This window comes from Stenotrophomonas sp. SAU14A_NAIMI4_8, from assembly GCF_003086695.1.
GTDB lineage: Bacteria > Pseudomonadota > Gammaproteobacteria > Xanthomonadales > Xanthomonadaceae > Stenotrophomonas.
Genome location: NZ_CP025999.1, coordinates 1387661 through 1444309, shown reverse-complemented (window position 1 = coordinate 1444309; position 56649 = coordinate 1387661). Strand labels below are relative to the sequence as shown.

General features: G+C 67.9%; 53 protein-coding genes (2 of these 53 only partly in view). 26 read left to right on the top strand and 27 right to left on the bottom strand.

Features of this window, described 5'->3' with window-relative positions; translation table 11 throughout:
- Positions 1–89, top strand: partial view of a VOC family protein gene (locus C1930_RS06680; protein WP_108755759.1) — the final stretch only. Its footprint begins 355 nt before the window's first position; only the last 89 of its 444 coding nucleotides appear in the window; its start codon lies beyond the left edge, outside the window; it ends in the stop codon at positions 87–89.
- A 12-nt stretch (positions 90–101) separates the two neighbouring features.
- Here C1930_RS06680 and C1930_RS06675 read toward each other — a convergent pair whose 3' ends face one another.
- Positions 102–716: a Pr6Pr family membrane protein gene (locus tag C1930_RS06675; RefSeq protein ID WP_108771367.1), complete on the bottom strand. Its 615-nt coding sequence runs from the start codon at positions 714–716 to the stop codon at positions 102–104.
- 78 nt (positions 717–794) lie between these two features.
- On the opposite strand from C1930_RS06675, the gene C1930_RS06670 reads away from it, so the two are divergent.
- A complete protein-coding gene (locus C1930_RS06670) occupies positions 795–1742 on the top strand; it encodes a DMT family transporter (protein WP_108763367.1) in 948 nt (315 codons plus the stop codon).
- Positions 1743–1981: 239 nt separating this feature from the next.
- Here the strand turns inward: C1930_RS06670 and C1930_RS06665 are convergent, their stop codons facing one another.
- The 5 genes from C1930_RS06665 to C1930_RS06645 all read right to left on the bottom strand — a co-directional run bounded on the left by C1930_RS06665 (position 1982) and on the right by C1930_RS06645 (position 10185).
- Positions 1982–3052, bottom strand: a complete 1071-nt coding sequence (locus tag C1930_RS06665) for a sensor domain-containing diguanylate cyclase (RefSeq protein WP_108755757.1) — start codon at positions 3050–3052, stop codon at positions 1982–1984.
- A gap of 86 nt (positions 3053–3138) precedes the next feature.
- The gene (locus C1930_RS06660) at positions 3139–3861 is read right to left on the bottom strand and encodes a pseudouridine synthase (protein ID WP_108749033.1); all 723 of its coding nucleotides are present in this window, start codon (positions 3859–3861) and stop codon (positions 3139–3141) included.
- A gap of 34 nt (positions 3862–3895) precedes the next feature.
- Entirely contained in the window at positions 3896–5560 is a 1665-nt protein-coding gene (locus C1930_RS06655) for a diguanylate cyclase (protein WP_108771366.1), read from the bottom strand.
- A gap of 117 nt (positions 5561–5677) precedes the next feature.
- A complete protein-coding gene (locus C1930_RS06650; RefSeq protein WP_108755755.1) occupies positions 5678–8095 on the bottom strand; it encodes an EAL domain-containing protein in 2418 nt (805 codons plus the stop codon).
- Positions 8096–8259: 164 nt separating this feature from the next.
- Complete coding sequence (locus C1930_RS06645) at positions 8260–10185, bottom strand: DEAD/DEAH box helicase (RefSeq protein ID WP_108757675.1); 1926 nt, start codon at positions 10183–10185, stop codon at positions 8260–8262.
- Positions 10186–10443: 258 nt separating this feature from the next.
- On the opposite strand from C1930_RS06645, the gene C1930_RS06640 reads away from it, so the two are divergent.
- The gene (locus tag C1930_RS06640) at positions 10444–10665 is read left to right on the top strand and encodes an RNA-binding S4 domain-containing protein (RefSeq protein ID WP_108752563.1); all 222 of its coding nucleotides are present in this window, start codon (positions 10444–10446) and stop codon (positions 10663–10665) included.
- Between the two features lie 20 nt (positions 10666–10685).
- Here C1930_RS06640 and ubiM read toward each other — a convergent pair whose 3' ends face one another.
- From ubiM to C1930_RS06620, 4 genes are all read right to left on the bottom strand, one after another.
- Complete coding sequence (ubiM, locus tag C1930_RS06635) at positions 10686–11864, bottom strand: 5-demethoxyubiquinol-8 5-hydroxylase UbiM (RefSeq protein WP_108771365.1); 1179 nt, start codon at positions 11862–11864, stop codon at positions 10686–10688.
- Positions 11865–11968: 104 nt separating this feature from the next.
- Positions 11969–12358, bottom strand: a complete 390-nt coding sequence (locus C1930_RS06630) for an MAPEG family protein (RefSeq protein ID WP_108749028.1) — start codon at positions 12356–12358, stop codon at positions 11969–11971.
- 12 nt (positions 12359–12370) lie between these two features.
- Positions 12371–12916 carry a DUF4019 domain-containing protein gene (locus C1930_RS06625; RefSeq protein ID WP_108752561.1) on the bottom strand — a complete coding sequence of 182 codons (546 nt, stop codon included), beginning with the start codon at positions 12914–12916 and terminating at the stop codon, positions 12371–12373.
- Between the two features lie 58 nt (positions 12917–12974).
- The gene (locus C1930_RS06620; protein ID WP_108771364.1) at positions 12975–14153 is read right to left on the bottom strand and encodes a hypothetical protein; all 1179 of its coding nucleotides are present in this window, start codon (positions 14151–14153) and stop codon (positions 12975–12977) included.
- A 547-nt stretch (positions 14154–14700) separates the two neighbouring features.
- On the opposite strand from C1930_RS06620, the gene C1930_RS06615 reads away from it, so the two are divergent.
- The 3 genes from C1930_RS06615 (at position 14701) to C1930_RS06605 (ending at position 18131) form a co-directional block, all read left to right on the top strand.
- Complete coding sequence (locus C1930_RS06615) at positions 14701–16179, top strand: AlkA N-terminal domain-containing protein (protein ID WP_108771363.1); 1479 nt, start codon at positions 14701–14703, stop codon at positions 16177–16179.
- Positions 16176–16667, top strand: a complete 492-nt coding sequence (locus C1930_RS06610; protein WP_108771362.1) for a methylated-DNA--[protein]-cysteine S-methyltransferase — start codon at positions 16176–16178, stop codon at positions 16665–16667. The genes C1930_RS06615 and C1930_RS06610 overlap by 4 nt, the downstream gene beginning before the upstream one ends.
- A gap of 219 nt (positions 16668–16886) precedes the next feature.
- Positions 16887–18131 (top strand): ectonucleotide pyrophosphatase/phosphodiesterase, encoded by a 1245-nt coding sequence (locus tag C1930_RS06605; protein WP_108771361.1) that lies wholly within the window; start codon positions 16887–16889, stop codon positions 18129–18131.
- Positions 18132–18282: 151 nt separating this feature from the next.
- Here C1930_RS06605 and C1930_RS06600 read toward each other — a convergent pair whose 3' ends face one another.
- Together C1930_RS06600 and C1930_RS06595 are read right to left on the bottom strand one after the other, a co-directional pair.
- Entirely contained in the window at positions 18283–18462 is a 180-nt protein-coding gene (locus C1930_RS06600) for a 30S ribosomal protein THX (protein ID WP_108749022.1), read from the bottom strand.
- A gap of 110 nt (positions 18463–18572) precedes the next feature.
- Complete coding sequence (locus C1930_RS06595) at positions 18573–18986, bottom strand: MerC domain-containing protein (RefSeq protein WP_108749021.1); 414 nt, start codon at positions 18984–18986, stop codon at positions 18573–18575.
- 133 nt (positions 18987–19119) lie between these two features.
- Here C1930_RS06595 and C1930_RS06590 point away from each other — a divergent pair, with 133 nt between their 5' ends.
- The 5 genes from C1930_RS06590 to C1930_RS06570 all read left to right on the top strand — a co-directional run bounded on the left by C1930_RS06590 (position 19120) and on the right by C1930_RS06570 (position 25754).
- Positions 19120–21318 carry a TonB-dependent receptor gene (locus tag C1930_RS06590; RefSeq protein ID WP_108771360.1) on the top strand — a complete coding sequence of 733 codons (2199 nt, stop codon included), beginning with the start codon at positions 19120–19122 and terminating at the stop codon, positions 21316–21318.
- Positions 21319–21544: 226 nt separating this feature from the next.
- Entirely contained in the window at positions 21545–22111 is a 567-nt protein-coding gene (locus tag C1930_RS06585; RefSeq protein WP_108752554.1) for a TetR/AcrR family transcriptional regulator, read from the top strand.
- A complete protein-coding gene (locus C1930_RS06580) occupies positions 22111–23781 on the top strand; it encodes an MFS transporter (RefSeq protein WP_108755747.1) in 1671 nt (556 codons plus the stop codon). Before C1930_RS06585 ends, C1930_RS06580 begins: the two co-directional genes overlap by 1 nt.
- 11 nt (positions 23782–23792) lie before the next feature.
- Positions 23793–24980: an HlyD family secretion protein gene (locus C1930_RS06575; protein WP_108771359.1), complete on the top strand. Its 1188-nt coding sequence runs from the start codon at positions 23793–23795 to the stop codon at positions 24978–24980.
- Positions 24981–25088: 108 nt separating this feature from the next.
- A complete protein-coding gene (locus C1930_RS06570; protein ID WP_108771358.1) occupies positions 25089–25754 on the top strand; it encodes a hypothetical protein in 666 nt (221 codons plus the stop codon).
- Between the two features lie 96 nt (positions 25755–25850).
- Here C1930_RS06570 and C1930_RS06565 read toward each other — a convergent pair whose 3' ends face one another.
- From C1930_RS06565 to creB, 8 genes are all read right to left on the bottom strand, one after another.
- Entirely contained in the window at positions 25851–26342 is a 492-nt protein-coding gene (locus tag C1930_RS06565) for a Fur family transcriptional regulator (protein ID WP_108749015.1), read from the bottom strand.
- A 34-nt stretch (positions 26343–26376) separates the two neighbouring features.
- Positions 26377–27780 carry a glutamate--tRNA ligase gene (gene gltX, locus C1930_RS06560; protein ID WP_108771357.1) on the bottom strand — a complete coding sequence of 468 codons (1404 nt, stop codon included), beginning with the start codon at positions 27778–27780 and terminating at the stop codon, positions 26377–26379.
- Between the two features lie 93 nt (positions 27781–27873).
- Complete coding sequence (locus C1930_RS06555; RefSeq protein WP_108772548.1) at positions 27874–29430, bottom strand: M20/M25/M40 family metallo-hydrolase; 1557 nt, start codon at positions 29428–29430, stop codon at positions 27874–27876.
- 129 nt (positions 29431–29559) lie between these two features.
- On the bottom strand, positions 29560–30039 hold the full coding sequence (locus C1930_RS06550) for a hypothetical protein (RefSeq protein WP_108755744.1): 480 nt from the start codon (positions 30037–30039) through the stop codon (positions 29560–29562).
- A 39-nt stretch (positions 30040–30078) separates the two neighbouring features.
- The gene (locus tag C1930_RS06545) at positions 30079–30489 is read right to left on the bottom strand and encodes a hypothetical protein (protein WP_108755743.1); all 411 of its coding nucleotides are present in this window, start codon (positions 30487–30489) and stop codon (positions 30079–30081) included.
- A 10-nt stretch (positions 30490–30499) separates the two neighbouring features.
- Positions 30500–31819: a cell envelope integrity protein CreD gene (creD, locus tag C1930_RS06540; RefSeq protein ID WP_108771356.1), complete on the bottom strand. Its 1320-nt coding sequence runs from the start codon at positions 31817–31819 to the stop codon at positions 30500–30502.
- Positions 31820–31900: 81 nt separating this feature from the next.
- On the bottom strand, positions 31901–33361 hold the full coding sequence (gene creC, locus C1930_RS06535) for a two-component system sensor histidine kinase CreC (RefSeq protein ID WP_108755741.1): 1461 nt from the start codon (positions 33359–33361) through the stop codon (positions 31901–31903).
- Between the two features lie 2 nt (positions 33362–33363).
- Positions 33364–34098, bottom strand: coding sequence for a two-component system response regulator CreB (gene creB / locus C1930_RS06530; RefSeq protein WP_108752544.1), 735 nt, complete (start codon positions 34096–34098; stop codon positions 33364–33366).
- Between the two features lie 35 nt (positions 34099–34133).
- Here creB and rlmJ point away from each other — a divergent pair, with 35 nt between their 5' ends.
- From rlmJ to C1930_RS06505, 5 genes are all read left to right on the top strand, one after another.
- A complete protein-coding gene (rlmJ, locus tag C1930_RS06525) occupies positions 34134–34991 on the top strand; it encodes a 23S rRNA (adenine(2030)-N(6))-methyltransferase RlmJ (protein ID WP_108749009.1) in 858 nt (285 codons plus the stop codon).
- A 106-nt stretch (positions 34992–35097) separates the two neighbouring features.
- Positions 35098–35643 carry a GNAT family N-acetyltransferase gene (locus C1930_RS06520; RefSeq protein WP_019659177.1) on the top strand — a complete coding sequence of 182 codons (546 nt, stop codon included), beginning with the start codon at positions 35098–35100 and terminating at the stop codon, positions 35641–35643.
- Positions 35644–35811: 168 nt separating this feature from the next.
- Positions 35812–39276, top strand: a complete 3465-nt coding sequence (gene mfd / locus C1930_RS06515) for a transcription-repair coupling factor (protein WP_108771355.1) — start codon at positions 35812–35814, stop codon at positions 39274–39276.
- An 82-nt stretch (positions 39277–39358) separates the two neighbouring features.
- The gene (locus C1930_RS06510) at positions 39359–39874 is read left to right on the top strand and encodes a hypothetical protein (protein WP_108755739.1); all 516 of its coding nucleotides are present in this window, start codon (positions 39359–39361) and stop codon (positions 39872–39874) included.
- Positions 39875–39999: 125 nt separating this feature from the next.
- Positions 40000–40605: an HD domain-containing phosphohydrolase gene (locus C1930_RS06505; RefSeq protein ID WP_108771354.1), complete on the top strand. Its 606-nt coding sequence runs from the start codon at positions 40000–40002 to the stop codon at positions 40603–40605.
- 218 nt (positions 40606–40823) lie between these two features.
- On the opposite strand, the gene C1930_RS06500 is transcribed toward C1930_RS06505, so the two are convergent.
- Positions 40824–42917, bottom strand: a complete 2094-nt coding sequence (locus C1930_RS06500) for a M13 family metallopeptidase (RefSeq protein WP_108771353.1) — start codon at positions 42915–42917, stop codon at positions 40824–40826.
- Positions 42918–43005: 88 nt separating this feature from the next.
- Entirely contained in the window at positions 43006–43212 is a 207-nt protein-coding gene (locus C1930_RS20190; RefSeq protein WP_159093564.1) for a hypothetical protein, read from the bottom strand.
- An 82-nt stretch (positions 43213–43294) separates the two neighbouring features.
- Here C1930_RS20190 and C1930_RS20185 point away from each other — a divergent pair, with 82 nt between their 5' ends.
- Complete coding sequence (locus C1930_RS20185) at positions 43295–43444, top strand: hypothetical protein (protein ID WP_159093562.1); 150 nt, start codon at positions 43295–43297, stop codon at positions 43442–43444.
- Positions 43445–43542: 98 nt separating this feature from the next.
- On the opposite strand, the gene gpmA is transcribed toward C1930_RS20185, so the two are convergent.
- Together gpmA and C1930_RS06490 are read right to left on the bottom strand one after the other, a co-directional pair.
- A complete protein-coding gene (gpmA, locus tag C1930_RS06495; RefSeq protein ID WP_108771352.1) occupies positions 43543–44292 on the bottom strand; it encodes a 2,3-diphosphoglycerate-dependent phosphoglycerate mutase in 750 nt (249 codons plus the stop codon).
- A 207-nt stretch (positions 44293–44499) separates the two neighbouring features.
- The gene (locus tag C1930_RS06490) at positions 44500–45465 is read right to left on the bottom strand and encodes a cation diffusion facilitator family transporter (protein ID WP_108771351.1); all 966 of its coding nucleotides are present in this window, start codon (positions 45463–45465) and stop codon (positions 44500–44502) included.
- Between the two features lie 201 nt (positions 45466–45666).
- Between C1930_RS06490 and C1930_RS06485 the strand changes: the two genes are divergently transcribed.
- Positions 45667–47082, top strand: a complete 1416-nt coding sequence (locus C1930_RS06485) for a diguanylate cyclase (RefSeq protein WP_108771350.1) — start codon at positions 45667–45669, stop codon at positions 47080–47082.
- 24 nt (positions 47083–47106) lie between these two features.
- On the opposite strand, the gene C1930_RS06480 is transcribed toward C1930_RS06485, so the two are convergent.
- Positions 47107–48294, bottom strand: coding sequence for an MFS transporter (locus C1930_RS06480; protein WP_108771349.1), 1188 nt, complete (start codon positions 48292–48294; stop codon positions 47107–47109).
- Positions 48295–48371: 77 nt separating this feature from the next.
- Between C1930_RS06480 and C1930_RS06475 the strand changes: the two genes are divergently transcribed.
- The 8 genes from C1930_RS06475 (at position 48372) to map (ending at position 55703) form a co-directional block, all read left to right on the top strand.
- Complete coding sequence (locus tag C1930_RS06475; RefSeq protein ID WP_108771348.1) at positions 48372–48800, top strand: helix-turn-helix domain-containing protein; 429 nt, start codon at positions 48372–48374, stop codon at positions 48798–48800.
- Positions 48801–48893: 93 nt separating this feature from the next.
- The gene (locus C1930_RS06470; protein ID WP_199912411.1) at positions 48894–49229 is read left to right on the top strand and encodes a DUF3649 domain-containing protein; all 336 of its coding nucleotides are present in this window, start codon (positions 48894–48896) and stop codon (positions 49227–49229) included.
- A complete protein-coding gene (locus tag C1930_RS06465; protein ID WP_108771347.1) occupies positions 49226–50815 on the top strand; it encodes a PepSY-associated TM helix domain-containing protein in 1590 nt (529 codons plus the stop codon). The genes C1930_RS06470 and C1930_RS06465 overlap by 4 nt, the downstream gene beginning before the upstream one ends.
- Positions 50812–51111 (top strand): DUF3325 domain-containing protein, encoded by a 300-nt coding sequence (locus C1930_RS06460; protein ID WP_108755729.1) that lies wholly within the window; start codon positions 50812–50814, stop codon positions 51109–51111. The genes C1930_RS06465 and C1930_RS06460 overlap by 4 nt, the downstream gene beginning before the upstream one ends.
- A 17-nt stretch (positions 51112–51128) precedes the next feature.
- Complete coding sequence (locus tag C1930_RS06455; protein WP_108771346.1) at positions 51129–53336, top strand: TonB-dependent siderophore receptor; 2208 nt, start codon at positions 51129–51131, stop codon at positions 53334–53336.
- 68 nt (positions 53337–53404) lie between these two features.
- Positions 53405–54535: a metallophosphoesterase gene (locus C1930_RS06450; RefSeq protein WP_108771345.1), complete on the top strand. Its 1131-nt coding sequence runs from the start codon at positions 53405–53407 to the stop codon at positions 54533–54535.
- Positions 54536–54698: 163 nt separating this feature from the next.
- Positions 54699–54911: a ParD-like family protein gene (locus C1930_RS06445; RefSeq protein WP_108748994.1), complete on the top strand. Its 213-nt coding sequence runs from the start codon at positions 54699–54701 to the stop codon at positions 54909–54911.
- A gap of 9 nt (positions 54912–54920) precedes the next feature.
- The gene (gene map / locus C1930_RS06440; protein ID WP_199912432.1) at positions 54921–55703 is read left to right on the top strand and encodes a type I methionyl aminopeptidase; all 783 of its coding nucleotides are present in this window, start codon (positions 54921–54923) and stop codon (positions 55701–55703) included.
- On the opposite strand, the gene C1930_RS06435 is transcribed toward map, so the two are convergent.
- Both C1930_RS06435 and C1930_RS20180 read right to left on the bottom strand, forming a co-directional pair.
- A complete protein-coding gene (locus C1930_RS06435) occupies positions 55700–56368 on the bottom strand; it encodes a hypothetical protein (protein WP_108771343.1) in 669 nt (222 codons plus the stop codon). The two genes, map and C1930_RS06435, sit on opposite strands and share 4 nt — an antisense overlap.
- Positions 56369–56545: 177 nt before the next feature.
- Positions 56546–56649: the 3' portion of a hypothetical protein gene (locus tag C1930_RS20180; protein ID WP_159093560.1), read on the bottom strand. 73 nt of this gene lie beyond the right edge of the window; only the last 104 of its 177 coding nucleotides appear in the window; its start codon lies off the right edge, out of view — the gene reads right to left on this strand; it ends in the stop codon at positions 56546–56548.

Here is a 56649-nt window from a genome sequence, read left to right as displayed (position 1 = left end):
GCGGCCGCGGCTATGCCTGCGCCGATCCGGAGGGCTATCTGTGGTGGTTCGGCAGCTACGACCCGTGGCGCGCCGGGTCAGGCGACTAGGTTCGGGCACGCTCAGCGGCCGCGCCAGCGGTCCAGTGCCCACAATGCGGTCCAGCCCAACACGAACACGCCGGCCACGCGCAGCACGTTGCCGCTGAAGGCGGCCGCCCCGATGCGCTGCAGGTCCAGGAACGGGTACGGCACCTGCCCGGTCAACGCGCCGCACAGCAGCGCCCAGCCCAGGTAGGCCACCGGCACCAGCAGCACCGGGCCCAGCGCGCGCCAGCGCAGTGCACCGTGTGGCAGCAGCCAGACCCAGCCCAGCAGGTACAGCACGGGGGTTGCGTAGTGCAGCCCGGTATCGGCCCACCACTGCAGCCCCGTGGGGTGCCACAACCGCTGCAGCACCAGCCCGTAGACCAGCCCGGTCACGCCGATGCACAGCGCCAGGGTCGCCGCCAGCGGCGCTGGCAGGTGGCGGCCACGCGCGATCCACACACAGCCCAGACACATCGCCAGGTTGCTGAGCACGGTGAAGTAACTGAAAAAACGCAGGGTGGCCATGGCCACGCCCGCCGCCGCGCCGGGGCCGGTGAGCAGCAACGCGTACTGCAGCAGGAGCGCGGCCGCCGCCACCAGTGCAGTCAGCAGGGCCCAGCCTTTCAACAGGTTCCTATGTGCGGCCATGGCGGTACCCGCAAGTACGGTGCGGCGAGCATGCCACAGCCATCGCCGGCCGCCACACGCATGCCGCACAATACGCACATGACCACCCCCGATACCCGCAAAGCGCTCTGGCAGATCCACTTCTGTGTCCTGCTGTGGGGCGTCACCGCCATCCTCGGCAAGCTGATCACCCTGCCGGCGCTGCCGCTGGTGTGGTGGCGCATGTTGCTGGTGGTGGCCATGCTGGCGCTGCTGCCGCGGGTCTGGCGTGGCCTGCGTACCCTGCCGCTGCGGCTGGTGGCCGGTTATGCCGGCATCGGTGCGTTGGTGGCGCTGCACTGGCTCACGTTCTACGGCGCGGTGAAGCTGGCCAACGCCTCGGTGGCCGCCACCTGCATCGCGCTGGCACCGGTGTTCACCTCCATCATCGAGCCCTGGGTGGCCAAGCGGCCGTTCCAGCTGCGCGAACTGGCCTTCGGCCTGGCCGTGCTGCCGGGCGTGGCGCTGGTGGTGGGCGGCGTGCCCGATGGCATGCGTCTGGGGGTGCTGGTGGGCGCGCTGTCGGCGCTGCTGGTGGCCGTGTTCGGCTCACTCAACAAGCGCATGGTCAGCCATGCCGATCCGCTGACGGTGACCGCGCTGGAGCTGGGTGCCGGCACCCTCACCCTGACCCTGCTGGCGCCGCTGATGCCGTACCTGCTGCCGGCCCTGGCCAGCCCGCTGTGGGTGGTGCCGGACCTGCATGACGGGATCCTGCTGCTGGTGCTGGCCGGCGCCTGCACCCTGTTGCCGTTTGCCCTGGCCCTGGTGGCGCTGCGCCACCTGAGCGCCTATACGGTGCAGCTGGTGACCAACCTGGAACCGGTGTACGCGGTGGTGCTGGCGGTGGTGCTGCTGAACGAACAGCACGAAGTGACCCCGTGGTTCTACCTGGGCGTGGCGATCATCGTCGGCGCCGTGTTCCTGCACCCGCTGCTGAACCGCCGCAAGCCGGTGCAGCACCCGGAAATCCTGGGCACCGCCGAGGCCCGCAACATCGCCGAATGAAGCGCCGACGGTAGAGTCGAGCTTGCTCGACTGCTTTTCGCGCGATGCCAGCCGTAGAGTCGAGCTTGCTCGACTGTTTTTCGCCGGACGCCAACAGCAGTCGAGCAAGCTCGACTCTACCTGGACACAGGTCAACAGCAGTCGAGCAAGCTCGACTCTACCTGGACACATGCCAACCGCAGTCGAGCAAGCTCGACTCTACCTGGACACAGGCCAACCGCAGTCGAGCAAGCTCGACTCTACGGGGCCAGCTCCACGCGGTTGCGGCCGCCGGCCTTGGCCCGGTACAGGGCGGCGTCGGCGCGGGCCAGGGTCTGGTCGGTGTTTTCGCCCGGCTGGTACTGGGCCACGCCGATGCTGATGGTGACCGGGAAGCCCAGCGGCAGGTCGGCCACCGCCATGCGGAGGAACTCGCACTGCAGTTCGGCCGTGCGCAGGTCGATGTCGGGCATCAGCGCCACGAACTCCTCGCCGCCATAGCGCGCCGCCATGCCGCGCCCGCCGAAATGCGAGCGCAGCAGCACCCCCAGTTCGGCCAGCACCCGATCGCCGGTGGCGTGGCCCTGGAAATCGTTGATCTGCTTGAAATGGTCGATGTCCACCAGGGCCACGCAGGTCTGCCGCAGCTGACCATCGGCGGTGGCCACCGCTTCGGCCAGAGCGACGGCCAGCGCGCGTCGGTTCGGCAATCCCGTCAGTGCGTCGGTGCGGCTCTGTTCGGTCAGGTCGGCGTTCTGCGCCAGCAGCACCTCGTGGTACTGGGCCAGCAGGCGCTCGTAATCATCGCGCTCCAGCATGTGGTTCTGGATATCCAGCGCGAAGCGGCGCAGTTCCATCACCAGCATCACCTGGCGTGACAGCGCGGCCAGCGCCTCGGCCTTGTCCGGGGCCAGCTGCTGCGGGCGCGCATCAAACACGCACAGCGTGCCCAGCGGCAGGCCATCGCTGCTGACCAGCGGCGCGCCGGCATAGAAACGCACGTGCGGATCGCCGGTCACCACCGGGTTGTCGTGGAAGCGGATGTCCTGCAGCGCATCCTCCACCACCATGATTTCCTGCGGCTGCAGGATGGCGTGCCCGCACATCGATTCGCTGCGCAGGTTTTCCGCGGCATCAATGCCCTGGATGGATTTGAACCACTGCCGCTCGACATCGATCAGGGTGACCGCGGCCATGCTGGTACCGCACACCGCCTTGGCGATCACCACCAGGTCATCGAAGGATTTTTCACGGTCCGAATCGAGAATGCGGTAGCGATACAACGCCTGCAGGCGCTCGGCTTCGTTGGCAGGCTTGTCGGGCTTGATCATGCAGCGTCATGTTCCGGCAGGTCGCCGCCGAGTCTAGTCGATGTTGGCGCCGGGTCATGCCCGGCGGCCATTCGCCCCAGCGGGGCTTACCAGTCCTGCTGCTGCGGCAGCAGCCCGTGCAGCTCCTGGTCGGTCAGGTTGCGCCATTGGCCCGGCTTCAGCGCGCCGATCTTGACGTTGTCGATGCGCACGCGGCGCAGCTGGGTCACGCGGAAGCCGAACTCCGCGGCCATCAGGCGGATCTGCCGGTTCAGGCCCTGCTGCAGGGTGATGCGGAAACCGAACTTGGCAATGCGCGAGGTGCGGCACGGCAGCGTCATCTGGTTGTGGATGCGCACGCCGCGCGCCATGCCACGCAGGAATTCGTCGGTCACCGGCTTGTTCACTGCCACCAGGTACTCCTTCTGGTGGCCGTTCTCGGCACGCAGGATCTGGTTGACGATGTCGCCATTGCTGGTCATCAGGATCAGGCCTTCGGACTCCTTGTCCAGGCGGCCGATCGGGAAGATGCGCTGCTCGTGGCCGACGAACTCGACGATGTTGCCCTTCACCGAGGTCTCGGTGGTGCAGGTCACCCCGACCGGCTTGTTCAGCACGATGTAGACGTGGCGGCGCGCGCCCGGCTTGCGCGCGGTGCGGGCGCGCAGCGGCTGGCCGTCCACCAGCACGGTGTCGTCCTCGCCGACCACCGCGCCGGTGCCGGCCGGGTGGCCGTTCACGGTCACGCGCCGTTCGGCGATCAGACGGTCGGCCTCGCGGCGGGAGCAGAAGCCGGTTTCGGCAATATGTTTGTTGAGTCGGGTGGTCATGCGCCCATTATCCGGCATTGCCACCCTCCCCGCCTCATGCAACGGCAACGGAATCTGCGGTTTCGCCGTCGAAGACCCGGTTGCGGCCGCCGCGCTTGGCCACGTACATGGCATGGTCGGCACGCCGCAGCAGGGCTGCCAGATCGTCCTGGCCCGGCCGCCACTGGGCCAGGCCGATGCTGGCGGTCACCTGCAGGCCGGGCACCTGCAGGCTCTGGCAGGCTTCGGTGATGCGCTGGCGCAACACGTCCAGGCGCCGCCGCGCATCCTCGCGCGACACCCCCGGCAGCACCACCAGGAACTCCTCGCCGCCCATCCGCGCAACCTCGTCCTGGCCGCGCACGCTGGCGCGCAGGGCGCGGGCCACCGCCACCAGCACCTGGTCGCCGACCTCATGCCCGTGGCGATCATTGATGTCCTTGAACAGGTCCACGTCGAGGAAACCGATGACCAGGCCACCGTCGTCGCGCGCACCGCGCTGCAGGTGTTCGCCCAGCTGCTGCAGGCCGGCGCGGCGGTTGGGCAGGCCGGTCAGCGAATCGGTCTCGGCCAGGTGGCGCATCTCGTCGCGCTGCTGGCGCAGGCGGCCCAGGCGCAGGTTCAGCGCGTAGGCGGCCATCATCAGCAGCCACGTCACCGCCAGCTGCAGCGCTTCCACGCGGTATTCCAGCAACCACCCCGCACTGACGGCGTCGGCGCCGATCAGCACCAGCATCGGGGTCAGCGCGGCCAGCCCGGCCTGCGACCACACATCGCCGCGCAGCCGCGCCCACAGGCCCACGGCCAGCGACAGCGCACAGCCCAGGATGAAGCTGACCTGCAGGCCCACCGCCACCACCTGCAGACCGTCGCGGCCGAGCCACGGCACCAGCGCGGCCACCGCCAGCAGGCCCCACAGCACGATCTGCTGCGGCAGGCGCGAGCGAGGCAACTGCCGGTCACCCCCGTTCAGGCGCCACAGCGCCGGCAGTGCCATGGCCTGGGTGGCCGCGGTCAGCGCGATCAACCACCAGGCGGCGCGCTCGCCCACTGGCAGCCAAGGTTCGGGGTAACCAGACAGGCCGCCCAGCACCGCCTGCCACAGCACCAGGATCAGCGTGGCGCCGATGTAGAACAGGAAGCTGCGGTCACGGGTGGTCAGGTAGCCCATCAGTGCCGACAGCGCCAGCGCGATGGCCACCGCGATGCAGGCCGCGCGTACCAGCAGGCGGGCGGTGTCGTTCTGCTGCACCGGGCTGGGCGCGCCCAGCCGCAGGGTCGGCACCCAGCGCGCCTTCAGCGGGGTCTGCCAGGAAACGAAGAAGGGTTCATGGCTGCTGGCGCGGGGCACGGCCACCATGCCAATGCCGGCGCGGAAGCGCGAATCGCGGGTGCGCGCATCGTCCATGTTGCCGCAGATCTCGCGCTCGCCATGCTGCAGGCGGACTTCGCCGGCGAACACGTTGAACACATCCAGCGCCTGCGGTTCGCCCGACCAGCCGCCCGGCGGGGCATCCACCCGCACTTCCTGGCGCGGCCCGGCCAGCATCTGCGGCGTACACGCGCGGTGCGGTGTGGGCACATCGGTAGCGGCGCCCACCAGCAGATAGTCGCGCCCGGCTTCGGCCGCGCGCGCGTGGCCCAGCCAGGGCAATGCCAGCCAGGCCAGCAGCACCACCAGCACTGCCCCTACTTCAAACCGCACGTGCCTGCCGACCACGCTGTGTCCCGCTGTTGCTTACGTCCGCGCCCAGTGCACGTCGCCCCTGCGGCCATTATCGCAGCCTGCGGCGGCGCCGGTGTGTAGACCAAAGGTGGGGCCGCGCAGCGCGCCGGATCAGTGGTCCGCTCCGGGCTGGCCCACCAGGCGCAGCGGTCGCTGGTCGGCCAAGGTCAGCCGTTCCAGCGGCTGCGGGCGCTCGATGGCGAACCCCTGCAGGCCCTGCACGCCCAGTGCCGCCAGCGCGTTGGCCACTTCCTCGGTCTCCACCCATTCGGCCACCACTTCCATCTGCAGTTCGCGGCCCAGTTCGCTGATCGCGCGCACCGTGGCATGGCTGACCGGGTCGCTGCCCATGTCGCGCACGAAGGCCCCATCGATCTTCAGGATGTCGGCCGGCAACTGCCGCAGGTAGCCGAACGAGGACAGTCCCGAGCCGAAGTCGTCCAGCGCCATGCGGCAGCCGCGCGCCTTCACCGCATCGATGAACGCCCGCGCCTGGGTCAGGTTGCTGATCGCCGCTGTTTCGGTGATCTCGAAGCACAGCTTGGCCGCCAGGGCGCGGTTGCGTTCCAGCAGGTCGCAGACGAAGGCCAGGAACCCCGGCTCGGCGATCGACTGCGCCGACACGTTTACGTTGCACAGGCCAAGCTGGCGCACGTGCGCCGGGCAGACCTGCAGGTGGCGGAACAGCAGGCCCAGCACATGCCGGTCCAGCGCCACGGCCATGCCGTAGCGTTCCACCGCCGGCATGAACTGGCCCGGCAGGTGCAGTGCGCCGGCCGCATCGCGCATGCGCACCAGCACCTCGTAATGCAGGTAGCCCGGATCGCCCACCTTGGCGATGCGCTGGGCGTAGAGCAGCATGCGGTTCTCGGCCATGGCCCGGCTGACCCGCTGCAGGCGCTCGGCCTCCTGCCGCCGCTCTTCCAGCGCCAGGCGGTCTTCGTTGAAACAGTGGATGCGGTTGCGCCCGGCCTGCTTGGCCGCATAGCAGGCGCTGTCGGCCGCGCTCATCAGCCAGTTCACGTCCTGCGCGTCGGCGGTCACTTCCACCACGCCGATGCTGCAGCTCAACTGCGGGCTGCCTTCGCTGATCGGGAACGTGGCCTGGCCCAGGTTGCGCAGCAGCCGCTGCAGCACGCGCTTGGCCTCGTCCTGGCTGGCGCGGGCCAGGAACACCGCGAACTCATCGGCGCCCAGCCGGCCGACCCAGTCGCCGTCGCGCACCGCGCCGATCAGGTACTCGGCGAAGCCGCGCAGCATCTGGTCGCCGGCGGCGTGACCGAAGCTGTCGTTGACCAGTTTGAAGTGGTCCAGGTTGATGTAGCACAGCGAATGCACTCCCCCTTCGGAGCGCACCTGCAGCAGGGCGTTCTCCAGCAACCGCTCGATCTCGCGGCGGTTGATCAGGCCGGTCAGCGGATCATGGCTGGCGTGGTGCTCGATCTCGCGGGCCAGGGCATGGTGCTGGCTGACATCTTCGATGATCGCAAACACCGACAGGCCGCGGCCGGGGGTACGCACGCCGGTGCCACTCCAGCGGCCCCACACCAGGCTGCCGTCACGCCGGCGGAAGCGCAGCTCGCCCGGCCGCAACTGCCGCTCCCAGTCGATCTGGCCGTGCTCGTCCAGCACCAGCTCGCCTTCCATCAACAGCTCGGCAAAGGTGGTCTGCAGCAGCTGGTCGCGGCGGTAGTCCAGGATATCGGCGATGGCCTGGTTGGCCTCGATGACCCGGCCCTGCGCGTCCAGCTTCAGCATGCCCACGTTGGCCTGGTAGAACGCGGCGCGGAAGCGGCTTTCATGTTCGCCCATGTCCTTGCCCACGCGTCGGGCCAGGGCAATGGCCATCAGGGTGATGCCCAGCACCGACACGCCGCCGACCACCAGGGTGGCGATGCGTACCGCCCGTGACATGTCCAGCAGGGCCTGGGAAAACGCCTTCGCCTGCGCCTGCAGGGTCTGGTCGATGTCGCGCAGGCGCTGCAGGTAGGAATCGCGCGCCTGCACCGACAAGGGGCCTTCATGGTGGCGCTGGCGCAGTTCGCTGATCAGCGCCTGCATGGCCAGCACGCCCGGGTCGGTCTGCCGCCACAGCGTGGTGGCATCACGGAACGCGCCGAAATCGCGGGCATGGCGGAACGAGAACACCAACCGCGCCACATCGCCCTTGGCGTTGCCGCCGCGCAGGAAGCCGGCGCGGGCGGTCGCCTCGTCCGGCTCGGGCTGTTCCAGCGCCAGGCGCGCGTGCAGGTCACCCAGCGGCAGCTGCAGCGCGCGCTCGGCATCATTCAGATCGATCAACTGGCCGCGCACCAGGTATCGGCTCAGCGCCGAGGTGGCCTCCTGCTGGCCGCGCGACCAGTGCCCCTGGCCGGCAATCCAGGCGGTGGACGCCGCCTGCAGCTCCTGGATGACAGCCGACAGCCCGACCAGGCCGATCGCCATCCCGGTCAGCAATGCAAACCGCAGCCCCAACCCCCGGGTCATCGGCACCCGTCGGTCCTGCTGCTCGCTACCCCTCCTACCCATCCTGGATCCCCCGGACGCGATTACGGTGGCAACCTCCTGCGGAACCCGTTCAGCCTAGAACCGTGGATGTGTGGACGGTGCGAAGCCCACGAAAAAGGGCGGCGGTCGCCCGGGCCATCCGAAGATGAATGCCCGATCGACCACCGCCCCTTCAGGCGTGGTGCTTAGAAGCTGCGCGGACCGCGCGGCTTGAAGCCATCACGGCGCGGCGGGCGACCTTCACGGTCACCGCCGGGGCCACCCGGGCCACCGCGGCGCGGGCCACCCGGACCGCCCGGACCGCGCTTGTCGAAGCGCGGCTTGAACGGACGCGGAGCCGGGTTGATCTCTTCACCGGCCGCCAGCGGACGCATCTGCAGCTGCTGGCCCGACACCCACACCTTCTGCAGGTGGCTGAGCACGTCCTGCGGCATCTGCGCCGGCAGGTCCAGCAGCGAGAAATCGTCGTGGATGTCGATACGGCCGATGTAACGGCTTTCCAGGCCCGCTTCGTTGGCGATGGCGCCGACGATGTTGGCCGGCTTCACGCCGTGCTGGTGGCCCACCGAAATGCGGTAGGTCTCCATGCCCTGGTCCGGTGCACCACGCGGCGGCACTTCACGGCGCGGGCGCTGTTCGAAACCACCCTCGCCCTCTTCGCGGCGCGGGCCACGTTCGAAGCGCGGGCCGCGTTCGTTGCGGTCGAAGCGGTCACCGCGTTCCGGGCGGTCGCCACGGTCGAAACGCTCGCGCGGCGCGCGTTCTTCACGCGGCGCACGCACCGGCGGCTGCAGCAGGAACGGGGTATCGCCCTGCAGCATCTTGGCCAGGGCGGCAGCCACTTCGATGGCCGGCACGTTCTGCTCGGTCTCGAAACGCTCCAGCAGCTGGCGGTAGAAATCCAGACCGCCGGCGCTCAGGGTTTCGCTGATGCGCGAGGTGAACTTGTTGATGCGGGTATCGTTGACAGCTTCCACGCTCGGCAGCTGCATTTCTTCGATCGGCTGGCGGGTGGCGCGCTCGATCTGGCGCAGCATGCCCTTCTCGCGCGGGGTGGCGAACAGGATCGCCTCGCCGCTGCGGCCGGCACGGCCGGTACGGCCGATGCGGTGCACGTAGCTTTCGGTGTCGTACGGGATGTCGTAGTTCAGCACGTGGCTGATGCGCTCCACGTCCAGGCCGCGGGCCGCCACGTCGGTGGCCACCAGGATGTCCAGCTTGCCTTCCTTCAGCATGGCAATGGTGCGCTCACGCTGGGCCTGCTGCATGTCACCGTTGATGGCGGCAGCGGCCAGGCCACGGGCCTGCAGCTTGCTGGCCAGTTCTTCGGTGCCGGCCTTGGTGCGCGCGAAGATGATCATCGCGTCGAACGGCTCGACTTCCAGGATGCGGGTCAGCGCGTCCAGCTTGTGCATGCCGCTTACCCACCAGTAACGCTGGCGGATGTTGGCCGAGGTGGTGGTCTTGGCCGCGATGGTCACTTCCACCGGGTCCTGCAGGTAGGTCTGCGCGATGCGGCGGATCTGCGGCGGCATGGTGGCCGAGAACAGGGCCACCTGGCGCTGCTCCGGCAGCTTCTTCAGCACCGCTTCGACGTCGTCGATGAAGCCCATGCGCAGCATTTCATCGGCTTCGTCCAGCACCAGGGTCTTCAGCTCGGACAGGTCCAGGGTGCTGCGGTCCAGGTGGTCGATCACGCGGCCGGGGGTACCGACCACGATGTGCACGCCGCGGCGCAGGGCCGACAGCTGCTGGCCGTAGGGCTGGCCGCCGTACACCGGCAGCACGCGGAAACCGGGGATCTTCGAGGAATACGACTGGAACGCTTCGGCCACCTGGATGGCCAGCTCGCGGGTCGGCGCCAGGATCAGGGCCTGCGGCTTGGTCTGCTGCAGATCGATGTTGGACAGCACCGGCAGCGCGAAGGCCGCGGTCTTGCCGGTACCGGTCTGGGCCTGGCCCAGCACGTCGCGGCCTTCCAGCATGGCCGGAATGGTGGCGGCCTGGATCGGCGAGGGGGTTTCGTAGCCGATGGCGCTGACCGCCTGCATGACAGGCTCGGACAGGCCGAGCTGCGAGAACTGCAGCGGCGCTTGGGAATCTTGGGACATGGAAAACTCCAAAGGCACGGCCATCTGCATGGCAGTGCGATAAAAAAGGGATGGTCCGCGCTTTGGGCGCCCTTCTTATCGCGTGCCCTGGCGCTGCTCGTTCGGAGGGAGATTCACTCGCTCAGAGCGGAATGATACCGCACCGTGCCTGAACGGCGCGTACAGGAAACCATTCGCATCCATGGCCGCCCGCACTGGCGCACAATACGCGACCCGCGCGGCCGGCCCCGGCCCGCCCCCACCAGGAAACCGCGTTCCATGCAGATTCTCGAATTCGATCTCGACGGCGAGTACGTCGAACTGAAGCAGTTGCTGAAGCTGGCCGACCTGGTCACCAGCGGCGGCGAGGCCAAGATGGTGATCGGCGACGGCCAGGTGCTGGTGGACGGCCAGGTCGAGCTGCGCAAGGCCTGCAAGATCCGCGCAGGCCAGGTGGTGGAATTCAACGACAGCCAGATCCGCGTGCTGGCGGCCGGCTGACCCGACCGGGCAAGGCAGGGTCAGGCCACGCGCTGGGTCAGGTGCGAGGCAATCACCTTGCGGAACGGTGCCACGCCCTGCGCCAGCCGCAACCCGGCCGCGCGCAGCAGGCGGGCCGGCGCACGGTCGTCGGTATACAGGCTGGCGATGGCGTTGGTGGCCTCGTACAGCGGCCGCGAGACCAGCCGGTGGCCGCGCTCGTAGCGGGCCAGCATGCCGTCGGCGCCGATGTCCGCCCCGCGTCGCTGCTGTTCCAGGATGCCCTGCGCCAGGCGCTGCGCACTGGCCAGGCCCAGGTTGAAACCGTGGGCGGTGACCGGGTGCATGCCCACGGCGGCATCGCCGATCAGCGCACAGCGGCTGCCGACGAAACGGTGCGCGTAGACACCGACCAGCGGATAGGCCTGCGGCGTGGCCACCGGCTGCATCTGCCCCAGGCGGTGCTCGAAGAACCCGGTGATGGCCTGGCCGAAGGCCACCTCGTCCATCGCCAGCAGCTGCTCGATCTGCCGCGGCGGCAGGGTGACCACCGCTGATGCCTGCCCTTCGTTGAGCGGCAGCAGGGCCAGGGTACGGCCGTAGCCGAACCATTCCCAGGCGGTGTGGCGATGGTCGCGCTCGACCTGCATGCGGCACACCAGCATCGATTTACCGAAGTCGCGCATCTGCGCGCCGATGCCCAGCAGGCGGCGGGTGGCGGAAAAACGGCTGTCGGCGGCCACCAGCAGGCGCGCGTGCAGTTGGCTGCCGTCATCCAGGGTGACCACGTGGCCCTGTGCATCGGCACGCAGCGACTGCAGCTTGCGCCCGTCGAGCAGGTGCAGGCCCGCCTGGTCCTGCACGCCCTGCCAGGCCGCCCGCCGGATCAGGTGATTGGGCACCAGCCAGCCCAGCGGCTGGTCGGCCGTGCGTTCACTGGCGAAGGTAAGCGCGAACGGCGAGCCGCCATTGAGCACCTTGGCATCGCGCAGTTCGGCAATTTCGCTGGCCGGCAGCTGTTGCCACAGGCCCAGCTGTTCCAGCGTCTGGCGCGAGGCATGGGTGAGTGCGATCTCGCGACCGTCGAAGGCGGCCGCCGCCAGCGCCTGGCGTGGCTGCGCTTCCACCAGCCCGACCTGCAGGCCGCTGCCGGCCAGCGCGCGCGCAAAGCACAGGCCGGCCGGCCCGGCGCCCACCACCACCACGTCCATTCCACGCATGCCTGTCTCCTGACCCTTGTCCGTTCGCTACCAGCTTAGCGCTGGGCACGTTAAGGACCTTGATCTGGATCAGCGCAGCAGCCGGCGCCTGCCCTCTACCGGGCTTACAGCAGGGCCAGCACCAGCGACAGCACCGCCACGATCGACACCACCCAGACCAGGCTGCGCACATACGGCACACCGCTGGCGTACAGCGGCAGGTACACCACGCGGGCCCAGAAGTAGACCTGCGCGGCCAGCACCGTGTGCTCGCTGCTGCGCCCGGACAGCACCACCGCAATGGCGGCGGCGGCGAAGAACGGGAAGGTTTCGAAGAAATTGGCCTGGGCCCGCGCCAGCCGTGCCGCCAGCGCACCCAGCGGCGCGTTCTGGCCGTCGCGTGCCGAAGCATTCCACTTCAGGCCGCGCTCGCGGGTGGCCGCACCGGTGGCGGCAAAGATATGCACGAAGCCGAGCAGCATTGCCCAGGCCAGCATCGTCAGTTCGGTCGCCATGTTCGATCTCCGTCAGGGAGCGGAAGCGCGCAGGCTGTAGCCGGCCAGGCGCCAGGTCTGGTCCTCGTCGAAACGGAACGACACCAGTTCGCGCACCGGCTGGGCGCTGCTGGCAAAGCGGGTGGGGAAGCTGACGTTGATGTACAGCCCTTCCGGCACGGCCGCGCCGGGGCCGTACTTCACCCGGGTCACGCTGGGCTGGCCACGCCCGGCCAGGGCGCCCAGGCGGGTGCGGTCGGCGGTGAGCTGGCTGACGAAAGCAGCCTTGGGAACGGCGCGGCGCGCCACGACCGAAGCACCGTCCCACAGTTCACCGGCGCGATTGCCATCGACCAGCTGCGCGGCTTTCAGCGCAGCGGCGGTCATTTCTGCGTCCTGCTTCTGCACCTGGGCCTGCTGGGCCGGGGTCAGCGTCGGCGCGGCCGCGGTGGCGGGCTTGGCGGCGGCCGGCGTGGCCGGTGCCGGGCGCGCCGGTGCCGGTGCGGGCGTGGCCGGCGCAGGTGCCTGCGCCAGTGCGGCCAGGGGCAACAGGGACAGCAACAGGAACGCGCGCTTCATGGCCACCGCCGGTTCAATGAATGGAACCGCAGTCTACGCCAGCGCGGTGATCGGCTCGTCAGCGCGTCGTACTGCTGGCTTCCACTGCAGCGGCCTCGGCCTCGGCGGGTGCGCCGCCGCTACCCGCGGCCGGCGGCTGCTCGGCCACCGGCTGCTCGGCCACCGGCGGCTCGGGCGGCGCCGGCGGCAGGGTGGCCACGTCGATCTCGGACAACGGACTTTCTTCCGGGCACACCGGATCGGGGAAGCCGAAGCGCTCCTTCAGCGCCTGCCCGCAGCTGTTGATCGATTCCATGTCCACGCCCTCGCGCTTGCACTGCTGGTCGAAGGCGACCAGGAAGGCATCCTTGCGCTGCACGAAATCATCGCCGCAGGTGCGCATCTGCTTGATCCGCTCCAGATCGTCCTGCACCGCGTTGGTGCCATCCAGGCCGAACTGGCGCAGCTCCTCGGGAGTGAGCAGGCGCAGGCTGCGGTTGGGCACGGTCATCATCAGATCGGCCACGCCCACGGCAACGCCGTTGCGCTGCAGGTAATCCTTCACGTTGTCATAGACCTCGTGCAGTTCGCGGTTGAGTTCCGCGCGCGAGGTCGCCTTGGAACTGATGCGCATCATGCGGTGGATGCCGACCTTGCCCGACAGCAGGCGGTTGTCGCCCGCGGCAAGCACGAACACACAGGCGCTGTGGCAGATCGACCCTTCGCGCACCCAGATCGTCCAGCCCGATTCACCGATGCTGTCGCCGGCCACGATGGCCGATTCCACTTGGCCGCCACTGGAATCCAGATCGAGGATGCGCTTGTGGATCTTCAGCGCGTCGGCCACCACGGCCAGGCGCCAGACCAGTTCGGCGAAACCGGGATTGATCTTGCCGGCGTAACGCACGCGCAGCAGCCCACGCTCGGCGCACGGCGCCAGCGCCTGCTGGATCTGATCGCGCCCCAGCCCTTCCAGCGCCACGCCATCGCCACCCTCACCGGCGTAATCAGTGCTGCAGCTGATCCAGGCGTTGCCGTTTTCCAGTTGCGCCGCCGCCCACGGCCGGTCCGCCCGACTGCGCGGCGGTGCCGGCGGCAGCGGTGCATCGGCGGCATTGATCGACACCATGTTCTCGCCATCGCTGGCCGGCGCCCGCGCCGCCTTGTCGGCCGCGGTCACGTTGCCGGGATTTTCCAGTTGCTTGCAGCCGGCAAGGGCCAGGCACAACAGGGGCAACCAGCGGAATCGGAAAGACATCGGGCAACCGGTATTCGAGGGAAGCGAGAGCCACAGTCTACCCGCCAACGCCGCGCATTCAGCGTGCGCCACTGAACCCATGGTGACCCTGGGAACCGCATCCACGCATGGCGTGGATCTACCGACTGGGTAATGGGAACGGCATCCACGCATGGCGTGGATCTACTGGCGCAACCGTGATCAGGTAGATCCACGCCATGCGTGGATGAATCTGTCACTCACCCAAATCCATCCGGGGTCAGAGCCCGTGGCTGCGCAACGGGATCCGACCCCGCGCCGTCCCTACAGATCGCAGCCATCTGTCGCAGGCGGGGTGGGTCCGGTTGCGGGGGTGTCCGCGGCATGGATGCCGCGGCCAAGGCTCCATGGACGGATTTACGGCGTCCCCCGCAACCGGACCCACCCCGCCATCCCCCGGATAGCCCGCTTTTGACGTTGACGTCGACGTTGGTTCAGCGGGTGCAGGGCGCAGCCCTGCCGTACCCCCTTCAGCATCCATGTCCGAAAATGGCGAGTATCGTCCCCCACCGCAGCCTAGACTGGTGCCATGGACAGCTCCCCCGCCCTCGACACCGCCGCCTGCGACCGCGCCCGCCTGGCCCGCGATGCGCGCTTCGACGGCGTGTTCTTTACCGCCGTGCGCAGCACCGGTATCTATTGCCGCCCAGTGTGTCCGGCGCCGCCGCCGAAGCCGCGCAACATCAGCTACTACCGCACGGCCGCCGCGGCTGCCGCTGCTGGCTACCGGCCCTGCCTGCGCTGCCGCCCCGAACTCGCGCCGCAGGCGCAGCAGGCCCTGGCCGGGCAGACCGTGCAGCGCGCCCTGGCCCTGATCCACAATGGTTTCCTGCAGGAACAGTCCATGGCCGAACTGGGCCACCGCCTGGGCCTGAGCGCACGCCAGCTGCAACGCCTGTTCGTCGAACACCTGGGCGCCACGCCCGCGCAGATCCACGCCACCCATCGCCTGCTGCTGGCCAAGCAACTGCTGACCGAAACCGCGCTGCCGGTGACCGACGTCGCCCTGGCCGCCGGCTACAACAGCCTGCGCCGCTTCAATACCGCTTTCCTGCAGGGCTGCGGCATGCCGCCCACCGCGCTGCGCCGCCAGCATGCCCCGCTGGTCGCAGCCGACGATGGTCTGGTACTGCGCCTGGGCTACCGGCCGCCGCTGGATTTCCCGCGCATGCTGGCCTTCCTGCGCAAGCGCAGCCTGCCCGGCATCGAACTGATCGACGATGACAGCTACCAGCGCGTGCTGGGCACGCCCGAACGCCCCACCCTGCTGCGGGTAACCGCCGATCCCAAGCGCCCCGAACTGCGCCTGCAGATGGGCGCGGTCGATCCCCGCCTGATCCCGGACATCGTGCGCCGGGTGCGCCGGGTGTTCGATCTGGACGCCGACCTGCAGCAGGTGCATGCCGCACTGGCCGAAGAACCGCTGTTGGCCCGCGGCATCGCCGAACGCCCCGGACTGCGCGTACCCGGCGGCTGGGATGGCTTCGAGGTGGCCGTGCGCGCGGTACTGGGCCAGCAGGTCAGCGTGGCCGCAGCGACCACCTTCGCGCGCCGGCTGGTCGATGCCTGGGGCGCCCACCTGCCGGGCATGCCGCTGGCATTCGACCGCCAGTTCCCGCTGCCACAGGTGCTGGCCGACGCGCCGCTGGAATCAATCGGCCTGCCACGCACGCGCGCAGCCACGGTGCGTGCGCTGGCCGCGGCCTGCGCCAGCGGTGCGTTGGATTTCGGGCCAGGCCAGGCCTTGGACGAATTCGTTGCACGCTGCGTTGCCCTGCCCGGCATCGGGCCATGGACGGCGCAGTACATCGCCCTGCGTGGGCTGGGCCAACCCGATGCGTTCCCCGCCGGCGACCTGGTGCTGCAGCAGGTGCTCGGCCATGCGCAGGGCCAGCGCCTGAGCGAACGCGCCACCGAGGCCCGCTCGCAGGCCTGGCGACCGTGGCGCGCCTATGCCGTGCTGCACCTGTGGCACCTGTCCGGCACCTTTGTTGGAGAACCGACATGACCCTGTTGTTCGATCGTTTCGACAGCCCGATCGGCGAGCTGACCATCGCCGGCAACGAACATGGCCTGTCCCATGTGCTGTTCCCGGAAAACCGGCACCCGGCACGCGGGCGCGGCGACTGGCAGTACGCGCCGGGTGCGTTGCCGCAGGCACGCGAACAGTTGCTGCAGTACCTGCACGGCGAACGCAGCCGCTTCGATCTGCTGCTGGCGCCGCGTGGCACGCCGTTCCAGCTGCGTGTGTGGCAGGCGCTGGCGGTCATTCCGTTCGGCCAGACCTGGAGCTACCTGCAGCTGGCCCAGCACCTGGGGCAGCCCACGGCCACCCGTGCGGTGGGCGCGGCCAACGGGCGCAATCCATTGCCGATCGTGCTGCCCTGCCACCGCGTAATCGGCAGCAATGGCACGCTGACCGGCTTCGGCGGCGGCCTGGAAACCAAGGCAGCCCTGCTGCGGCTGGAGCAGCGGCAGGCACCGTTGTTTGCGTGAGGGTTGGTTGGCTGTTGGTAGGTGTCGACCTTGGTCGACACGCTGTGGCCGCATCAGGCGTCCTCCGCTGGGGTCAGAGCCGTTTCCCCGTGGGAAACGGATCCGACCCCGCTGGCCGGTAGATCCACGCCGTGCGTGGATGACGTTCATGCCGCGGACACGGCGTGCGACAGCACGCCGTGTCTTGGGCACGTCATTGCCGCCGCTTATCATGTCGCGATGACTTCCGTACGCCTGACCTGTTCGCTGGCGCTGCTGCTGCCCCTGGCCGCCTGCACGACCACGCCCTCTTCGTCCGCGCCGGTTGCGCGCGCCGACGCGCCGCCACCGAAGCTGTTGCTGATTTCCATCGACGGCCTGCGCGCCGATGCGCTGGATCGTGGGCTTACGCCGAACCTGCAGCGCATCATCGATGGCGGCGTGCGCGCCCGCTGGATGACCCCCTCGTACCCGTCGCTGACCTTCCCCAACCACTACACCCTGGTCACCGGCCTGCGCCCGGACCACCACGGCATCGTCAACAACAGCATGGAAGATCCCGCGCTGGGGCGCTTCAGCCTGGGCGACCGCGAGGCGGTGACCAACAGCTACTGGTGGGGCGGCGAACCGATCTGGGTCGGCGCGGAAAAAGTGGGCGTGCGCACCGCCACCACTTCCTGGCCCGGCAGCGAGGCCGAGATCGACGGCACCCGGCCCAGCCGCTGGCAGGTGTACGACAGCAAAGAGCCGCTGCAGCAGCGCGCGCAGACCGTGCTGGACTGGCTGGCACAGACCGATGCCGATGCGCCGCGGCTGACCACGCTGTACATGGAAAACGTGGACAAGGCCGGGCACAACCATGGTCCGGATTCACAGCAGTATGCCGATGCGATCGTGCTGGCCGACCAGGTGATCGGCCAGGTGCTTGATGGCCTTGATGCACAGGGGCTGGCGGCGTCGACCAACGTGGTGGTGGTCTCTGACCACGGCATGGCATCGGTACCGGAAGGCCAGGTGATCGCCACCGAGTCGATGGTCGATCCGTCGCTGGCGCGCAACGTCAGCCAGGGCCAGTCGGTGGGCTTCGAGCCGGTGACCGGCCGCGAAACGCAGGCCGAACAGGCCCTGCTGGGCCGCCACGCGCATTACGAATGCTGGAAGAAGGAGGCGCTGCCGCCGCGCTGGCATTACGGCAGCCACCCGCGCGTTCCGGCCATCGTCTGCCAGATGGATGAAGGCTGGGATGCGCTGCGCGCCGAGCGTATCGCCAAGCGCGACCACCAGGACCGCGGCTCGCACGGCTACGACAATGCCCTGCCCTCCATGCGCGCGGTGTTCGTGGCGCGCGGCCCGTCGTTCCAGCAGGGCCTGCTGATCGACGGGTTCGACAACGTGGATGTGTACCCGCTGCTGGCGCATCTGCTGCAGGTGCCGGCGGCGCCGAACGATGGCAATGCCGAGACGTTGAAGAAAGCGTTGCGCTGACGGCGCAGCATCCGCCGGGCATGGCGCGGCGCTACCGTTCCCACCCTGGGTAGCGCCGGGCCATGCCCGGCGAGCGCAGCGGCAGCAACACCGGGCACAAAAAAAACGCGGCGCCAGGCGCCGCGTTTTCTTCAAGCAACCGCCGGCCGGATCAGGCCTTGGCAGCTGCCTTCTTCGCCACAGCCTTCTTGGCCGGAGCCTTGGCCACGGTCTTCTTGGCAACCGGGGCGGCGGCGCCTACAGCGACCTTGCTCGCGGTGTGCGAACGGGCGTTGCCGTAGCTGGCGTTGTAGCGCTTGCCCTTGGCGGTCTTGCGGTCACCCTTACCCATGTCTTCAACTCCTCAAGTGTGAAATCTGGTTACCCCGTACTGACACGGGTTCGGCGGGGCCGCCTTGCTGGGCGCCCCCGCGCACGATCAGAAAGCCTATCACGACGCGCCTAGTGCGCGCAGCTGGCGTCGTGGACGTGGCCGTGGTTCAGGCGCAGGTTCACCAAGTGCGCCACGCCAACCAGCAGGCCGCCGACGGTCATCACCACTGCATGCGGCACCGCATTGTGGTGCAGCGGGTCGTACAGCACGCCCGCCCACAGCGCCACCAGGCCGGGAATCAGGAAGCCCAGCGCGCGCAGCGCGCCATGCCGGCGGTAGCCCATGACCAGGCTGAACAGCCCCAGCAGCGTCACGAACACCACCAGCGCCATCTCCACCCCGTCGCTCAGCCAGAACGACAGGCCCAGCGAAGGCGCGATCGCAAGCAGCACCGGAATGACCGCGCAGTGCACGGCGCACAGCATCGAACCGGTGGCACCGAAGCGATCGAGCAGGCGGCGGAACGAGGAGGACAGGGACATGACTTCCAGCAGGGTCGGCGAATCGTTATGGAATAATATAACATTCACTCCTGCCCCGCACGGTTTCCCTCCCCTGTCCTTCGACGGGATACGTGCGCCACCCGATTGATACAAAGTAACAAAGGACTTGCCGATGTCTGCCCATTTCCCGCGGTTGAAGCCGCATTCCCTGGCCTTGGCCCTCGCCGCCCTGCTGCCGTCAGCTGCGTTCGCCGCCGGCGACGATGCTGGCCAACGTGACCGCCACCTGACCGAGCTCTCTTCGGTGCAGGTCACTGCCTCGCCGCTGCAGGGTGATGCCGAGTCGCTGGCGCGCCCGGTGGACGTGCTGACCGGCGAACGCCTGGACGAACAGAAGGCCGGCACCCTGGGCGACACCGTGGCCAAGCTGCCCGGCGTGCAGAGCACCTTCTTCGGGCCCGGCGTCGGCCGCCCGATCATCCGCGGCCAGGAAGGCCCGCGCGTGGCCGTGCTGTCCAACGGCATGGGCAACATGGATGCCTCCACCGTCAGCGCCGACCATGCCACCAGCATCGAACCGTTCCTGGCCGACCAGATCGAAGTACTGAAGGGCCCGGCCACCTTGCTGTTCGGCAGCGGCGCGATCGGCGGCGCGGTGAACGTGGTCGATGGCCGCATCGCGCGTGACCTGCCGGACCGCCCGCTGAGCGGCCGCGCCGAACTGCGTGGCAACTCGGTCAACGACGAACGCAGCGGCATGTTCCGCCTGGACGGCGTGAGCGGCAACGTGGTGCTGCATGTCGACGGCCTGGTGCGCAACGGCGATGACTACCGCATTCCCGGCTATGCGGTGATCGACAGCCTGGAAGACCATCACGACGACCACGACCACGCCGGCGAAGAAGGCGAAGAGCCGCGCCGCGGCCGTCTGGACAACAGCTCCATCCGTACCCGCGCCGGCGGCGTGGGCGCGACCTGGCTGGGCGAAGGCGGCTACTTCGGCGTGTCGGCCAGCACCTATCGCACCAACTACGGCATTCCCAACGGCGCCCACGTGCATGCCGAGGGCGATGACCACGACCATGATCACGACCACGACCATGGCGAAGAGGAAGAAGGTGACGAGCATGACGTGCGCATCGACATGGTGCAGAACCGCTTTGAAACCAAGGCGGGCATCTACAACCCGGTGTCGTTCCTGAAGAACGTCAACGCGCGCGTGGCCTACACCGATTACGAACACGTGGAGCTGGAAGCCGGCACGCCGTCCACCCGTTTCACCAACCGTGGCATTGAGACCCGCCTGGAAGCGGTGCAGCAGCAGATCGGTGGCTGGGACGGCGCCTTCGGCCTGCAGTTCGGCAACAGTGATTTCGGCGCCCGTGGCGAAGAGGCCTTCGTGCCGGACACCAACACGAAGAACGTCGGCCTGTTCGTGCTGCAGGAAAAGCAGTTCGGCCCGTTCAAGCTGGAAGTGGGTGGCCGCCACGACCAGGTGAAGCTGGACCCGACCGGTGACTACCGCCGCCGCTCGTTCGATGCCACCAACCTGTCCGCGGCCGGCATCTGGAAGCTCAACGATGCGGTGGACCTGCGCATCGGCGTGGACAGTTCCGAGCGTGCACCGACCAATGAAGAGCTGTATGCGGCCGGCGCGCACATCGCCACCCGTTCGCTGGAAATCGGCGATGCCAACCTGAAGACCGAGCGCGGCCAGCGCGTGGAGCTGGGCATCCACACCCACAGCGAGCGCCTGGACTTCTCTGCCGCCATCTACCAGACCAGGTTCAAGGACTTCATCTACCTGGCCGACACCGGCGTGACCGAAAGCCTGCCGGTGCGTGCCTGGACCCAGCAGGACGCGGTGTTCAAGGGCGCCGAAGCCGAAGCACTGGTGCATCTGTTCGAGGGCGGCGCCGGCGATTGGGACCTGCGCGTGTTCGGTGATTACGTGCAGGCCAAGCTGGACGGCAGCGGCAGCCGCAACCTGGCGCTGGCGGTGCCGCACGGCGACCACAACCACAACTACAGCGTGGAACTGGCCAACACCGGTTACCTGCCGCGCATCGCCCCGGCACGCGTGGGCGCGGACCTGCGCTGGGCCAAGGACGGGTGGCGTGCGTCGGTGGGCGCGGTGCGCTACAGCCGGCAGAAGGACGTGGCGCAGAACGAGGAACCGAGCGACGGCTACACCCTGGTCGATGCGCACTTCGCCTACCGCTGGGACCGCAACGACAGCAACAACTACGAGGTGTTCCTGGACGGCAACAACCTGACCAACCGCGAAGTGCGCCCGCACACCTCGCTGCTGCGGGATTACTCGCCGCTGCCGGGCCGTGGTGTCGCGTTCGGTATTCGCGCGTACTTCTGATCGGCCATCCACGCATGGCGTGGATCTACTGGGGTCGGATCCCTTTCCGCAGGAAAGGGCTCTGACCCCGCTCCAACACAGCAAGCATCCAAGGGGCCTTCGGGCCCCTTTTCCATGGCGCGCGATCCTTCACGCCATCCTCACAAAGATGTGCGTAGAGCAACAAACGGACAATCCCGTCACTGAACGTCTCGCCAACCGGACACTATTGTCCGAAAATGAAGCCATGACCGCACAACGCGCTGATGCTGCCGCCCGCCGGGCCCTGATCCTCGATGCCGCCGACCATGTGTTCGGCCAACACGGCGTAACCGCGCCGCTGGACCTGGTGGTCGAACGTGCCCAGGTGGGCCGCGCCACCCTGTACCGCAACTTCCCCGACCGCACCGCCCTGATCCAGGCCCTGCTGCAGCGCACGGTGGACCGCATCCGCCGCCAGGTGGAACAGCTGGGCGACCGCGACGACGCCCTGTTCGAAGTGTTCGAAGGCATGGCCCAGCGCATCATCGATTCGCCGGCGCTGGCCGACTACTGGCGCGCGGTGGATTCGGACGTGGCGGCCATGCGCATCGCGCGCGAGACCGTGCGCGATCTGCTGGAAGCACCGATCGCGCGCGCCAAGGCCGCCGGCCTGTGCCGCCCGGATCTGGAGAAGACGGATATTTCACTGATCTCGGGCATGCTGGGCGCAGCCCTGCGCGGCAAGACCCGCGAAGAGCGCGCGCAGTTGGCCGGGCGCGCCCTGCAGCTGCTGCGCGGGGGCCTTCAGGGAGCAGCCAGCGGAGACCGCTGATGGTGCAGCCGTATCTCAAACCGATTCCGGATTGGGAGGAGCACGAGAAGCCGACCATGCCCGGCTCGGCCTCGATGCCCTGGCACCCGCCGCAGCGGCGGGCGGCCTACGCGCTGGTGTCGCTGCTGGTGGCGATCACCGGTGGCCTGGGCAATGCGCTGGTGACCGCCAACCTGCCGTTCCTGCAGGGCCAGCTGGCGCTCACCCCCACCCAGGGCAGTTGGCTGGTGGCCGCCTACGCCATGGTGAACGTGACCGCCAACCTGCTGGCCTTCAAGTTCCGCCAGCAGTACGGCATCCGCCTGTTCGCCGAAATCGGCCTGGGCCTGTATGCGGCGCTGGCGGTACTGCATCTGTTCGTGGGCAGCTTTGAGACCACCCTGCTCACCCGCGCCGCCAGTGGTTTCGCCGGCGCCGCCTGTTCCACCCTGGGCACGCTGTACATGCTGCAGGCCCTGCCCCGCCGCTTCACCGGCAACCTGCTGGTGGTCGGCGTGGGTCTGTCACAGCTGGCGGTGCCGATCGCCTGGATCGTTTCGCCCACCCTGGTCGATACCGGCCAGTGGCACCAGCTGTATTCCTTCGAAGCCGGCCTGGCGCTGTGCGCATTCGCCGCGGTGGTGCTGCTGAAGCTGCCGCCGGGCGTGCAGATCAAGGCCTTCGAACCGCTGGATTTCCTCACCTTCGCCCTGCTGGCGCCGGCCGTGGCGCTGCTGGTGGTGGTGCTGGCGCAGGGTTACACGCGCTGGTGGCTGGACACCGCGTGGCTGGGCTGGGCGCTGGTGGCGTCGATCGCGCTGACCACCACCGCACTGGTGATTGAGCACTATCGGCGCAACCCGCTGCTGCAGATCCGTTGGCTGTCCACCCTGCCGGTGCTGCACTTCATCGTCGGCGCGTTCCTGATCCGCTTCCTCACCACCGAACAGTCCTACGGTGTGGTGAGCCTGATGCGCACGCTGGGCATGGGCCCTGACCAGATGCGGCCGCTGTTCGGCGTGATCCTGGCCGGGGTGATCACCGGCATCGCCGGAGCCTCGCTGACCTTCGGGCCGAAGCGGCTGATTCCGCAGCTGCTGATGGCCATCCTGCTGCTGGGCACGGCCGCGGTGCTGGACCAGCACCGCACCAGCCTGGACCGCCCGCACGATTTCTACGTCAGCCAGTTCCTCGCTTCGGTGGGCGCAGGCATGTTCATGGGCCCGCTGATCATGCTCGGCATTTCCGCTGCGCTGAAGCAGGGCGTGGACCACATGATCACCTTCCTGGTCACCCTGTCGATCACCCAGACCCTGGGCGGCCTGGCCGGTTCGGCTGTGCTGGGCACTTTCCAGCTGCACCGCGAACAACTGTATTCCAGCGCGCTGACCAGTCAGCTCGATCCCGCCGATCCGGTGGTGGCGCAGCGCCTGCGCATCCAGCAGCAGGTGTATGCGGCGCAGATCACCGACCCGGTACTGCGCAGCGCGCAGGGCAGCGCACAGCTGGCGCAGACCACGCGACGCGAAGCCAACGTGCGCGGCTTCAACGATGTGTTCACCCTGAGTGGCTGGCTGGCCATCGGCTTCCTGGCCTGGCTGCTGCTGTTGTCACTGCGCACCGCCGTGCTGAAGCAATGGCGCAAGCGCCACCCCGTTGCCACCGCTGCGGCTGCCGCAGCGCCGCCCTGAGTACCCTTGCCATGTCTCCCGTTCCGCCCCGCCCCGACGACGCTGACAGCGCCGACAACGTGACCCCGCCGCCGCCCACCGACGCCGCTTCGGCACCGGCGGCACCTGCCGCGCCCGCCGCGCCGAAGTACCTGCGGCCCAGCGCGCGCAGCGTGGTGGTGATGATCGTGGTGGCGCTGCTGGGCATCGCGCTGATCCTGCGTGCCTGGCACCTGTGGCCGTTCACCAGCAGCGTGATGGTGACCGACAACGCCTATGTGCGTGGGCAGATCACCGTGCTGGCGCCGCAGGTGAACGGCTATGTGACCGAGGTGCTGGTGAAGGACTTCCAGCACGTGAAACAGGGCGAGCCGCTGCTGCGCATCGATGATCGCATCTACGCGCAGAAGGTGGCGCAGGCCGAGGCGACGCTGGCCAGTGCGCGTGCCGCACTGGCCAATTCGGACCAGTCGCAGGCGCAGAACCGTGCGCAGATCGGCTCGGCGCGTGCCACCCTGGCCGCCGGGCAATCGGAACTGCAGCGCTCGCGCAATGAGCTGAAGCGCTACGAGGAGCTGGCCGCGCAGCAGCTGGTGTCGATCAACGACCGCGACAAATTCCGCACCACCCAGGCCTCGGCGCAGGCCAGCGTGCAGCAGTCGCAGGCACAGATCCGCATTGCCGAGGAAACCCTGGTATCCACCCAGGTGGCGCGCAAGGGTCTGGAAGCGCAGGTGGAAAGCGCGCAGGCGCAACTGGAACTGGCGCGCATCGACCTGGCCAACACAGTCATCCATGCCCCGCGCGATGGCCAGATCAGCGAGGCCAGCGTGCGCGTGGGCCAGTACGTGGCGGCCGGTTCGCAGCTGCTGTTCCTGGTGCCCGACACGCTGTGGGTGGTGGCCAACTACAAGGAAGGCCAGACCTGGCAGATGCGCATCGGCCAGCCGGTCACGTTCACCGTGGATGCCTTCCAGGGCCAGGTGCTGCACGGCCATGTGGAGCAGATCGCGCCGGCCACCGGTTCGGAATTCAGCGTGCTGCGCCCGGACAACGCCAGCGGCAACTTCACCAAGGTGGTGCAGCGGTTGCCGATTCGCATTTCGATCGACCCCGACCAGGAACTGGCCGCGCGGCTGCGCCCGGGCATGTCGGTGATCGCGCGGGTGAATACCGCCGCCGAGCCTGATCCAGCACCGGCACCGGCACCGGCACGGTAGAGTCGACTGTCAGTCGACTGCTTTTGCTCCGGGATTGTCGCGCCAGTCGACTCTACCTGATCGACTCCACCCTGCTCGCCTGCCTTACCCCTGGAACAATCGCAAGCAATGAAATTCAACGCACTGGCCCGGAAGGCAGCCAAGGGACCGGCGCCGCTGCAACATGGTGGCAGCGTGGAGGTGGAGGATCTGATCCGCTTCGTGCTCGAGCACGGTGCCGAGGGTGCGACCGAGATCGAGCGCCTGTGTGCGCTGCACGGCTGGCGCGAGGACATGCAGCACAACCCCGACGGCACGCACTTCGCACCGATGGCGCCGTGGGCGCGGGCCTGTGCGGCGTTCGGCCATCGTGGCGTGGCGGGGCTGCAGCCACTGCTGGACAGCCCGCGCCTGGCCACCTATGCGATCGGGGTGCTGCAGGATGTGCGCAGCGAGGCGTCCGTAGCGGCGCTGCTGGCTTTCTGCGAACAGGCCGATTTCAGCGAGGACGATCCACTGTCGGCGCCGTCGCGCGCGCTGGCCGCGCTGAATCTGCTGCTGTCCTTCGACAAGGCTGTCGTGGTGCCAATCGCTACGCAGCAGGCGCTGCTGCACCTGGTCCAGCGTGTATGGGAACAGGCGCCGACCACGCGGGGCCGCAGCCTGGCGTTGTGTGCCGTGCGCGGTGCGGCCGCGCATGAGGCGCTGCAGTGGGTGCAAACGCAGGTAGTGAAGGATGCGGAATTGATTGCTGCGCGCAAGGTGGCGCTGAAGCGGTTGCGGCAGCGTTTGTGAGTAGGGGTCAGAGCCCTTTGCCAGTGGCAAAGGGATCCGACCCCAAACCTCATGTTTGCCTTGGCAAAAGGGCTCTGACCCCGGGATGCGGGTCTGTCAGCCCGCGCAGCGCGCGCAGAGGCCGTGCACTTCCAGGGTCTGCGCCTGCGGCTGGAAGCCCAGCTCCTTGGCGCGCTTTTCCAGCTGGGTGACGATTTCGCGGTCTTCCAGTTCCACCGCGCTGTGGCAGCTGTTGCAGATCAGGAAGGGCACCGAGTGCGCCGCGCTGCTGGGATGGTGGCAGGCCACGAAGGCGTTCACCGATTCCAGCTTGTGCACGAAGCCATTGGCCATCAGGAAATCCAGCGCACGGTACACGGTGGGCGGGGCGTCGGCGCCCACGCCCTTGCCGCTGCGCACCCATTCCAGCAGCTCGTAGGCCTTCACCGGCTTGCCGGCCTCGGCAATCAGCTTCAGCACGTTGGCGCGGATCGGGGTCAGGCGCAGCCCGCGCTCGCGCGAGACACGCTCGACCACCGCCACGAAATCCGATGCGTCGTGGACGTGGTGGTGCGGGGCGGTACAGGCAGAAGCAGGTTTGGCGGGCATGCGCGTTCTCCGGTTCGGGGCTGGGCCGCAGGGCTCAGGCCGTTGCTACCTTGGTAATGGCCACATCGATGCGTTTCAAGGCCTGCTCGCGGCCGGCCAGGTACACGGTATGGGAAATGTCAGGGCTGACCTGGGTGCCGGTGATGGCCACGCGCAGCGGCTGGGCGACCTTGCCCATGCCGATTTCCAGCGCGGCGGCGGCATCGTGCAGGGCCACGCCCACGGCCTCGGCGGTCCATTCCGGCAGCGCGGCCAGCAGCTCGCGGGCCTTGCCCAGCGGCAGTTCGGCGCCGGCCTTGAAGTGCTTGGCCACGGCCGCCTCGTCGTACTCGGTCAGCGGCTGGTACCAGACCACGGCCTTCTCGGCCATTTCCTTCAGGGTCTGCACGCGCTCGCGCAGGGCAATCACCACGTCCACCGGGGCCGGGCCGGCGGCCACGTCCAGGCCCAGCTTTTCCAGCTGGTAGACCAGGTGCGGCACGATGCTGGCCGGTTCTTCGGTCTTCAGGAAGTGCTGGTTGACCCAGCCCAGCTTGGCCATGTCCAGGCGCGAGGCCTTGGAATTGCAGTTGGCCACGTCGAACAGGTCGATCAGCTCCTGGCGGCTGAACAGTTCCTGGTCACCATGCGACCAGCCCAGCCGGGCCAGGTAGCTCAGCAGGGCGTCGGGCAGGTAGCCGGCGTCCTTGTACTGCATCACGTCGGCCGCACCGGTGCGCTTGGACAGCTTGGCGCCCTGCTCGTCCAGGATCATCGGCATGTGGCCGAACTTCGGCACCGGCGCGCCGATGCCTTCGTACAGATTGATCTGGCGCGGGGTGTTGTTGATGTGGTCGTCGCCGCGGATGACCTCGCTGATGCCCATGTCCCAGTCGTCCACCACCACCGCGAAGTTGTAGGTGGGGTAGCCGTCCGGGCGGAAGATGACCATGTCATCCAGCTCGCTGTTGGCGATCTCGATGCGGCCCTTGATCAGGTCGTCGAACACCACCGTGCCATCCAGCGGGTTCTTGAAGCGGATGACGCGGTTCGGGTCGTCCTTGTGCGGCAGGCCCAGGTCGCGCGCGGCGCCGTTGTAGCGCGGCTTTTCCTGCTTGGCCATGGCGGCCTCGCGCATCGCGTCCAGCTCTTCGCGGGTTTCGTAGGCGTAGTACGCCTTGCCGTCGGCCACCAGCTGTTCGGCCACTTCCAGGTAACGGGCCACGCGGTCGGTCTGGTAGATCGGGCCGACGTCGTAGTCCAGGCCCAGCCAGTCCATCGCCTCCAGGATCGCGTCGATCGCGCCCTGGGTGCTGCGTTCACGGTCGGTGTCTTCGATGCGCAGCACGAACTCGCCGCCGCGGTGGCGGGCCTCCAGCCAGCAGTACAGCGCGGTGCGGGCACCGCCGATGTGCAGGTAACCGGTGGGGCTGGGGGCGAAGCGGGTGCGGCAGATCATGGGGCGCTCGGGGAACGGGAATCCGCCGATTTTACCACCAGCCCCGCAAGGGCAAGGAGAGGCGGACGCGTCCGGCCCCTCCTGCCCGCCTTCTCAGGGCTGCGGTTCAGCCTTGCGCGGGAACGAGGCCTCGCGCATCGCCGCGTTGTAGGCGAACGAGGCCACGATGGCCGCCGCCTGCTTCAGATCGTCCGGTTCGGCGTGGTCCCAGGTGTCCAGGTGGCTGTGGTGGACGTTGGTGAAGTAGTCCAGCCGGTCCTGGATGAACTGGAAGCCCGGCAGGCCGATGCGGTCGAAGCTGATGTGGTCGGTGCTGCCGGTGTTGCGGGTAGCCACGGTGGTGGCGCCCACATCGTGGAACGGCGCCAGCCAGGCCTCGAAGATCGGCATGGCCGCCAGGTTTTCCTGGGCGTAGATGCCACGGAAGCGGCCCGAACCATTGTCCATGTTGAAGTAGACCTGGAACTTGTTGTAATCGCGGGTCTTCTGCAGGGCGCCGGTGGGCTCGCGCAGCGAGGCCGGCAATGCCTTCTGCGCCGCGTCGGTGGGTTCGGGGAAGCGGCCGAAGTGCTTGGCCACGTAGGCCTGCGAACCGATCAGGCCCTGTTCCTCGCCGCTCCACAGCGCCACCCGGATGGTGCGCTTGGGCTTGGCGCCGGTGGCTTTGAGGATGCGCATGGCCTCCATCATCACCGCCACGCCGGCGGCGTTGTCGGCCGCGCCGGTGCCGCTGTGCCACGAATCCAGATGCGCACCGATCATCACCACTTCATCGGGCTTGCTGCTGCCACGGATCTCGGCCAGCGTGTTGTAGCCGGGCTGGTCGGCTTCGTCGGTGAAGCGAGCGGCCACATCCACGCGCAGGCGTACGCTCTGCTTGGCCGCCAGCGCGCGTACCAGCGGATTGAAGTGCTCGGCGATCATCGCCAGCTCGGGAATGCCGACCGATTCGCCGGCCTTGCGCGAACCGCCGCCGGCCACGCGGATGATACCGTTGTCCCAGCTGCTGATGCTGATCGCGGCCAGCGCGCCCTCTTCCACGAAGAACGCATTGACCTTGGCCGCCAGTTCCTGGCGTTCCTTGTATTCCTTCACCCGCTTGGCCCGCTCGGCGGCGGCATCCTTGGGCAGGGTGAATTCCTGCAGGCCTTCCAGCGAGGTGGCGTCGTGGCGGTGCGAATCGGCCTCGGTGCCGCGCTTGTACTCACGCGCTTCGCCCAGCAGCAGGATCTTGCCGCGCAGCTTGCCGCGGTACTTCTCGATGTCCTCCGGCTTCTTGATCTCCACCTGCAGCAGTTCGCCTTCCACCGGCCCGTTCGTGCCCGGCGTCCACGCCTTGGGCAGGGCATGCAGCGGCTGCACGCGGTCGCCCAGCATTTCCACGCTGGCCGAGGTGAACTCCCAGCCGCGGCCGAAGTCGTCGAAGGCTTCGTCGTGCACGTTGTCCAGCTTCCATTCGCTGAACTTGCCGCGGGTCCAGGCGTTGGCGCGGCCCATCGCCGGCGAATTGGTCAGGCGCGGGCCGATGCGTTCGGTGAGATAGCCGAAGGTATCCATTACCTGCGAGCGGTGGAACGCCTCCTGGCGGATACGGCTGACCATGTCCAGGTCGACCGTTTCGCGCTGCTGCGCCCCTGCATTGCCGCCCATCACCAGGGCTGCGGCCAGCACACCCCACTTCAGCCCACTCCACTTCACCACGCCGTACCCCTGCCCTTCGGCTCGATCATCAAGCCTTCGAGTCTAGCCAGCGGCGGCGGGCGCCCCCCGTCCCATCGGTCATGGGCCCGCCACTTCCGGCACGGGAACATCGATCTGGGTTTCGCTGAAATCGCTGAACTCCAGCAGCAGTGTCCCCTCGACGAACACCAGTTCGTGGCGGAAGCTGCCGGCGCCGACCGCCACCAGTTCCTCCAGCAGCAGATCGCCGAATCCCTCCGAGGGCCCGCCGTGCTTGTCCACCCGCAGCCGCGACACCTGCCCGTAGCGCAGTTCGATGCGCCCGCCCCAGGCGCCCTGCAGCACCAGCAGGACCTCATGCGGGCGACCGTTCTCGTCTTCCCCCTCGCTGAGCGCCAGCTGTTCAAGACGCGCGTCATGCAGGCAGCGGGGATCGCTGAAGTCGTAGCGCCACGGTGCCGCCACGAACGCTTTCACCGGCGCCGGAAGCCCCGCTTCGATCGACGCTACGTAGGCATCCCAGCCAGTCGTATCGATGTCATAGCCGTCGCGGGTCTCGCTCAGTCTTACGATGTCCATGGCATTGCTTCTCCTGATGACAGCGCATTGTGCCTGCCGCTAGCCGCGCCAGCCCAGCCACAGCTGCGCCCGTTCCGGTAGCAGCAGCAACCAGTGCTGCTGGTCGATGCTGCTGCAGCCGTACACCGCGGCGTGCGCCGGCCAGTCCGCCGGCAGACCGTCAATGCCGATGGCCTGCAGCGCGGCCGCACCGGCCTGCCAGGGCCGGTAGCGCGGCACCCGGCCGGCCAGCGCACCGCGCCCCTGGCGGGCGTTGTTCAACCACGCCAATCCCTGCTGCCGCAGCCCTTCGCAGCTCACCGCGGCCAGCTGGAAGCGGACCAGGCCGGGGGCGATCCGTGCCCCCGGCAGGGCCGCCAGCACACCATGTGCCTGCAGCAGTGCATCCACTTCCAGCAGCGCAGGAATGCCCTGCTGTGCCCGTTGCCGCAATCCCTGGCGCCAGCCCATGGTGTGCTCCTTACTTCAGCTCGCTGCCCAGCGCGTACCAGTCCACGCGGCGGGTCACCCACATCGCCACGGCCAGGATCGCAAACAGCAGCAGCGAACCCATGAGCAGCGCGTTGTTTTCCGAAACCAGCAGCCCGTACAGCGCGCCGTACAGCAGCGTCAGCATCGCCGCAAAGCCCAGCCCGCGTTTCCAGTGCCCCAGCACATTGGCCAGGTACACCGCCTGCAGCCCGATGCAGGCCACGGCCGAGACCAGGTAGGCCTGCCAGAATGCGATGTGCTCGGACAGGCTGATCAGCAGCAGGAAGAAGATCGCCAGCGCCAGGCCCACCATCAGGTACTGCAGCGGATGGATGCGCAGCGCCTTGATCAGCTCGAACAGAATGAAACCGACGAAGGTGAGCACGATGAACAGCACGCCGTACTTGGACGCGCGATCGGCCTGGGTGTAGCTGTCCACCGGGTCCACCAGCGAAACCGCCACGGCCTGCGCGTCCAGATCGCCGCCCTTGCGCAACTGGTGCTGCGCATCGGACGCCAGCGACGATACCGCCCAGCGTGCATCGAAGCCCTGGCCATCGACGCGGCGCTCGTTGGGCAGGAAGGCACCGGTGAACGAGGGGTGCGGCCAGCTCGAGCGCAGCGCGATCTGGTTGTCATCGCCCAGCGGCACCACCGACAGCGCACGGCTGCCGTCCAGGCGCAGTTCCAGTTCCACGCTGCTGGCAGCCAGGGTGCCGCCACTGGCATCGGCGAAGCCGGCTAAAGGCGCATGCAGGCCACGACCCAGCGCGTCGGCCGCGCCTACACCCGGCAGCAGCCGCACCTGCTGGCCATCCACTCGCAGGTTCGGCGTGCCCACCAGGCCGCGGGCGTCGGACACGCCCAGTGCCACGTACGGCTGGCCGTAGCTGCGGCCGGCCTTCACCGGGTAATCGTCGGCGGCGAAGCTGGCCTTGACCTGGCCGTTCCAGCTGTACACCGGCACCTTGAACAGCCCCACCGAGCGCTGGCTGGGCAGCAGTTCGCCGTTCACTTCCAGCGTGGTCGGCACCTGCAGCCACTGCCCTTCGGTGGTCTGCATTTCGGTCTTCTTCACGCCCTGCGCGTCCACCACTTCCACCTGCTGGCGCTCCACCCACGGCACCACCCGCACCGGGCCGATCAGCCGCTGGGTGCCGGCGCGGCTTTCGGCCACGCGCGAATACGCTTCATCGCGGTATGCGCTGCGCTCGTTGATGACGCCGCGGATCATCATCAGGGGAATCAGCAGCAGCAGGATCAGGCCGCCAACAATGGCGAACCGCAGCAGCATCTTCAGGGATTTCATGGTCCATCCTCGTTGGAGAGGACTGCAGGATGGACGCCGCCGGTGAGCGGGGTTTGTGGCGAATTTGAAGTGAGCGTGAAGTCAGCGCCGGGCGCGCGTGGCGGGGCTGCCGGCGGGCAACCACAGTTCGGCCAGGGTGCCGCCACCGTCGCGTGCCGCCAGGGCAGCGCGGCCGTCGTGCAGGCGGGCCACTTCCTGCACGAAGGGCAGGCCCAACCCGGAACTGCGGCGACCACTGCCGGGCCGGGCCAGCGAATAGAAGCGTTCGAACACCCGTTCGCGCGCGTAATCGGGAATACCGGCGCCACGGTCGGCCACCTGCAGGCGCACGCCCTGCCCTTCGTTCTGTGCCGACAGTTCCACCACCGAACCGGGCGGCGAGAACGCCACCGCGTTGTCGATCAGGTTGTGCAGGGCCTGACGCACCAGGTAGCCGTCGCCGTGTACGCGCAGGCCTGCCGCAGCGTGGGCCACGACCTGTACCCCTGACGCCTGCGCGGCCACCTGTGCGGCGCCGGCGGCTTCCTCAAGCAGGGCAGACACCTCGATCGGCGCACGGGTTTGCAGCCAGCCGTGCTGTTCCACTTCGGCCAGCGCCAGCAGCTTGTCGATGGTTTCGGTCAACCGCTGCTGCTGGTCGACGATGCTGCGCGCGAAATGCGCGCGATCCGCATCGGGCATCGGTTCCTGCAGCAGCTCGGCCGCGCCACGGATCGCCGCCAGCGGGCTCTTCATTTCATGAGTGAGCGACTGCACGTACTGTTCAACATAGGCCTTGCCTTCCAGCTTGCGGCGCATGGTTTCCAGCGCCTGGCCCAGTTCGCCGATCTCGTCGCGGCGCCGCCGTGGCGGCGGCACCGGCTCGCCATTGGTCACCGCGCGTGCGTAGCGGCTGAGCTGGCCCAGGCCACGGGTCAGCCACACGGTCACCAGGATGCCCACCAGCGCCGACAGGCCGATCAGCCATGCCCCGCGCTCGATGATGGCGCGCTGGCTGGCGGCGATGAACGGGTCGATGCTGCGGTTGGGCTGGGCCAGGCTGAGCACGCCGATCAGGGTCTGGCCATCGGCCGGGTCGTACACCGGCGCGGCCACGTGCATCACGGTGTTGCCTTCTTCGCCCGGAATCTCCGGGCTGGACCGCGCGCCGTACTCGCCGCGCAGAGTGCGGTAGACATCGTTCCAGCGCGAATTGTCGCGCCCCACGTCGCGCCCCAGCGAATCGTAGATCACGATGCCTCGGGCATCGGTGATGGTGACCCGGTAATCCAGCGCGCGCTTGGGAAAGCGCCAGACCATGGCCTTCAGGTCGCGCTGCCGGGCCTTGGCCAGATTGCGGGTGAAGCTGCCGCTGCCGATGGTGCCGGCCTTGACGTCGGCGGCAGCCATCTCGGCCAGCACGTTGGCCGCATCCACCAGGGTCGATTCCATCGCCTGGCGCACGCCGGGCTTCACTTCGTTCACGAACACGCGCATCACGAAGAACGCGGCGATGCCCACGATCAGGAAGAAGCCCAGGAACAGTTTCAGCATCAGCCGCATGGCTACACCTGCAGTGCGTAACCCACGCCACGGTGGGTGCGGATCGGGTCATCGCTGGCACCGGCCGCGCGCAGCTTGGCGCGCAGGGTCTTCACGTGGGTGTCGACGGTGCGGTCGGCGCTGTCGGCACTGCTGTCCCAGCCACGGTCCATCAGCTGGGCGCGGCTGAGGATGGCGCCGGGGCGCTGCAGCAAGGCGTCCAGCAGGGCGTACTCGTAGCGGGTCAGCTCCAGCGGCTGGCCCTGGAAACGGATGCGCCGGCCCTCGCGATCGATCGCGAAGGCACCGGTTTCGCGCCAGCCGCCGTCCTCGGCCGGGCCCGGGGTGGCGATGACAGGCGCCGGCACCCGGCGCAGGCGCGCCCGTACCCGCGCCACCAGCTCGCGCGGCGAGAACGGCTTGGTCATGTAATCGTCCGCGCCCAGCTCCAGGCCCAGTACCCGGTCCAGCTCGTCGTTGCGGGCGGTCAGGAAGATCACCGGCAGCTGCGCCACCGCGCCGGGCAGCGCACGCAGGCGCCGGCAGACCTCGAAGCCGCCCAGGTCGGGCAGGCCCACATCCAGCACCAGCAGGTCGATTCCCCCGTCCTGCAGGCGCTGCAGCGCTTCCCCGCCCAACAGGCAGTGGCTGGCCGCATAGCCTTCGCTGCGCAGGGCGTAGAGCACGGTTTCGGCGATGGCGGCTTCGTCTTCGACCACCAGCACATGGGCAACGGGCGCTGTCATGGCGCGCAGCATAGCCGCTGCGGCCGCCGCCCCGTACACTGCCGCCCATGAACTATCGCCACGCCTTCCATGCCGGCAACCATGCCGATGTCCTCAAGCACATCGTGCAGCTGGCCCTGATCGACAGCTTCAAGCGCAAGGACAGCCCGTTCTTCGTGCTGGACACCCACGGCGGCGCCGGCCGCTACCTGCTGGCCAGCGAAGAAAGCCGCAAGACCCTGGAAGCCGAATCCGGGGTCATGCGCCTGATGGCCCAGCCCAAGCTGCCCGAGGTGGTCGAGCGCTACCTGAAGGCGGTGCAGGCCGACAACCCGGTGGGGGCGATGATCACCTACCCCGGCTCGCCGCTGCTGACCGCCCAGGCCATGCGCGCGCAGGACCGCATGGCGGTGTGCGAACTGCAGGAGGACGAGGCCGCTTCGCTGAAGGCCCTGTTCGCCCATGACAGCCGGGTGGGCGTGCACCCCGGCGATGGCTACGGCCAGCTGCGTGCCCTGCTGCCGCCCAAGGTCAATGGCAGCAAGATCGGCCGTGGCCTGGTGCTGATCGACCCGCCTTACGAGGCGCAGGATGCCGAGTACCAGGCGATCCTGGCCGCGCTGGCCGAAACGCTGGCGCGATGGCCGCAGGCCACCTGCGCGGTCTGGTTCCCGATCAAGCAGCGCCGCACCATCCTGCATTTCCTGCGCAAGGCCACCGCCCTGCCGGTGAAGTCGGCCCTGACCATCGAATTCCTGGTGCGCCCGGACGATTCCCCGCTGCGCCTCAACGGCAGCGGCATGCTGGTGCTCAACGCCCCCTGGCAGTTCGACCGGGTGGTCGGCCCTGCCCTGCCGGCGCTGCGCCAGCACCTGGGCGAACCGGGTGCCACGACCCGCCTGGACTGGCTGAAGACCGCCGAATAAGCGACGATCTGCCATCTTCACGAGGCTGTACGTGCGTGAGCCTTTTGTTCACGGAACACAGCCTCGGTGATGCCACAATCGATGGACCACCAAGGAACCACCCGGTATGGCCACTCGCAACCGCATGCCGCCCTGGCATGAGATCTTCAAGGCTCCCAGCGGCCACGAGCTGCTGATCCGCCCCATCCGCCCGGAAGACGGCGCGCCGCTGCAGGCCGCCTTCAGCCTGTTCGGGCCGGAAGAAATCCGCGACCGTTTCCTGCAGGCGGTCACCGAGCTTTCGCCGGAAACCACCCAGCGCCTGACCCACCCCAATCCGAAGACCGAGATCACCCTGGTCGCGGCCGAATCGCTGCCGGCCGGCGAAGCCGTGGTGGGCGCGGTGGCGCGCGCCTCGATCATTCCCGGTACCCGTGAAGCCGAGTACGCGATCCTGATCAGCCGCTTCCTGATCGGCCAGGGCCTGGGCCGGCAGCTGATGCGCAAGCTGGTGAAGTGGGGCCGCGGCAAGTACCTGGACCGTCTGTACGGCGATGTGGCCGCTGAGAATGAGCCGATGAAGCAGCTGGCCGCCTCGCTGGGCTTCAAGCCGGTGCCGCACCCCAACGGCGCCGAAGGCCTGGTGCGCATGGTGCTGGAACTGGACAATTGAGATGACGCCGGGCCATGCCCGGCGTGCCGCGTTGCGACAGACATTCCGGTAGCGCTGGGCCATGCCCGGCGTGCCGACCCCACCGCGACGTCCGCCGGGCATGGCCGGGCGCTACCGCGACGTTACGCACACGGTCACGACAAGAGCATCTGTTAAGATCGGCGGTCCATGTCGCGTACTCCATACCCCGCCCCGCCGCTGCCCCGTGCCGGCCAGCTTCGCGCCTGGTGGCGCGCCCCCGCCTCGCCCACTGCACTGGCCTGGTATCTGGTGCAGGCCGCACGCGCGCACACGGCGCCGCTGCTGGTCATCGCCCGTGACAACCACGGCGCCAGCCAGCTGGAAGCCGATCTGCACACCCTGCTGGGTGCCGATCCGTCGCTGCCGGTGGTCGCCTTCCCCGATTGGGAAACGCTGCCCTACGACCGCTTCAGCCCGCACCCGGACATCATTTCGCAGCGCCTGGCCGCCCTGCACCGCCTGCCTACGCTGAAGCGGGGTGTGGTGATCGTGCCGGTGCAGACGCTGCTGCAGCAGCTGGCACCGCAGAGCTATGTGATTGGCGGCAGCTTCGACCTGAAGGTCGGCCAGCGCCTGGACCTGGAGGCCGAGAAGCGCCGGCTGGAAAGCGCCGGCTACCGCAACGTGCCGCAGGTGATGGACCCGGGCGATTTCGCCGTGCGCGGTGGCCTGCTGGACGTGTTCCCGATGGGCGCCGACGAGCCGCTGCGGGTGGAACTGCTGGACGAGGACATCGATTCGATCCGCGCCTTCGACCCGGAAAGCCAGCGCTCGCTGGACAAGGTCGAGGCCGTGCACATGCTGCCCGGCCGCGAAGTGCCGATGGACGAGGCCAGCATTGCGCGCGTGCTGGCCACCCTGCGCGAACGCTTCGACGTGGATACCCGCCGCAGCGCGCTGTACCAGGATCTGAAATCCGGCCTGGCACCGGCCGGCATCGAGTACTACCTGCCGCTGTTCTTCGAACGCACCGCTACGCTGTTCGACTACCTGCCCGCAGGCAGCCTGCCGGTGCTGTGTGCCGGCGCCGGGGAGGCCGCCGAAACGTTCTGGAACCAGACCGCCGAGCGCTACGAGCAGCGCCGCCACGATGTGGAACGGCCGCTGCTGCCGCCGTCGGCGCTGTACCTGTCGCCGGATCTGCTGCGCGAACGTCTGAACGATACCGCGCGCATCGAAGTGTGGGCCGCCGACCATGCGCGCATCGCCGATGCGCATGCGCTGGGTGACCAGCCGCTGCCGCCGCTGCCGGTGGCCGCGCGCGAGGCACCGGCCGGCGATGCATTGAAATCCTTCCTGGCCCATTACCCCGGCCGGGTGCTGATCGCGGCCGATTCCCCGGGCCGCCGCGAGGCCCTGCTGGAAGTGCTGCAGGCGGCCGAACTGAAGCCGCCGGTGGTGGCCGATCTGCCGGCCTTTCTGGACAGCGCCGAGCGCTTCGCCATTACCGTGGCGGCACTGGAAGACGGTTTCGCGCTGGACGAACCGCGCATCGCGGTGCTCACCGAGCGCCAGCTGTTCCCCGAGCGTGCGGGCAGCACCCGCCGCACGCGTCGCGCCGGCCGCGAGCCCGAAGCGATCATCCGCGACCTGGGCGAGCTGACCGAAGGCGCGCCCATCGTGCACGAAGACCATGGCGTGGGCCGCTACCGGGGCCTGATCGCGATGGACGTGGGCGGCATGCCCGGCGAATTCCTGGAAATCGAGTACGCCAAGGGCGATCGCCTGTACGTGCCGGTGGCCCAGCTGCACCTGATCAGCCGCTATTCCGGCGCATCGGCGGAAACCGCGCCGCTGCACTCGCTGGGCGGCGAGCAATGGAGCAAGGCCAAGCGCAAGGCCGCCGAAAAGGTGCGCGACGTGGCCGCCGAACTGCTGGAAATCCAGGCGCGCCGCCAGGCCCGCGCCGGTCTGGCGCTGCACGTGGACCGCGCCATGTACGAACCGTTCGCGGCCGGCTTCCCGTTCGAGGAAACCCCCGACCAGCTGGCCGCCATCGACGCCACCCTGCGCGACCTGGCCAGCAGCCAGCCGATGGACCGCGTGGTCTGCGGCGACGTGGGCTTCGGCAAGACCGAAGTGGCCGTGCGCGCCGCCTTTGCCGCCGCCAGTGCCGGCAAGCAGGTGGCGGTGCTGGTGCCGACCACGCTGCTGGCCGAACAGCACTTCCGCAATTTCCGCGACCGCTTCGCCGATTACCCGATGAAGGTCGAAGTGCTGTCGCGCTTCAAGACCAGCAAGGAAATCAAGGCCGAGCTGGAAAAGGTCGCCGCCGGCACCATCGATGTGATCGTCGGCACCCATCGCCTGCTGCAGCCGGACGTGAAGTTCAAGGACCTGGGCATGGTCATCGTCGACGAGGAGCAGCGTTTCGGCGTGCGCCAGAAGGAAGCACTGAAGGCGCTGCGCGCCAACGTGCACCTGCTGACCCTGACCGCAACCCCGATTCCGCGCACCTTGAACATGGCCATGGCCGGCCTGCGCGACCTGTCGATCATCGCCACCCCGCCGCCGAACCGGCTGGCGGTGCAGACCTTCATCACCCAGTGGGACAACGCGCTGCTGCGCGAGGCCTTCCAGCGCGAACTCTCGCGCGGTGGCCAGCTGTATTTCCTGCACAACGACGTGGAAAGCATCGGCCGCATGCAGCGCGAGCTGTCCGAGCTGGTGCCCGAAGCGCGCATCGGCATCGCCCACGGGCAGATGCCCGAACGCGAGCTGGAAAAGGTGATGCTGGATTTCCAGAAGCAGCGCTTCAACGTGCTGCTGTCGACCACGATCATCGAATCGGGCATCGACATTCCCAACGCCAACACCATCATCATCAACCGCGCCGACCGCTTCGGCCTGGCCCAGCTGCACCAGCTGCGCGGCCGCGTGGGCCGTTCGCACCACCGCGCCTATGCCTACCTGGTGGTGCCCGACCGCCGCTCGATCACCCCGGATGCGGAAAAGCGCCTGGAAGCGATCGCCTCGATGGACGAACTGGGCGCCGGATTCACCCTGGCCACGCACGATCTGGAGATCCGCGGCGCCGGCGAACTGCTGGGCGAAGACCAGAGCGGGCAGATGGCCGAGGTGGGCTTCAGCCTGTACACCGAACTGCTGGAACGCGCCGTGCGCAGCATCCGCCAGGGCAAGCTGCCCGACCTGGATGCCGGCGAAGAAGTGCGCGGTGCCGAAGTCGAACTGCATGTGCCGGCGCTGATTCCGGAAGACTACCTGCCGGACGTGCACACCCGCCTGACCCTGTACAAGCGCATTTCCAGCGCGCGCGACAGCGCCGAACTGCGCGAACTGCAGGTGGAGATGATCGATCGCTTCGGCCTGCTGCCCGATCCTGCCAAGAACCTGTTCGCCATTGCCGAGCTGAAGCTGCAGGCCAACACGCTGGGCATCCGCAAGCTGGATCTTGGCGAAAACGGCGGCCGCATCGTGTTCGAATCCAAGCCGAACATCGACCCGATGGCGGTGATCCAGCTGATCCAGAAGCAGCCCAACCTGTACGCAATGGAAGGGCCGGACAAGCTGCGCATCAAGCACCCGCTGCCGTTGCCGGAAGACCGTTTCAACGCCGCGCGCGCCCTGCTGCTGACCCTGGCCGTGCGCTGACTGCAATCCCCCGGTGCCTTTCCGCTGCGGGCGGTGGAAGGGCACGCTATTCGTTCCTGCGCCCGCGACAAGGAGTGTTGCTGTGAATCGATTCGCCCCCCTTCTGCTGGCCACCAGCCTGGGCCTGCTGGCCGCCTGCCACAGCGGCATGAGCAACCGCGATTACCTGTACGAGAACGTTGCCAGCTGGAACAGCATGGTGAACACGGTCCAGCTGTGGACCGAAGGCGCGCGTGGCGAAGCCTTCCATGCTGCGCTGCAGGACGGCAAGAGCCTGGAACAGTTCCGCTTCGGCCTGGGCAACGCCCACAAGGAAGCCACCGACCGGCTGACCCATATCGAGCTGCTGACCCACGGCAAGGATGCCGATGCCCTGCACCAGGACCTGCGCGATTCGGTGCAGAGCACCGCCGACATGTTCGCGGTGATGCAGAAGATCGCCGCCCTGCCCGATGGCTACACCGAAGAGCAGGTGACGCCGCTGCTGCAGGCACTGGATGAAGCCACCACGAAGATGGACACCGACATGCAGGCACTGAGCGATGCGCAGGACGCGTTCGCCAAGGCCAACCGCATCCAGCTGCAGACCACCGGCTGATCGCGAACGCGGCCAGCGCGCCACACGGTGCACAGGCCGCACGCGTTACCCTAGGTGCCACTCTTCCAGACCGGCCCGCTGCTGCGGGCCGGTCGCTTTCGCGCACTGCCTGCGCCTGCACACCGATGCCCCACTCCCAAGCCCCAGACCTGCTGCACGAACATGCCTGCCTGATCGATGCACTGTCGATGTCGCTGCAGATGCGCGATGCCTACACCCGCTACCACTGCGACCGGGTGGGCGTACTGGCCCAGCGCCTGGCCGCGCACTGCGACCAGCAGGACGAAACCTGCGCGTTGATCGGCCTGGCCGCGCGTTTCCACGACATCGGCAAGATCGGCATTCCCGATGACGTGCTGCTCAGCCCGCGCCAGCACACCCTCGAAGAGCGCGACATCATGCGCGAACATCCGGTGCGCGGCGAACACATCTTTTTGGCCACCGGGCGCAGCGATGCCACCGCCGTGGCGCGGGTGATCCGCGCCCACCATGAAGCCTTCGATGGCAGCGGCTATCCCGATGGCCTGCACGGCGAATCGATTCCGGTGGGCGCACGCATCGTGGCCATCGCCGATGCCTACGACGCGATGACCAGCGCGCGCCCGTACCGCGGCGCGATGGAACACGACACCGTGCTGCGCATCCTGGAAGAACAGTCCGGCGGATTGATCGATCCGTATGTACTCAAGCGCTTCCACGGCATGCTGAAGCGCGAACCAGCGCTGGCCTGATCGCCCGCCGACGCGCGGTAGCGTCGACTGATCTTCCCACAGGCCGCGAAAAAACCCGCGCTGCGCGCGATAGTCGACTGCTCTTCCCACAGGCCGCGGAAAACCCCGCGCTGCGCGCGATAGTCGACTGACAGTCGACTCTACCGGGTCTGCGCCCTGCCAAACGAAAGGCCCGGCTTTCGCCGGGCCTTTCTGCAACTACGCCACTGCGGAGGGAATTACCAGATCACCACGCGCTTGTCGTCGGCACGCACCATCGCATCGCCGGCCTTGCACTGGAATGCCGCGGCGAACGAAGGCATGTTCGACGGCGCGCCGTTGGCACGGAAGTTGGCCGGTGCGTGCGGATCGGTGTTCAGGCGCACGCGCAGCTCGCCGTCGGTGAAGTTGCGGCGCCACACCGTGGCCCAGTTCATGAAGAAGCGCTGGTCCTGGCTGTGGCCATCGACTTCGACGTTCGCCTTCGGGTCTTCCTTCAGCGCCATCTGCAGCGCGTCGTAAGCCACGGTCAGGCCGCCCAGGTCGCCGATGTTCTCGCCCAGGGTCAGCTTGCCCTTCACGAACACGCCCGGCACCGACTCGTAGCCGTCGAACTGCGCCACCAGCTGGTCGGTGCGTTCGGTGAAGGCCTTGCGGTCAGCGTCGGTCCACCAGTTGTCGAAGTTGCCGTTGGCGGCGAACTGGCTGCCCGAATCGTCGTAGCCGTGCATCATTTCGTGGCCGATGACCGCACCGATGCCGCCGTAGTTCAGCGCCGGATCGGCCTTGGCGTCGAAGAACGGCGCCTGCAGGATCGCCGCCGGGAACACGATCTCGTTCTTGGTGGCGTTGTAGTAGGCGTTCACCGTCTGCGGGGTCATGCCCCACTCGGTCTTGTCCACCGGCTTGCCGATCTTGTCCAGCATGTAGCGGTAGTTGAACGCGCGCGCCGCCTGCATGTTGCCCAGGTAGCTGTCGCCGTTGGTCTGCAGGCCCGCCCAGTCACGCCACTTGTCCGGGTAACCGATCTTCGGGGTGAAGCTGGCCCACTTTTCCAGCGCCTTCTTCTTGGTTTCGTCGCCCATCCACGGCAGCTGCTCCAGGCGCGCCTTCAGCGCCTGCGACAGGTTTTCCACCAGGTGCTGCATGGCCACCTTCGATTCGGCCGGGAACACCGCATCGACGTACAGCTGGCCCAGGGCTTCACCCATGCCACCGTTGACCGATTCCAGCACGCGCTTCCAGCGCGGCTGCATTTCCTTCTGGCCACGCAGGGTGGTGCCGTAGAAATCGAAGTTGGCCTTTTCGAAGGTGCTGCTCAGGTACGGCGAGGCATCGTCGATGGTGTGGAAGCGCAGGTAGGCCTGCCAGGTGCTGGCCGGCACGTCGGCCAGCATCTTGTCCATTTCACCGAAGAAGCCCGGCTGGGCCAGCGAGAACTTCTGCGCGGCCGGCACCTTCAGGGTGTCAAACAGCGCGGTCCAGCTGAAGTTCGGGGTCAGCTTGTCGGCGTCGGCGGCGCTGAGCGGGTTGTAGCGCTTGGCCGGGTCACGCATTTCGATGCGCGACATCGACGCCTTGGCCAGGCGGGTTTCGAAGGCCATCACGGCCTTGGCCTGCTCGGCAGCCTGCGCAGCGTCCACGCCGGACAGGGTCAGCACCTGGGCGATGTAGGCCACGTAGGCATCGCGGATCTTGGCCTGCGCCTCGTCGAAGTAATAGCCCTTTTCCGGCAGGCCCAGACCACCCTGGCCGACGTAGGCGATCACGTTGGCCGAATCCTTGTAATCGGCATTGGCGAACAGCGAGAACAGCACGCCCTTGCCCTCGGCCTGGCTGTCGCGCAGGTACTGGGTGATGGCCGTGGTGTCGTTCAGCGCGGCGATCTTGTCCAGCTGCGGCTGCAGCGGCGCCAGGCCGGCGGCTTCGATCTTGGCTTCATCGTTGCCGGTCTTCCAGATATCACCGATCTTGGCTTCCACCGAACCGGCCTTGGCCTGGCTGGCGGCGGCCTGCTGCACCAGCGCGTGCTGCACTTCCAGCGAACGCTCGCGCAGGATCTCGAAGCTGCCCCAGGTGGTCTGGTCGCCCGGCACCGGGTTGGCGGTCAGCCACTTGCTGTTGACGAAGCCGTTGAGGTCGGTACAGGCGGCGATGGACGGGTCCAGGTCGGCGCTGTTGAGCGAGATCAGCGGGGTCTTGATCTGCGACAGATCGAAGGCCGGCTTGGCATCGGCGGTGGCCGCCGGCGCGGTTTCATTCTTGCCACAGGCGGCCAGCGAAGCAGCGATGGCGATGGTCAGGCCCAGCGGGACCAGGTTGCGGACGTTCATGGAGTCTCTCTCCGACGGCGAATCCTCAAGCCTAGCGGGCATGGCGGTGCGGGGGACCGGCCAAAGGTCACAGGGCGAGGCCGGACCGTTACCATCGTTGGCCATGAAGATCCTCACGCTTGCCACAGGCGCGGACGCACCGCTCCGACTCCATGCCAGCAACCCGTATCTGGTGGGCGTTGAACACCTGCCAGGCGCCATTGCCGCGCAGATGACCGAAGCGCCACGCGCGCACCTGCTGGCATGGTCGGCGGTGGAGGTCGGGATCGCGGGGTTCAGCCAGCACGGTCGCCATCTACTGCTGCCGCTGCCGGTACTCGTTGCCGGCATTGGCAGCATGCGGCCGGCCAAGGGGGGGTGGCTTCATCACCCTGTTCGTGCGCACCGACCACGCGCAGATGCTCGATGTGCTGGGTAGCGATACGTTCGATCAGGCGGCGCTGGATGGACTGCTTGGGCAGCGCGCGCCGTTGGGGGAGCTGCTGGGGTGTGCGCTGGATGTGGAAGACTGGGGGTATGACTGCTGAGGGCGCAGCCACCCAGTGCAATCTGTAGAGTCGAGCTTGCTCGACTGCTCTTTCCCAACCGCAAAAAGAAAGGCCGGCTTACGCCGGCCTTCTGTTTCTTATTTCGCCTTGCCCTGGTTGGCCACGGCTTCGGCGGCCTTGCGCGCCGCTTCCGGGTCGCCCAGGTAGCGGAACGACTGCACGGTCAGGTCGTCGTTCAGTTCGAACAGCAGCGGGATGCCGGTCGGGATGTTCAGCTCGAGGATTTCCTCGCGCGACACGCTGTTGAGGTACTTGTACAGCGCGCGCAGCGAGTTGCCGTGGGCGGTGACCAGCACGGTCTTGCCGTCCTTCAGCTGCGGCGCGATGGCGTCGTGCCAGTACGGCAGCACGCGGTCCAGGGTGGTGGCCAGCGATTCGGTGCCCGGCAGGGCGTTGCGGTCCAGGCCGGCGTAGCGACGGTCGTGGATCGGGTGGCCCGGGTCGTCCAGCTCCATCGGCGGCGGCGGGATGTCGTAGGAACGGCGCCACACCTTGACCTGGTCTTCGCCGTGCTTGGCGGCGGTCTCGGCCTTGTCCAGGCCCTGCAGGCCGCCGTAGTGGCGCTCGTTCAGGCGCCAGGACTTGTTCACCGGCAGCCAGTCCTGGCCCAGTTCGGCCAGCGCGCCCTGCAGGGTGTGGATGGCGCGCTTCAGCACCGAGGTGTGGGCGACGTCGAACTGCAGGCCTTCCTCGCGCATCAGGCGGCCGGCGTTGGCGGCTTCGCTGCGGCCCTGGTCGGTCAGGTCGACATCGACCCAGCCGGTGAAGCGGTTGTCCAGGTTCCACTGGCTCTGGCCATGGCGCAACAGTACGAGTTTACGGGTCACTGCAGGGTCTCCAACGCGAGGAAAGGCAGGCGGGCATTGTAGCCCCGCCGGGCGCAACAGGGTCAGTTGGCCGGCTGGGTCGCGAGGAAGGCAACGCCGACCGGTAGAGTCGACTGTCAGTCGACTGCTCTTCCCTCGGCCATCGAAAACCCCGCGCTGCGCGCGATAGTCGACTGACAGTCGACTCTACCGCCGGTATCCCGGTCGCTACCGGTGTACGTGGCCATGATGGCCCTGCGCATCATGGTCGTGGTCATGATCATGGTCGTGCGGGTGTTTCGGCGGCTGCCCACAGGCCTCGCCACAATGGTCGGCCTCCACCTGCAGGGTTACGTGCTCGATGCCGAATTCATCATGCAGGCGGTCGCTCAGCGTGCGGCGCAGGGCGTCGGCGTCGCTGTCTTCGCGCATCACCACGTGTGCGGTGAGCGCCGGCGTGCTCGAGGCCAGCGCCCATATGTGCAGGTCGTGCACATCCAGCACCGCCTCGTGGTCGCCCAACCGTTCGCGTACCCGCGCCACATCGGTGCCCTTGGGCACGCCTTCCAGCAGCACGTTGATCGCCTCGCGCATCAGCACCCAGGTGCGCGGCAGCACCCACAGGCCGATCAGCACGGCCAGGATCGGGTCGATCGGCTTCCAGCCGGTCCAGCGGATCAGCAGCGCGCCCACGATCACCGCCACCGAACCGAGCATGTCGGCCCACACTTCCAGGTAGGCGCCCTTCACGTTCAGGCTTTCGCCGCTGCCGGCCTGCAGCAGGCGCATGGAAATCAGGTTGATCACCAACCCGATCGCGGCGATCACCAGCATGCCGGTCGAGGCGATCTCCTGCGGCTGGCGGAAGCGCTCGATCGCTTCCCACAGAATGTAGGCGGCCACCACGAACAGCATGGCGCCGTTGATCATCGCGCCCAGCGCTTCCAGCCGCGCATAGCCATAGGTGCGCCGCGCATCCGGCGGCCGCCGGCTCAGCCGCACCGCCACCAGCGCGATCATCAGCGCCAGCGTATCGGTGGCCATGTGCGCCGCGTCGGACAGCAGCGCCAGGCTGTTGGTCCAGAACGCGCCCACCACTTCCACCAGCAGGAAGGTGGTGGTCAGCCCCAGCGCCCACCACAGCGGCTTTTCATGGCGGATTTCGGACGGCAGGTGATCGTGGTCGTGGCCCATGGCGAAGTTCCTGTGCAATGCGGTCAGGCTACGCCGCGCAGGCGCGGGAGACTATTGCGCTGTTTATAACATTGCAGTGCAGGCCACCCCTCACGCGCGCCGCGCAGGCTGCACCGCACGTAAACTGGCTGCGCAACCGCGCTCAACCGCGCACGCCCGCAGCCGATACCGCTACGCCGCCTTACACCGCTCGAGAACACCGTGGACACACCCCATCTGGACGATGCCAGCCAACCGCTGGCCGAGGCCTGGCAGCACAGCCTGCAGCAGGCCGGCCCGGCTGCCACCGCACTGCTGCATCGCGTAGCCAGCGATGCCCCGCCGCTGCTGGCGCAGCGCTTCTATGAAGTCTTGCTGGACGATGCGCGCGCCCGTCGCTTCCTGTCCCACGAACAGGTGAAGCATCGCCTGCAGCCGGCCATGCAGCGCTGGCTGGTGCAGCTGCTCACCACGGACGCCGGCGCGGTCGCCAGCGCCGTTGCGGCGCAGCGGGTGATCGGCGATGTGCACGCGCGCGTGGGTATTCCGGTGGATCTGGTCACCCGCGGCGCACGGGTACTGAAACACGATCTGTTCGCACGGCTGCGGGCGCAGGCCAGCGACAGCACCACCGCATTCGCTGCCATCACCTGCCTGAGCACGGTAATGGACATTGCCATGGAAGGCATGACCCTGGCCTACACCCATGCCCGCGAGCGTTCATCGCGTACCGATGCGGCCTATCGCCTGTTCTCGCTGGTGCAGAACGTGAGTACCGAACGCGAGCGCCAGCGCGCCCTGCTGCTGGATTGGGAAAACGCCCTGCTGTACACGCTGGCAGGCCATGCCAGCAGCAGCGACAGCGCCAGCCTGGCCACCTCCGAATTCGGCCTGTGGTTCACCCACAAGGGCATTCCCAGCTTTGGTGAAAGCAGCGAAACCCAGCAGGTGGGGCAGCTGATCGCCCGCATCGACAGCGGGCTGCAGCACGCCATCGCAGACAACCCTGCACAGCGTCTGGCGCAGCTGCCGGCCATCCGCGAGGACCTGGCCAGCATCCGCACGCTGATGACCCTGTTGTTCGAGCGCATCGGTGAACTGGACGCCGGCAGTGACACGCTGACCAATCTGCTCAATCGCCGCTTCCTGCCCACCGTACTGCGCCGCGAGATCGAACTGGCCACCCGCCACCAGACCCCGTTCTCGCTGCTGCTGCTGGACCTGGACCACTTCAAGGCCATCAATGATGGCCACGGCCACGATGCCGGCGACCGCGCCCTGCAGCACGTGGCCACGCTGCTCAGCCAATCCACCCGTGGCAGCGACTACCTGTTCCGCTACGGCGGCGAGGAGTTCGTGGTGGTGCTGGTGGCCGCCAGCCAATCGCAGGCGGCGGTCATTGCCGAAGGCCTGCGCCGGCAGATTGCGCAATCGCCGGTCGCGCTGGCCGATGGCACAGTGCTGTCGTTGAGCGCCAGCATCGGCGTGGCCGGCCACGATGGGCACCCCGATTACGAACGCCTGATGGCACGTGCGGACGCGGCGATGTATGCGGCCAAACGGGGCGGCCGCAACCGCGTGGTGGTGGCCGATGCTGCATTGCCCGAACCGCCGGGACGGCGCCCACAGCCGCGCTGAAGCAGGCGCGGCGCCGAACGCACGTCACTGCGCCGCGCTTCGACCCTCGGCGCGGCGCCAGAACGCCCACCAGCCCAGCGCCAGCAGGGCAATGGCCGCGCCCGCCGCACACACGGCGGTCCAGCCCCAGCGCATCTGCAACCAGGGGCCCAGGGCCCCGCCCACGCCGCTGCCCAGCGCATAGAACAGCATGTACAGCGCCACCAGGCGCCCATGCTGCTGTGGCGGCGCGCGCAGCAGCAGGGCCTGGTTGGATACGTGCAGCGCCTGCCCGCCAAGATCCAGCACCACCACGCCCAGCAGCAGCAGCGCGATCGACTGCGGCAGGCCCAGCAGCGGCCACCAGGCCAGCAGCATCAGCAGCAACGCCGCCAGGCTCACGCGATGGGCGAACCCGCGGTCCATCCACTGCCCCACGCGCGCGGCCAGCGCGGCGCCGAACGCACCGGCCAGGCCCAGCGCACCGATGGCCGCCGTGGACCAGCCCAGCGCGGGCGCCGACAACGGCAGCGGCACCGCGGCCCAGAACACGTTCAGCCCCGCGAACAGCAGCAGCGCCAGCGGACCGCGTTCGCGCAGCGCCGGGTTGCCACGCAGCATGGCGAGCATGCCGGCATACAACGCACGCACAGACGGCAGCACCGCCGGTGCGGGCATGGCCGGCAGCCGTCGCCACAGCAGCAGCCCCACCGTCGCCACCATCACGGCAGACAGCAGGTACACCGCGCGCCAGCCGGCCAGCGCGGCCACGCTGCCCGACACCACGCGCGCCAGCAACAGGCCGATGAACACCCCGCCCTGCACCATTCCCACCGCGCGCCCCTGTTCGTTCTCGGCGGCCAGGCCGGCGGTGCAGGCAATCAGCCCCTGGGTCAGCGCCGTGCCCAGCAGCCCCACCAGCACCATGCCCAGCAGCAGCCCTATGGAGCTGTTCGCCGCTGCCAGACCCAGCAGGGCCAGCACCAGCGCGCCCATCTGCAGGCGCAGCAATCTTCGGCGATCCAGCCGATCGGCCAGCGGCAGCAGCACCAGCAAGGCCAGCACGCTACCGGCCTGGGTGGCGGCCACCACCCACCCGGCCACCGCGGGCGCCAGCGCAAACGCACGGGCCAGCTCGGCCAGCAGGGGCTGCGCGTAATAGACATTGGCCACGCTGGCGCCAGCGGCGATGGCCAACAGACCCCGCAGCGAAGAAGAAAGGGACGAGGGCATGATTGTGGTTTCATTTTGCAACCAGATGCACGGTAGCGATTCCGGTTTTAAACTGCAACCAGATTCCGGAGTCGCCCATGCACGCTGACAGCCCCTGCCCCGTTGCCCGCACCGTCGATCTGCTCGGCGACCGCTGGGCCCTGCTGATCCTGCGCGATGCCTTCGACGGCGTGGCCCGCTTCAGCGACTTCCAGCGCAGCCTGGGTGCGGCCCGCAACATCCTCAGCGACCGCCTGCGGCGCCTGCTCGACGCCGGCCTGCTGCAGCAGCAGCCTGCCGCCGATGGCAGCGCGTATCACGACTATGTGCTGACGGCCGCCGGCCAGGACCTGTTTCCGGTGCTGGTGGCGCTGCGCCAGTGGGGCGAACGCCACTGCTTCGCGGCCGGCGAAGCACATTCGCTGCTGACCGAGCGCAGCAGCGGCCACGCCCTGCCCTACATGCAGCCGCGGGATCACAACGGCCAGCCGCTGCCCGCGCACGCCACCGTGGTGCGCAAGCTGTAGGCGGTGGCATCCCCCGAATGGGGGACTCGACAGGGTCACCGGCGTCAAATAGCATTCAATTGCAATTGCACTCGGTTCTCATTGACATCGGCAATGGCCGCTCCTACCTCTCCTTCTGCTGCCGGCGCTGCGCCGGCCAAGCGCGTGGCGCGCGGTAACGGTCATGGCCTGCTGTGGGCACGCGGGCTGCTGGCGCTGCTGGGCGGTTACGCCGTGGCCGCCTGCTGGGCCGCCGCACTGGCGCGTCTGCTGCCCGGCGCGAAGGCCGATGCCACCCTGGTGGCCACCATGGCCGCGTTCGTGGTCTACGCACTGGCCGCCATCTGGGCCTACGCCGCGCGCAGCACCCTGCGTGCCGCCGTGGGTCTGCTGGGCGCGGGCGCTCTGGCTGCGCTGATCGCCTGGCTGTTGCGCGGGAACATCGCATGAGCAGCGCCGACAACCTGGGCGGCATCCGCCAATCGCAATCGGTGCTGCACACCTGGTCGGGCCTGGTGGTCGGCTGGGTGCTGTTCCTGATCTTCATTGCCGGCACCGCCTCGTACTGGAAGGAAGAACTGACCCGCTGGATGCAGCCGGAAATCGGCCTGCCCGCCGATGCCAGCACCGCCGTGAACCAGGCCCAGCAGTTCCTGGCGCGCACCGCACCGGACGCGCAGCGCTGGAGCATCGAACTGCCCGATTCACGCAGCAGCGCCACCGCGGTCAGTTGGCAGCCCAAGGGCGAGAAGGAACGCCGGCGCGGCCAGCGCAATCCCAACCAGGCCACCCTGGATGCCAACGGCACGCCCGTGCAGGTGCGCGAAACACGCGGCGGCAACTTCTTCTACCGCCTGCATTTCGATCTGCACTACGTGCCGGTGCTGTGGGCGCGGTGGTTCATCAGTGCCTGTTCCATGCTGATGCTGGTGGCGATCATCAGCGGTGTCATCACCCACAAGAAGATCTTCACCGACTTCTTCACCTTCCGCCGCGGCAAGGGCCAACGCACCTGGCTGGACGGCCACAACGCGCTGGCGGTGCTGTCGCTGCCGTTCCATCTGATGATCACCTACACCGGTCTGATCACCCTGATGACCCTGTACATGCCGTGGGCGGTGGATGCGAACTACCCCGGTGGCCGCGATGCGTTCTTCGCCGAACTGTTTCCGCGCGCGGAAAAGGTCGAGCCCAGTGGCGTGGCCGCTGTGCCGCCCACGCTGGCCCAGGTGCTGCGCCGCGCGGAACTGCAGTGGGGCGGTGGCCATGCCGCGTCGCTGCAGATCGACCAGCCCGGTGATGCGTCCATGCGCATTGCCGTGCGCCGCCAGCAGGCCGACCAGATTGCCGGGGCCAACGACACGCTCACCTTCGACGCACGCGGCGAACTGCTCGATGCTGCCCCGCCGCGCTCGGCCGCCGTTATCACCCGCGACGGCATGATCGGGCTGCACGCCGCACGTTTCGCACCCACCACGATGCGCTGGCTGTTCTTCCTGTCCGGCGTGGCCGGCACGCTGATGGTCGCCACCGGGCTGGTGCTGTGGACGGTGAAGCGGCGCACCCAGTTGCCGGATCCTGCGCGTCCGCATCTGGGTTTCCGTATTGTTGAACGGCTGAACATCGGCTTCGTCAGTGGCCTGCCGGTGGCCATGCTGGCCTTCCTGTGGGGCAACCGCCTGCTGCCTGTGGAACTGGCCAACCGCAGCGATGCCGAAGTGAAGGTGTTCTTCTACGCATGGGCGGCCTGCCTGCTGCACGCGCTGCTGCGCCCGGCCCGTCGCGGCTGGGTGGAACAACTGGCCGTTGCCGGCGTCTTGGCGCTGGGCCTGCCGCTGTACAACCTGGTGGTCTGGCAGGGTGGCGCGATCACTGCGCTGGCCAACGGTGATGGCGCCCGGGCCGGCATCGACATCGGCCTGCTGCTGATCGGCGCCAGCCTGCTGTGGGCCGCACGCAAGGTGCATCGTTTCGTGCCGGCACAACGCAAACCACGCGCCGCACGCACGGCCCAGGCGGCCGAGGCCAGCGCATGAGCGCGCTCGCCCTGCTGCTGGCGGCCTTCGGCTTCGTCTGCCTGGCGCTGGCGATGGAACGCCACCATCGCGACGTCACCGGCCATGCACCGGCCGCGCCGCGCCGCCGCGTGCTGCGCCTGCTGGGCGCGGCCGCGCTGGCGGGCAGCCTGGCACCCAGCATCGCGGCCTGGGGCGTTGCCCAAGGGTTCGTGGGCTGGTGCGGCGTGCTCGCCGCCGGCGCCGGAGCCATGGTGCTCTGGCTCAGTTTCCGCAGCCCGGCCAAGCCGGCGCCACGCCCGTCTTCCCGTTCCTGAACTAGAAAGGTCATTCCATGAAGCACACGCACTCTGGCGCCCTGCGCCGGAACGCCCTCGCCTTGTCACTCGCCTGTGCCGCCGCGCCGGCACTCGCCCAGGATGCCGCGCCGACCACCACCGAACTGGACCGGGTGATGGTGACCCAGCGCACCGAGGGCTACCAGGTATACGGCACCAACACCGCCACCAAGCTGCCGCTGACCCTGCGCGAGACGCCGCAGTCGCTGACCGTGTTCACCCGCCAGCGCATCGAGGATTTCAACCTCATCACGATTTCCGAAGTGCTGCAGCAGACGCCGGGCGTGACCATCCAGTCGTATGACAGCAACCGCACGCTGTTCAACGCGCGTGGCTTTGCCATCAACAACTTCATGTTCGATGGCATTCCCACCAACTACACCACCGGCGCCGGCGGCAACTCGATCCTCAGCGACACCTCCATCTACGAGCGCATTGAAGTGGTGCGCGGCGCCAGCGGCCTGGTCACCGGCTCGGGCAACCCGTCGGCCACGGTGAACATGCTGCGCAAGCGCCCGACCGAAACCTTCCAGGCCAGCACCAGCCTCAGCGCCGGATCGTGGGATTACAAGCGCGCCGAAGTGGATGTGTCCGGCCCGCTCAGCAAGAGTGGCCGCGTGCGCGGGCGCTTCGTCGGTGCCTACACCGACAAGGAAAGCTGGGTGCGATTCCAGCATGACAAATCCCCCAGCCTGTACGGGGTGATCGAAGCGGACCTGACCGACAGCACCCGCCTGCGCGCGGGCATCGATTACCTGAAGACCGGTTCCGACGGTGGCGCCTGGAGCGCCTCGCCGCTGTACTTCCGCGATGGCAGCCGCGCGCACATGCCGCGTTCCTACAGCGCCGCCGCGCGCTGGAACGAATGGAACCGCGAAAGCACCAACTACTTCGCCACCCTGGAACAGCAGTTCGGCGCCGGCTGGAGCGGCCGCCTGGCCTACAACCACCGCGCCACCGATACCGATTCGCTGCTGCTTGCCGGTTCCAACACCGGCAACTGGGCCGACCCGGTCACCGGCCTGGGCCTGCGCATTGCCGATACCTATTCGGTGTCGGAAACCCGCGAAGATGCCTTCGACCTGTACACATCCGGTCCGTTCCAGCTGTTCGGCCGCTCGCACGAACTGGTGGTGGGCATCAACCACTACGACCGTGACCTGGACACCATCCGCGCCGGCATCACTTCGCGCCCGTACAACGTAGCCGCCTTCCCCAGCATCTTCAGCTGGGACGGCAACATCGGCAAGCCGACCACCTACAACAACGGCATTCCGTCCAGCACGGTGAACACCACCGAGACCGGCTACTACGCCGCCGTGCGCCTGAACCCGATCGACCCGCTGAAGATCATCGCCGGCGCGCGCTATTCCGATTACCGCACCACCACCGACAACTACAACACCGACGGTGTGTTCACCAGCCGCAGTGCGCGCACCACCGCCCATGAGCTGACCCCGTACGTGGGCGTGCTGTACGACCTGAGCAGCAGCATCACCGCCTTTGCCAGCTATTCGGACGTGTTCCAGGCCACCGCCCGGCGCGACATCAACAACCAGCTGCTGGACCCCACCACCGGTGGCAACTACGAGTACGGCCTGAAGGCCGACTTCTTCGGCGGCCGCCTGTACGCGGCGTTGAACGGCTTCTACATGAAGCAGGACAACGTGGCCGAGCTGGACCCGAACGGCGGTGAGATCAAGCTGCCCGATGGCAGTTCGCCGTACATCGCCAGCCGCGGCATCACCACAAAGGGTGGCGAGTTCGAAGTCTCCGGTTCGATCAACGACCACTGGAGCATGACCGGCGGCTACACCTACAGCTACAGCAGCAACCCCGATGGCAGCCGCTTCGCCAGCACCAGCCCGATGCACCTGGCCCGCTTCAACACCACCTGGACCCATGGCCAGTGGACGCTGGGCGGCGGTGTCAGCGTGCAGAGCGAGATCTACCAGATGCAGCCCATCCCCACCGGGCGCTTCAATGCCAACGGCACCCCGGTTACCGCCACCGGCAAGATGAGCCAGGGCGGCTACGTGCTGTTCGACCTGATGGGCCGCTACCGCATCAACGACAACCTGAGCGTGGGCGTGACCGTCACCAACCTGTTCGACAAGGTCTACTACCGCAACGTCGGCTTCTTCAACTCCGGCTATTGGGGTGAACCGCGCCGCGTGCTGTTCAACCTGCGCGCGAAGTTCTGAGCAACGGCGTAGCATCAGGGGCGGGCCTTCGGGTCCGCCTTTTTTTTTGCCCGCCAAGGAAATACCCCATGCTGCACCGTGCCCTGTCCCGCCCTGCCCGCCTGCTGCTGCCACTGGCCCTGCTGCTGGGCACGCCGCTGCTGCAGGCCCGCGAGGTAGCCACACCGGCCGAGCACGTGGATGCCGATGGCCCGTATGTGTTCCGCGTGGGGGAGCAGCTGCGCGCGCAGTGGATCTGTGGTGACCAGGTGCAGATGCGCACCCTGCCCGCCACTGCCAGCGGCACCGATTTCAGCCCGCAGTGCGGCTACACCCACAGCGTGCACGTGGCGCCGCCGGCGGCACCCTCGGTTTCGGTACTGCCGGCCGCACCGCGCATCGTTGCCCTGTCCGATATCCATGGCCAGTACGGCCTGCTGGTGCGCCTGCTGCGTGCCAACAAGGTGATCGATGCGCAGGACCGCTGGGCGCTGGGCACCGACACCCTGGTCATTGCCGGCGATGTGTTCGACCGTGGCCCGCAGGTGACCGAGGCGTTCTGGCTGCTGTACGGCCTGCAGCAACAGGCCGCGGCCGCCGGTGGCGCGGTGCACTTCGTTCTGGGCAACCATGAAACCATGGTGCTGTACGACGACCTGCGCTACGTCAACGCCAAGTACCTGCGCAGCGCACAACTGCTCGGCCGCAGCTACCCGCAGCTGTACGGCGCCGATTCGGTGATCGGGCAGTGGCTGCGCACGCGGCCGGTACTGCTGAAGATCGGCGACACCCTGTTCCTGCACGGCGGCATTTCGCCCGACGCGGTGGAACTGGCGCTGGACCCGGCCGCCACCAACCACGCCTACCAGGCTTCGCTCGGCACGCCGAAGGCAGAGGTAAAGGCCAACCCGGCCACTGCTCCGCTGTACGACGGCAAGACCAGTCCGATCTGGTACCGGGGCTATTTCGACGGGCGCCTGGATGCGCAGGGCGTGCAGGCCGTGCTGGACCGCCTGCAGCTGAAGCGCATCGTGGTCGGCCACACCTCCATGCCGCACGTGAGCACCTTCCACGGCGGCCGGGTGATCGCCATCGACAGCAGCATCAAGAACGGCGAGAACGGCGAACTGCTGTTCATTGAAAACGGCACGCTGAGCCGTGGCCTGCTGGATGGAAGTCGCGTATCGCTGGCCGAAGGCGTTCCCGGCGTGGATGGCTGACCGTCGGTAGAGTCGAGCTTGCTCGACTGCTTCGGTTCTGGCATTTCGTGCAGTCGAGCAAGCTCGACTCTACGGCTGGCACGTCATCGGCAAAGCGACGCGGCCCTTGAGCAGGAATATATGAATCATATATGATTCATATATTCCCTTCCGAGAATCCGCCATGGGCATCGTCAACATCGATGACACCCTGCACGACCAGCTGCGCCGTGCCTGCTCCGTGTCCAGCCGCTCCATCAACGCCCAGGCCAACTTCTGGATCCGCGTCGGCATGCTGTGCGAACTGAACCCGACCCTGAGCTTCCAGGACATCGTGGCCAGCGAACTGCGTGCCGCCGGCGTGCAGCCGCCGCTGCTGGCACCCGGCCAGGCCTGAGCCATGGGCATCATCAAGCGCCCCGACGAGATCGCGCTGATGGCCGAATCCGGGCGCCTGCTGGCGCAGGTGTTCGCCGCACTCGACGCGTTGCCGCTGCTGGGCCGCAGCACGATGGAGATCAACGATTTCGTCGAACGCATGATCGTCGATGCGCTGCACGCGCGGCCGGCCAGCAAGGGCCAGTACGGTTTCCCGTTCGTGCTCAACACATCCATCGACAACGTGATCTGCCACGGCGTGCCCAGTACCGATGACGTGCTGCGCAATGGGCAGATCGTCAACCTGGACATCACCCTGGAAAAGAACGGCTACATCGCCGATTCCAGCACCACCTACCTAGTGGGTGAGGTCGACTACGCTGCGCGCAGGCTGGTCAGCACGGCCTACCAGGCCATGTGGAAAGGCATCGCCGAAGTCCGCCCCGGCGCGCGACTGGGTGATATCGGCCATGCCATCGCCCGCCATGCACGCAGCCACGGCTACAGCGTGGTGAAGGAATATTGCGGCCACGGCATCGGCCAGGAAATGCACGAAGAGCCGCAGATCCTGCACTACGGCCACGCCGGAACCGGCATGGCGCTGGAAGAAGGCATGGTGTTCACCATCGAACCCATGCTCAACCAGGGCAAGCCGGCCATCCGCCAGCAGCCTGACGAATGGCCGGTGTACACGCGCGACGGCAAACTGTCGGCGCAGTTCGAACACACCGTGGCGGTGACCGCCAGCGGCGTGCGCGTGCTGACACTGCGCCCGGGCGAACGCCCGCTGTGCCCGGTGGATGCGCCTTAAAGCGGGCGCTGCTGCATCGGCGCCGCGGTGCTTTCACTGCGCGCGCGAGTGGCCAGCGGCTCACGTACGCGCTGCGCCAGGTAGCCCAGGCTGGCGGCCAGGATGAAGGTGTAGCCCAGCAGCTCGGTGGTTTCTTCGATGGTGTTCTTGAACACGCGGATGTACTGGTCACCCAGCAGGCCCGTCCACAACGAGGTCATGCCGATCAGGCGCGAGTAGAACAGCAGCAGCACCAGGCCAATGGTCATGACCGTGCCGGCGCGCGAGGTGAGGAAGCGCACCAGACCGGCCACGGCACCGCGCCAGTCACGGCTGGCCCAGGCCAGCGAACCGACGATCAGCAGGGTCACCGGGTACTTCCAGAACCCGTGCGCGATCAGGTCCAGCGCCTCGTCCATCTCGCGCAGGAACATGCAGGCGAACAGGGCGGCGGCCAGCACCGCGAAACCCCGGTCCTCGACGCGGCGCCACGCCAACCGCGCGAACGCCAGCACGCTGGCCGCCAGGAAGCCTTCCTGGGTCAGTTCCACCAGCGACCACTCGCCTACCGCGTCGCCCAGCCAATGGATGTCCAGCCAGGCCAGCAAGGGCGGCAGGGTCACCATGAAGCCGAAAAGGAAGGTGCGTCCCAGGTGGGACAGCAGGAGGCGGAGATCATTCTTCATTACGTACTACCTGCGCCGGAAGCGGCGAAACTGCGGAAAACAAAGGCGACAGGGGGCAGGTCCACGAACGGGCCCGCGCGGCGAGTCGCGGCGATTCGTTATTGTCTCGTTAAAGGCCGCGCCTGACGACCGCACCAATGGAATGGAGAGGTCCGCCTGCGCATGCAGCGCGCGATGTCAGCAGGCAATCCAGTAATCGACCTGGAACAACCGCCCCTGCGCATCGAAGCGCAGGTCATAGCGCTCCTCGAAGAGGCCGCGCGGATCGGCGGTCACATGCA

Coding starts and splice junctions, on each gene's coding strand:
- C1930_RS06675 (WP_108771367.1), bottom strand. CDS start 716: ATGGCCGCACATAGGAACCTGTTGAAAGGCTGGGCCCTGCTGACTGCA.
- C1930_RS06670 (WP_108763367.1), top strand. CDS start 795: ATGACCACCCCCGATACCCGCAAAGCGCTCTGGCAGATCCACTTCTGT.
- C1930_RS06665 (WP_108755757.1), bottom strand. CDS start 3,052: ATGATCAAGCCCGACAAGCCTGCCAACGAAGCCGAGCGCCTGCAGGCG.
- C1930_RS06660 (WP_108749033.1), bottom strand. CDS start 3,861: ATGACCACCCGACTCAACAAACATATTGCCGAAACCGGCTTCTGCTCC.
- C1930_RS06650 (WP_108755755.1), bottom strand. CDS start 8,095: ATGGGTAGGAGGGGTAGCGAGCAGCAGGACCGACGGGTGCCGATGACC.
- C1930_RS06645 (WP_108757675.1), bottom strand. CDS start 10,185: ATGTCCCAAGATTCCCAAGCGCCGCTGCAGTTCTCGCAGCTCGGCCTG.
- C1930_RS06640 (WP_108752563.1), top strand. CDS start 10,444: ATGCAGATTCTCGAATTCGATCTCGACGGCGAGTACGTCGAACTGAAG.
- ubiM (WP_108771365.1), bottom strand. CDS start 11,864: ATGCGTGGAATGGACGTGGTGGTGGTGGGCGCCGGGCCGGCCGGCCTG.
- C1930_RS06630 (WP_108749028.1), bottom strand. CDS start 12,358: ATGGCGACCGAACTGACGATGCTGGCCTGGGCAATGCTGCTCGGCTTC.
- C1930_RS06625 (WP_108752561.1), bottom strand. CDS start 12,916: ATGAAGCGCGCGTTCCTGTTGCTGTCCCTGTTGCCCCTGGCCGCACTG.
- C1930_RS06620 (WP_108771364.1), bottom strand. CDS start 14,153: ATGTCTTTCCGATTCCGCTGGTTGCCCCTGTTGTGCCTGGCCCTTGCC.
- C1930_RS06615 (WP_108771363.1), top strand. CDS start 14,701: ATGGACAGCTCCCCCGCCCTCGACACCGCCGCCTGCGACCGCGCCCGC.
- C1930_RS06610 (WP_108771362.1), top strand. CDS start 16,176: ATGACCCTGTTGTTCGATCGTTTCGACAGCCCGATCGGCGAGCTGACC.
- C1930_RS06605 (WP_108771361.1), top strand. CDS start 16,887: ATGACTTCCGTACGCCTGACCTGTTCGCTGGCGCTGCTGCTGCCCCTG.
- C1930_RS06600 (WP_108749022.1), bottom strand. CDS start 18,462: ATGGGTAAGGGTGACCGCAAGACCGCCAAGGGCAAGCGCTACAACGCC.
- C1930_RS06595 (WP_108749021.1), bottom strand. CDS start 18,986: ATGTCCCTGTCCTCCTCGTTCCGCCGCCTGCTCGATCGCTTCGGTGCC.
- C1930_RS06590 (WP_108771360.1), top strand. CDS start 19,120: ATGTCTGCCCATTTCCCGCGGTTGAAGCCGCATTCCCTGGCCTTGGCC.
- C1930_RS06585 (WP_108752554.1), top strand. CDS start 21,545: ATGACCGCACAACGCGCTGATGCTGCCGCCCGCCGGGCCCTGATCCTC.
- C1930_RS06580 (WP_108755747.1), top strand. CDS start 22,111: ATGGTGCAGCCGTATCTCAAACCGATTCCGGATTGGGAGGAGCACGAG.
- C1930_RS06575 (WP_108771359.1), top strand. CDS start 23,793: ATGTCTCCCGTTCCGCCCCGCCCCGACGACGCTGACAGCGCCGACAAC.
- C1930_RS06570 (WP_108771358.1), top strand. CDS start 25,089: ATGAAATTCAACGCACTGGCCCGGAAGGCAGCCAAGGGACCGGCGCCG.
- C1930_RS06565 (WP_108749015.1), bottom strand. CDS start 26,342: ATGCCCGCCAAACCTGCTTCTGCCTGTACCGCCCCGCACCACCACGTC.
- gltX (WP_108771357.1), bottom strand. CDS start 27,780: ATGATCTGCCGCACCCGCTTCGCCCCCAGCCCCACCGGTTACCTGCAC.
- C1930_RS06555 (WP_108772548.1), bottom strand. CDS start 29,430: ATGGGCGGCAATGCAGGGGCGCAGCAGCGCGAAACGGTCGACCTGGAC.
- C1930_RS06550 (WP_108755744.1), bottom strand. CDS start 30,039: ATGGACATCGTAAGACTGAGCGAGACCCGCGACGGCTATGACATCGAT.
- C1930_RS06545 (WP_108755743.1), bottom strand. CDS start 30,489: ATGGGCTGGCGCCAGGGATTGCGGCAACGGGCACAGCAGGGCATTCCT.
- creD (WP_108771356.1), bottom strand. CDS start 31,819: ATGAAATCCCTGAAGATGCTGCTGCGGTTCGCCATTGTTGGCGGCCTG.
- creC (WP_108755741.1), bottom strand. CDS start 33,361: ATGCGGCTGATGCTGAAACTGTTCCTGGGCTTCTTCCTGATCGTGGGC.
- creB (WP_108752544.1), bottom strand. CDS start 34,098: ATGCTGCGCGCCATGACAGCGCCCGTTGCCCATGTGCTGGTGGTCGAA.
- rlmJ (WP_108749009.1), top strand. CDS start 34,134: ATGAACTATCGCCACGCCTTCCATGCCGGCAACCATGCCGATGTCCTC.
- C1930_RS06520 (WP_019659177.1), top strand. CDS start 35,098: ATGGCCACTCGCAACCGCATGCCGCCCTGGCATGAGATCTTCAAGGCT.
- mfd (WP_108771355.1), top strand. CDS start 35,812: ATGTCGCGTACTCCATACCCCGCCCCGCCGCTGCCCCGTGCCGGCCAG.
- C1930_RS06505 (WP_108771354.1), top strand. CDS start 40,000: ATGCCCCACTCCCAAGCCCCAGACCTGCTGCACGAACATGCCTGCCTG.
- C1930_RS06500 (WP_108771353.1), bottom strand. CDS start 42,917: ATGAACGTCCGCAACCTGGTCCCGCTGGGCCTGACCATCGCCATCGCT.
- C1930_RS20190 (WP_159093564.1), bottom strand. CDS start 43,212: ATGGCGACCGTGCTGGCTGAACCCCGCGATCCCGACCTCCACCGCCGA.
- C1930_RS06490 (WP_108771351.1), bottom strand. CDS start 45,465: ATGGGCCACGACCACGATCACCTGCCGTCCGAAATCCGCCATGAAAAG.
- C1930_RS06480 (WP_108771349.1), bottom strand. CDS start 48,294: ATGCCCTCGTCCCTTTCTTCTTCGCTGCGGGGTCTGTTGGCCATCGCC.
- C1930_RS06475 (WP_108771348.1), top strand. CDS start 48,372: ATGCACGCTGACAGCCCCTGCCCCGTTGCCCGCACCGTCGATCTGCTC.
- C1930_RS06470 (WP_199912411.1), top strand. CDS start 48,894: ATGGCCGCTCCTACCTCTCCTTCTGCTGCCGGCGCTGCGCCGGCCAAG.
- C1930_RS06465 (WP_108771347.1), top strand. CDS start 49,226: ATGAGCAGCGCCGACAACCTGGGCGGCATCCGCCAATCGCAATCGGTG.
- C1930_RS06460 (WP_108755729.1), top strand. CDS start 50,812: ATGAGCGCGCTCGCCCTGCTGCTGGCGGCCTTCGGCTTCGTCTGCCTG.
- C1930_RS06455 (WP_108771346.1), top strand. CDS start 51,129: ATGAAGCACACGCACTCTGGCGCCCTGCGCCGGAACGCCCTCGCCTTG.
- C1930_RS06450 (WP_108771345.1), top strand. CDS start 53,405: ATGCTGCACCGTGCCCTGTCCCGCCCTGCCCGCCTGCTGCTGCCACTG.
- C1930_RS06445 (WP_108748994.1), top strand. CDS start 54,699: ATGGGCATCGTCAACATCGATGACACCCTGCACGACCAGCTGCGCCGT.
- C1930_RS06435 (WP_108771343.1), bottom strand. CDS start 56,368: ATGAAGAATGATCTCCGCCTCCTGCTGTCCCACCTGGGACGCACCTTC.